Source organism: Actinomycetospora straminea (assembly GCF_028737255.1).
GTDB lineage: Bacteria > Actinomycetota > Actinomycetes > Mycobacteriales > Pseudonocardiaceae > Actinomycetospora > Actinomycetospora straminea.
Map to the genome: position 1 here is coordinate 1 of NZ_JAQZAN010000026.1, position 55,577 is coordinate 55,577.

The 55,577-nt window shown below is 75.7% G+C and carries 58 protein-coding genes (1 of these 58 running past the window's edge); 30 read left to right on the plus strand and 28 right to left on the minus strand.

Going from position 1 to position 55,577, the window contains the following annotated elements:
• The 5 genes from PH190_RS26470 to PH190_RS26490 form a co-directional block, all read left to right on the plus strand.
• Nucleotides 1-329: hypothetical protein (locus PH190_RS26470; RefSeq protein WP_337993859.1), on the plus strand; the 329-nt coding region annotated here is incomplete at its 5' end.
• Between the two features lie 216 nt (nucleotides 330-545).
• Entirely contained in the window at nucleotides 546-890 is a 345-nt protein-coding gene (locus tag PH190_RS26475; RefSeq protein ID WP_274234533.1) for a hypothetical protein, read from the plus strand.
• 248 nt (nucleotides 891-1,138) lie between these two features.
• Entirely contained in the window at nucleotides 1,139-1,477 is a 339-nt protein-coding gene (locus PH190_RS26480; RefSeq protein ID WP_274234534.1) for a hypothetical protein, read from the plus strand.
• Between the two features lie 233 nt (nucleotides 1,478-1,710).
• The gene (locus tag PH190_RS26485) at nucleotides 1,711-2,064 is read left to right on the plus strand and encodes a hypothetical protein (protein ID WP_274234535.1); all 354 of its coding nucleotides are present in this window, start codon (nucleotides 1,711-1,713) and stop codon (nucleotides 2,062-2,064) included.
• Between the two features lie 209 nt (nucleotides 2,065-2,273).
• Complete coding sequence (locus PH190_RS26490) at nucleotides 2,274-2,570, plus strand: hypothetical protein (RefSeq protein ID WP_274234536.1); 297 nt, start codon at nucleotides 2,274-2,276, stop codon at nucleotides 2,568-2,570.
• Between the two features lie 86 nt (nucleotides 2,571-2,656).
• Here PH190_RS26490 and PH190_RS26495 read toward each other — a convergent pair whose 3' ends face one another.
• The 3 genes from PH190_RS26495 to PH190_RS26505 all read right to left on the minus strand — a co-directional run bounded on the left by PH190_RS26495 (nucleotide 2,657) and on the right by PH190_RS26505 (nucleotide 5,626).
• Entirely contained in the window at nucleotides 2,657-4,423 is a 1,767-nt protein-coding gene (locus PH190_RS26495; RefSeq protein WP_274234537.1) for an MFS transporter, read from the minus strand.
• Nucleotides 4,420-4,869 carry a MarR family transcriptional regulator gene (locus PH190_RS26500; RefSeq protein ID WP_274234538.1) on the minus strand — a complete coding sequence of 150 codons (450 nt, stop codon included), beginning with the start codon at nucleotides 4,867-4,869 and terminating at the stop codon, nucleotides 4,420-4,422. Before PH190_RS26500 ends, PH190_RS26495 begins: the two co-directional genes overlap by 4 nt.
• Before the next feature lie 67 nt (nucleotides 4,870-4,936).
• Entirely contained in the window at nucleotides 4,937-5,626 is a 690-nt protein-coding gene (locus PH190_RS26505) for a hypothetical protein (protein ID WP_274234539.1), read from the minus strand.
• A gap of 248 nt (nucleotides 5,627-5,874) precedes the next feature.
• Between PH190_RS26505 and PH190_RS26510 the strand changes: the two genes are divergently transcribed.
• Nucleotides 5,875-7,359 carry a WS/DGAT/MGAT family O-acyltransferase gene (locus PH190_RS26510; protein WP_274234540.1) on the plus strand — a complete coding sequence of 495 codons (1,485 nt, stop codon included), beginning with the start codon at nucleotides 5,875-5,877 and terminating at the stop codon, nucleotides 7,357-7,359.
• Nucleotides 7,356-8,120, plus strand: a complete 765-nt coding sequence (locus tag PH190_RS26515; RefSeq protein WP_274234541.1) for a class I SAM-dependent methyltransferase — start codon at nucleotides 7,356-7,358, stop codon at nucleotides 8,118-8,120. The genes PH190_RS26510 and PH190_RS26515 overlap by 4 nt, the downstream gene beginning before the upstream one ends.
• Here the strand turns inward: PH190_RS26515 and PH190_RS26520 are convergent.
• From PH190_RS26520 to PH190_RS26530, 3 genes are all read right to left on the minus strand, one after another.
• Nucleotides 8,068-8,727 carry a phosphatase PAP2 family protein gene (locus PH190_RS26520; protein ID WP_274234542.1) on the minus strand — a complete coding sequence of 220 codons (660 nt, stop codon included), beginning with the start codon at nucleotides 8,725-8,727 and terminating at the stop codon, nucleotides 8,068-8,070. The genes PH190_RS26515 and PH190_RS26520 overlap by 53 nt on opposite strands.
• Nucleotides 8,728-8,862: 135 nt before the next feature.
• On the minus strand, nucleotides 8,863-9,507 hold the full coding sequence (locus PH190_RS26525) for a sortase domain-containing protein (RefSeq protein ID WP_274234543.1): 645 nt from the start codon (nucleotides 9,505-9,507) through the stop codon (nucleotides 8,863-8,865).
• Between the two features lie 5 nt (nucleotides 9,508-9,512).
• A complete protein-coding gene (locus PH190_RS26530) occupies nucleotides 9,513-10,406 on the minus strand; it encodes a hypothetical protein (protein WP_274234544.1) in 894 nt (297 codons plus the stop codon).
• A gap of 246 nt (nucleotides 10,407-10,652) precedes the next feature.
• Between PH190_RS26530 and PH190_RS26535 the strand changes: the two genes are divergently transcribed.
• Complete coding sequence (locus PH190_RS26535) at nucleotides 10,653-11,318, plus strand: hypothetical protein (protein ID WP_274234545.1); 666 nt, start codon at nucleotides 10,653-10,655, stop codon at nucleotides 11,316-11,318.
• A 61-nt stretch (nucleotides 11,319-11,379) separates the two neighbouring features.
• Nucleotides 11,380-11,985 (plus strand): class F sortase, encoded by a 606-nt coding sequence (locus tag PH190_RS26540; RefSeq protein ID WP_274234546.1) that lies wholly within the window; start codon nucleotides 11,380-11,382, stop codon nucleotides 11,983-11,985.
• Between the two features lie 114 nt (nucleotides 11,986-12,099).
• Here PH190_RS26540 and PH190_RS26545 read toward each other — a convergent pair whose 3' ends face one another.
• Nucleotides 12,100-14,070 (minus strand): ArnT family glycosyltransferase, encoded by a 1,971-nt coding sequence (locus PH190_RS26545; RefSeq protein WP_274234547.1) that lies wholly within the window; start codon nucleotides 14,068-14,070, stop codon nucleotides 12,100-12,102.
• A gap of 75 nt (nucleotides 14,071-14,145) precedes the next feature.
• A complete protein-coding gene (locus PH190_RS26550; protein WP_274234548.1) occupies nucleotides 14,146-15,414 on the minus strand; it encodes a bifunctional glycosyltransferase family 2/GtrA family protein in 1,269 nt (422 codons plus the stop codon).
• A 152-nt stretch (nucleotides 15,415-15,566) separates the two neighbouring features.
• Between PH190_RS26550 and PH190_RS26555 the strand changes: the two genes are divergently transcribed.
• From PH190_RS26555 to PH190_RS26565, 3 genes are all read left to right on the plus strand, one after another.
• Complete coding sequence (locus tag PH190_RS26555) at nucleotides 15,567-16,415, plus strand: alpha/beta fold hydrolase (protein WP_274234549.1); 849 nt, start codon at nucleotides 15,567-15,569, stop codon at nucleotides 16,413-16,415.
• Between the two features lie 8 nt (nucleotides 16,416-16,423).
• A complete protein-coding gene (locus PH190_RS26560) occupies nucleotides 16,424-16,951 on the plus strand; it encodes a dihydrofolate reductase family protein (RefSeq protein WP_274234550.1) in 528 nt (175 codons plus the stop codon).
• A gap of 98 nt (nucleotides 16,952-17,049) precedes the next feature.
• A complete protein-coding gene (locus PH190_RS26565; protein WP_274234551.1) occupies nucleotides 17,050-18,474 on the plus strand; it encodes a S1C family serine protease in 1,425 nt (474 codons plus the stop codon).
• 81 nt (nucleotides 18,475-18,555) lie between these two features.
• Here PH190_RS26565 and PH190_RS26570 read toward each other — a convergent pair whose 3' ends face one another.
• Both PH190_RS26570 and PH190_RS26575 read right to left on the minus strand, forming a co-directional pair.
• Nucleotides 18,556-19,938 carry an LCP family protein gene (locus tag PH190_RS26570; RefSeq protein WP_274234552.1) on the minus strand — a complete coding sequence of 461 codons (1,383 nt, stop codon included), beginning with the start codon at nucleotides 19,936-19,938 and terminating at the stop codon, nucleotides 18,556-18,558.
• Nucleotides 19,939-20,221: 283 nt separating this feature from the next.
• Nucleotides 20,222-21,499, minus strand: a complete 1,278-nt coding sequence (locus PH190_RS26575) for an MFS transporter (protein ID WP_274234553.1) — start codon at nucleotides 21,497-21,499, stop codon at nucleotides 20,222-20,224.
• A 108-nt stretch (nucleotides 21,500-21,607) separates the two neighbouring features.
• Here PH190_RS26575 and PH190_RS26580 point away from each other — a divergent pair, with 108 nt between their 5' ends.
• Complete coding sequence (locus PH190_RS26580; protein WP_274202138.1) at nucleotides 21,608-21,862, plus strand: hypothetical protein; 255 nt, start codon at nucleotides 21,608-21,610, stop codon at nucleotides 21,860-21,862.
• 33 nt (nucleotides 21,863-21,895) lie between these two features.
• On the opposite strand, the gene PH190_RS26585 is transcribed toward PH190_RS26580, so the two are convergent.
• A complete protein-coding gene (locus tag PH190_RS26585) occupies nucleotides 21,896-22,252 on the minus strand; it encodes a DUF2795 domain-containing protein (RefSeq protein ID WP_274234554.1) in 357 nt (118 codons plus the stop codon).
• 146 nt (nucleotides 22,253-22,398) lie between these two features.
• Here PH190_RS26585 and PH190_RS26590 point away from each other — a divergent pair, with 146 nt between their 5' ends.
• Both PH190_RS26590 and eccB read left to right on the plus strand, forming a co-directional pair.
• On the plus strand, nucleotides 22,399-22,890 hold the full coding sequence (locus PH190_RS26590; RefSeq protein WP_274234555.1) for a hotdog fold domain-containing protein: 492 nt from the start codon (nucleotides 22,399-22,401) through the stop codon (nucleotides 22,888-22,890).
• Nucleotides 22,891-22,994: 104 nt separating this feature from the next.
• Complete coding sequence (gene eccB, locus PH190_RS26595; RefSeq protein WP_274234556.1) at nucleotides 22,995-24,449, plus strand: type VII secretion protein EccB; 1,455 nt, start codon at nucleotides 22,995-22,997, stop codon at nucleotides 24,447-24,449.
• Between the two features lie 4 nt (nucleotides 24,450-24,453).
• On the opposite strand, the gene PH190_RS26600 is transcribed toward eccB, so the two are convergent.
• The 4 genes from PH190_RS26600 to PH190_RS26615 all read right to left on the minus strand — a co-directional run bounded on the left by PH190_RS26600 (nucleotide 24,454) and on the right by PH190_RS26615 (nucleotide 30,398).
• Nucleotides 24,454-25,845, minus strand: a complete 1,392-nt coding sequence (locus PH190_RS26600; protein WP_274234557.1) for a serine/threonine-protein kinase — start codon at nucleotides 25,843-25,845, stop codon at nucleotides 24,454-24,456.
• Between the two features lie 237 nt (nucleotides 25,846-26,082).
• Entirely contained in the window at nucleotides 26,083-28,536 is a 2,454-nt protein-coding gene (locus PH190_RS26605) for a HelD family protein (protein ID WP_274234558.1), read from the minus strand.
• A 96-nt stretch (nucleotides 28,537-28,632) separates the two neighbouring features.
• A complete protein-coding gene (locus tag PH190_RS26610) occupies nucleotides 28,633-29,679 on the minus strand; it encodes an MBL fold metallo-hydrolase (RefSeq protein WP_274234559.1) in 1,047 nt (348 codons plus the stop codon).
• Nucleotides 29,676-30,398, minus strand: a complete 723-nt coding sequence (locus PH190_RS26615) for a pyridoxamine 5'-phosphate oxidase family protein (RefSeq protein ID WP_274234560.1) — start codon at nucleotides 30,396-30,398, stop codon at nucleotides 29,676-29,678. The genes PH190_RS26610 and PH190_RS26615 overlap by 4 nt, the downstream gene beginning before the upstream one ends.
• 584 nt (nucleotides 30,399-30,982) lie before the next feature.
• Between PH190_RS26615 and PH190_RS26620 the strand changes: the two genes are divergently transcribed.
• Entirely contained in the window at nucleotides 30,983-31,699 is a 717-nt protein-coding gene (locus tag PH190_RS26620; protein ID WP_274234561.1) for a hypothetical protein, read from the plus strand.
• Nucleotides 31,700-31,774: 75 nt separating this feature from the next.
• Here PH190_RS26620 and mihF read toward each other — a convergent pair whose 3' ends face one another.
• The 5 genes from mihF to PH190_RS26645 form a co-directional block, all read right to left on the minus strand.
• Complete coding sequence (gene mihF / locus PH190_RS26625; protein ID WP_274203977.1) at nucleotides 31,775-32,086, minus strand: integration host factor, actinobacterial type; 312 nt, start codon at nucleotides 32,084-32,086, stop codon at nucleotides 31,775-31,777.
• 313 nt (nucleotides 32,087-32,399) lie between these two features.
• Nucleotides 32,400-33,032, minus strand: coding sequence for a class I SAM-dependent methyltransferase (locus tag PH190_RS26630; RefSeq protein ID WP_274234562.1), 633 nt, complete (start codon nucleotides 33,030-33,032; stop codon nucleotides 32,400-32,402).
• Nucleotides 33,022-33,948 (minus strand): lysophospholipid acyltransferase family protein, encoded by a 927-nt coding sequence (locus PH190_RS26635; RefSeq protein WP_274234563.1) that lies wholly within the window; start codon nucleotides 33,946-33,948, stop codon nucleotides 33,022-33,024. The genes PH190_RS26630 and PH190_RS26635 overlap by 11 nt, the downstream gene beginning before the upstream one ends.
• A complete protein-coding gene (locus PH190_RS26640; protein WP_274234564.1) occupies nucleotides 33,945-34,856 on the minus strand; it encodes a GNAT family N-acetyltransferase in 912 nt (303 codons plus the stop codon). Before PH190_RS26640 ends, PH190_RS26635 begins: the two co-directional genes overlap by 4 nt.
• A 150-nt stretch (nucleotides 34,857-35,006) precedes the next feature.
• Nucleotides 35,007-36,164, minus strand: coding sequence for a glycosyltransferase family 4 protein (locus PH190_RS26645; protein ID WP_274234565.1), 1,158 nt, complete (start codon nucleotides 36,162-36,164; stop codon nucleotides 35,007-35,009).
• 368 nt (nucleotides 36,165-36,532) lie between these two features.
• On the opposite strand from PH190_RS26645, the gene PH190_RS26650 reads away from it, so the two are divergent.
• From PH190_RS26650 to PH190_RS26660, 3 genes are all read left to right on the plus strand, one after another.
• Nucleotides 36,533-37,369, plus strand: coding sequence for an SAM-dependent methyltransferase (locus PH190_RS26650; RefSeq protein ID WP_274234566.1), 837 nt, complete (start codon nucleotides 36,533-36,535; stop codon nucleotides 37,367-37,369).
• Between the two features lie 344 nt (nucleotides 37,370-37,713).
• Entirely contained in the window at nucleotides 37,714-38,079 is a 366-nt protein-coding gene (locus tag PH190_RS26655) for a transglycosylase family protein (protein ID WP_274234567.1), read from the plus strand.
• An 82-nt stretch (nucleotides 38,080-38,161) separates the two neighbouring features.
• On the plus strand, nucleotides 38,162-39,805 hold the full coding sequence (locus tag PH190_RS26660) for an FAD-binding dehydrogenase (RefSeq protein WP_420791715.1): 1,644 nt from the start codon (nucleotides 38,162-38,164) through the stop codon (nucleotides 39,803-39,805).
• A 4-nt stretch (nucleotides 39,806-39,809) separates the two neighbouring features.
• Here the strand turns inward: PH190_RS26660 and PH190_RS26665 are convergent, their stop codons facing one another.
• The 3 genes from PH190_RS26665 to PH190_RS26675 all read right to left on the minus strand — a co-directional run bounded on the left by PH190_RS26665 (nucleotide 39,810) and on the right by PH190_RS26675 (nucleotide 41,115).
• Nucleotides 39,810-40,070: a PASTA domain-containing protein gene (locus tag PH190_RS26665; protein WP_274234569.1), complete on the minus strand. Its 261-nt coding sequence runs from the start codon at nucleotides 40,068-40,070 to the stop codon at nucleotides 39,810-39,812.
• Between the two features lie 36 nt (nucleotides 40,071-40,106).
• The gene (locus PH190_RS26670; RefSeq protein WP_274234570.1) at nucleotides 40,107-40,430 is read right to left on the minus strand and encodes a WhiB family transcriptional regulator; all 324 of its coding nucleotides are present in this window, start codon (nucleotides 40,428-40,430) and stop codon (nucleotides 40,107-40,109) included.
• 253 nt (nucleotides 40,431-40,683) lie between these two features.
• Complete coding sequence (locus PH190_RS26675) at nucleotides 40,684-41,115, minus strand: hypothetical protein (RefSeq protein WP_274234571.1); 432 nt, start codon at nucleotides 41,113-41,115, stop codon at nucleotides 40,684-40,686.
• Between the two features lie 86 nt (nucleotides 41,116-41,201).
• Between PH190_RS26675 and PH190_RS26680 the strand changes: the two genes are divergently transcribed.
• Nucleotides 41,202-42,203, plus strand: a complete 1,002-nt coding sequence (locus tag PH190_RS26680; protein ID WP_274234572.1) for an aldo/keto reductase — start codon at nucleotides 41,202-41,204, stop codon at nucleotides 42,201-42,203.
• Between the two features lie 39 nt (nucleotides 42,204-42,242).
• On the opposite strand, the gene PH190_RS26685 is transcribed toward PH190_RS26680, so the two are convergent.
• Together PH190_RS26685 and PH190_RS26690 are read right to left on the minus strand one after the other, a co-directional pair.
• Entirely contained in the window at nucleotides 42,243-43,313 is a 1,071-nt protein-coding gene (locus tag PH190_RS26685; RefSeq protein ID WP_274234573.1) for an alpha/beta hydrolase, read from the minus strand.
• Between the two features lie 21 nt (nucleotides 43,314-43,334).
• Nucleotides 43,335-43,712, minus strand: coding sequence for a DUF3253 domain-containing protein (locus tag PH190_RS26690; protein WP_274234574.1), 378 nt, complete (start codon nucleotides 43,710-43,712; stop codon nucleotides 43,335-43,337).
• 57 nt (nucleotides 43,713-43,769) lie between these two features.
• On the opposite strand from PH190_RS26690, the gene PH190_RS26695 reads away from it, so the two are divergent.
• Complete coding sequence (locus PH190_RS26695) at nucleotides 43,770-44,204, plus strand: SRPBCC family protein (RefSeq protein WP_274234575.1); 435 nt, start codon at nucleotides 43,770-43,772, stop codon at nucleotides 44,202-44,204.
• A 7-nt stretch (nucleotides 44,205-44,211) separates the two neighbouring features.
• On the opposite strand, the gene PH190_RS26700 is transcribed toward PH190_RS26695, so the two are convergent.
• Together PH190_RS26700 and PH190_RS26705 are read right to left on the minus strand one after the other, a co-directional pair.
• Nucleotides 44,212-45,408, minus strand: coding sequence for a CaiB/BaiF CoA transferase family protein (locus tag PH190_RS26700; protein WP_274234576.1), 1,197 nt, complete (start codon nucleotides 45,406-45,408; stop codon nucleotides 44,212-44,214).
• Nucleotides 45,405-45,896: a flavin reductase family protein gene (locus tag PH190_RS26705; RefSeq protein ID WP_274234577.1), complete on the minus strand. Its 492-nt coding sequence runs from the start codon at nucleotides 45,894-45,896 to the stop codon at nucleotides 45,405-45,407. Before PH190_RS26705 ends, PH190_RS26700 begins: the two co-directional genes overlap by 4 nt.
• A 190-nt stretch (nucleotides 45,897-46,086) precedes the next feature.
• On the opposite strand from PH190_RS26705, the gene PH190_RS26710 reads away from it, so the two are divergent.
• The 9 genes from PH190_RS26710 to PH190_RS26750 all read left to right on the plus strand — a co-directional run bounded on the left by PH190_RS26710 (nucleotide 46,087) and on the right by PH190_RS26750 (nucleotide 53,825).
• On the plus strand, nucleotides 46,087-47,277 hold the full coding sequence (locus tag PH190_RS26710; RefSeq protein WP_274234578.1) for an FAD-dependent monooxygenase: 1,191 nt from the start codon (nucleotides 46,087-46,089) through the stop codon (nucleotides 47,275-47,277).
• Entirely contained in the window at nucleotides 47,274-48,167 is an 894-nt protein-coding gene (locus PH190_RS26715) for a dioxygenase family protein (RefSeq protein ID WP_274234579.1), read from the plus strand. Before PH190_RS26710 ends, PH190_RS26715 begins: the two co-directional genes overlap by 4 nt.
• Nucleotides 48,167-49,195, plus strand: a complete 1,029-nt coding sequence (locus PH190_RS26720; protein ID WP_274234580.1) for a LysR family transcriptional regulator — start codon at nucleotides 48,167-48,169, stop codon at nucleotides 49,193-49,195. The genes PH190_RS26715 and PH190_RS26720 overlap by 1 nt, the downstream gene beginning before the upstream one ends.
• Before the next feature lie 13 nt (nucleotides 49,196-49,208).
• A complete protein-coding gene (locus PH190_RS26725) occupies nucleotides 49,209-50,309 on the plus strand; it encodes a mandelate racemase/muconate lactonizing enzyme family protein (protein WP_274234581.1) in 1,101 nt (366 codons plus the stop codon).
• 68 nt (nucleotides 50,310-50,377) lie between these two features.
• The gene (gene catC / locus PH190_RS26730; RefSeq protein WP_274234582.1) at nucleotides 50,378-50,659 is read left to right on the plus strand and encodes a muconolactone Delta-isomerase; all 282 of its coding nucleotides are present in this window, start codon (nucleotides 50,378-50,380) and stop codon (nucleotides 50,657-50,659) included.
• A gap of 51 nt (nucleotides 50,660-50,710) precedes the next feature.
• Nucleotides 50,711-51,475, plus strand: a complete 765-nt coding sequence (gene pcaD / locus PH190_RS26735; RefSeq protein WP_274234583.1) for a 3-oxoadipate enol-lactonase — start codon at nucleotides 50,711-50,713, stop codon at nucleotides 51,473-51,475.
• On the plus strand, nucleotides 51,472-52,245 hold the full coding sequence (locus PH190_RS26740) for a CoA transferase subunit A (RefSeq protein WP_274234584.1): 774 nt from the start codon (nucleotides 51,472-51,474) through the stop codon (nucleotides 52,243-52,245). Before pcaD ends, PH190_RS26740 begins: the two co-directional genes overlap by 4 nt.
• A gap of 1 nt (nucleotide 52,246) precedes the next feature.
• Nucleotides 52,247-52,909, plus strand: a complete 663-nt coding sequence (locus tag PH190_RS26745; protein ID WP_274234585.1) for a CoA transferase subunit B — start codon at nucleotides 52,247-52,249, stop codon at nucleotides 52,907-52,909.
• Between the two features lie 235 nt (nucleotides 52,910-53,144).
• Nucleotides 53,145-53,825 carry a PAS domain-containing protein gene (locus PH190_RS26750; RefSeq protein ID WP_274234586.1) on the plus strand — a complete coding sequence of 227 codons (681 nt, stop codon included), beginning with the start codon at nucleotides 53,145-53,147 and terminating at the stop codon, nucleotides 53,823-53,825.
• A gap of 50 nt (nucleotides 53,826-53,875) precedes the next feature.
• Here the strand turns inward: PH190_RS26750 and PH190_RS26755 are convergent, their stop codons facing one another.
• A protein-coding gene (locus PH190_RS26755) for an acetoacetate--CoA ligase (RefSeq protein WP_274234587.1) crosses the window boundary here: on the minus strand, nucleotides 53,876-55,577 show its 3' portion. Its footprint extends 290 nt past the window's final position; only the last 1,702 of its 1,992 coding nucleotides appear in the window; its start codon lies beyond the right edge, outside the window; the stop codon is at nucleotides 53,876-53,878.

A 55,577-nucleotide genomic window follows, 5' to 3' on the forward strand; every position in this document is an offset into this window, starting at 1 on the left:
TGCTGAAGAAGCTGGGCGTCGTCACCGTCGGCGTCTCCGCCGGCCTGCTGGTCGCCGCGCCGTTCGCCTCCGCCAGCGAGGGCGGCCACCACCACGACGGCGAGCACGAGAGCTCCGGCTCCTGCAACGTCACCGGCGGCTCGGCCGAGGCCAACGGCGGCATCGACGGCGACGCGTTCGCCGGCAACCTGCTCGCGCAGGCCCCGGTCGGCGGCGCCAACGTGCTCAACGTCGTCTGCAACGACATCCTCAACGACAACCTCAGCGGCAACGACGTCGACGTCGAGATCGGCGGCGGCCTCCTGCCCGAGGTGCCGCTCCCGCTGTAGGTCCTGACGGACGCCACGACGGCCCGGCCACCGAGCGGTGGCCGGGCCGTCGTGCGTCCGGGGGCCGCACCGGAACGGTGTCGCCCGTTCGGATGTCATGGCGGGTCCGGTCGTGCCGCCGAGGTTGCGCCTTCGTTGATCCGTCCGAGGCGTGCCCGGGTGCTCATCATCCGCTCGGTCCACGCCCGCTCCCCGACAGACATCCCAGGAGTTCGCATGCTGAAGAAGATGGGCGTCATCACCGTCGGCGTCACCGCCGGCCTCATGGCCGCCGCCCCGTTCGCCTCCGCCACCGAGGGCGGGCACCACGACGGCGAGCACGAGAGCTCCGGCTCGTGCAACGTCACCGGCGGCTCGGCCGAGGCCAACGGCGGCATCGACGGCGACGCGCTCGCCGGCAACCTGCTCGCGCAGGCCCCGGTCGGCGGCGCCAACGCCCTGAACATCGTCTGCAACGACATCCTCAACGACAACCTCAGCGGCAACGAGGTCGACGTCAACGTCCTCAGCCCCGAGGAGGAGACCGAGGTGCCGATCGAGCTCCCCGAGCAGCCGGCCTGAGCAGCCCGTCGCGCACCCGAGGGCCCGGCCATCCGATCGGTGGCCGGGCCTTCGTGCGTCCGGAGCACGGAGCAGATTCCTCCGACACCACGGGTTTGCGCCGTGTCGCTTGTCCCTCGTTCGGGGGTCACCCGTTACCCGATCGCTGCACGGGCCGCGTGACGTCGTTGTCCCTCCCGAGGGCGCGGTGCCGTGCGCATCCGGCGTGCGGGTACGCGTCGCGCTCCCCGACGAACCAAGGAGTCGACATGCTGAAGAAGCTGGGCGTCGTCACCGTCGGCGTCTCCGCCGGCCTGCTGGTCGCCGCGCCGTTCGCGTCCGCGCACGAGTCGAGCCACGAGTCCGAGCACGAGAGCCACGAGACGAGCAGCGGGTCGGGCTCGGACTGCAACGTGACCGGCGGCTCGGCCGAGGCCAACGGCGGCATCGACGGCGACGCGGGGTTCGGCAACGTCCTGATGCAGGGCCCCGTGGGCGGCTCGAACCTGGGCAACGTCGTCTGCAACGACATCCTCAACGGCAACCTCAGCGGCAACAGCGTCGACGTCGACCTCGGGGGCGGCCTGCTGCCCGAGCTCCCTGCCTAGGAGCGCGCGACAGCACCACCGCACCGGCCCGGCCACTCCCGCGGGTGGACGGGCCGACGTGCGTCGACGTGGTGCATCGGCGCCGTGTTCCCGGACCTCCATCCCACGATCGGGGGCATCCGGGCGAAAACCGGTAACACCGGGACGACCACCTCGTTGAGCCGTCCGAGCGTGGGGGCGTACTCCCCAGCCATCCGGCCCACGCCGCTCCCCGACACACCTCTGGAGTCCACGTGCTGAAGAAGCTCAGCGTCGTCACCGTCGGCATCTCGGCCGGCCTGATGGTCGCCGCCCCGTTCGCCTCCGCCCACGAGTCGGGCCACGACGGCGAGGGCCACCACGGCGCCGGCGCCGACTGCAACGTCACCGGCGGCTCGGCCGAGGCCAACGGCGGCATCGACGGCGACGCGTTCCTGGGCAACGCGGTCGTGCAGGCCCCGATCGGCGGCGCCAACCTCGCCAACATCGTCTGCAACGACATCCTCAACGACAACCTCAGCGGCAACGTCGTCGACGTGAGCGTGCTCAGCCCGGAGGCCCCCGGGCTCCCCGAGGTCCCCGAGGTCCCGGAGTTCCCCGTCTCCTGAGCGGTTCCTGACGGACCCCGAGGGCCCGGTCACCGCACGGTGGCCGGGCCCTCGGCCGTTCCGGCCCGAAGTTGATCCCCCGTTCGGGTTCATCTCGCCCACGAGGATCACGACGACATCACGGGCTCGTTGAGCCATCCGATACCCACGGCGCCGCGCTCCTCCACCGTCCGGCGCTGGGCACCCCCGACACACCACTGGAGTTCCTCGTGCTGAAGAAGCTGGGCGTCGTCACCGTCGGCGTCACCGCCGGCCTGCTCGCCGCCGCGCCGTTCGCCTCCGCCGAGTCGCACATCGACGAGAACGACAACGTCACGTCCGAGGGCAGCAACATCGGTGTCGACACCGGCAACCGCATCGGCCAGGGCAACGGCCAGGGCAACACGTTCAACGGCGTCGAGGTGCCCGGTCTGCCGGACGCGCCGACCCTGCCCGCGCTGCCGCCGCTCTCCGACTACCTGCCCGAGCTGCCGAGCCAGTTCGAGCTCCCCGGCATCCCGGCCTGAGGCACGCCTCCCGCACGACGACGGGCCCGGTCCACCGCTCGGTGGGCCGGGCCCGTTCGCGTGTCCGGGGTGTCCGCGTCGCCGGGTCAGCGCCCGACGGCCGCCGGGGTGTCAGCGACGTGCCGTCGCGGACGATCAGTGTCCGTGTCCTTCCGTCGATCACCGCGCTCGCCGCTCGCCACGGCCCCGTCCGGCACGACGACGACCGGGCACGGCCCGTCCTCGAACAGCGCCCGGTCGGCGCTCGGCGAGGTGAGCGCGGCCAGCGCCCCACCCCGCGGTCGCCCGACGACGACCGCGCGGGCGTGGTGGCGCCGGGCCACCGCGACCAGCGCGCCCCCGACACCGTCGTGGGCGACGACGGGCGCGAGGGTCTCGGCGGTCACCGTCGCGTCGCGGCCGACGGCCTCCCGGACCGCGGCCAGGGACCGCTCGAGGCCGGGCCCGGCGTCGGTGTCGGCGGCGGCCGCGGCGTCCACCACCGCGCTCTCGGGGACGTGCACGACCACCAGGGGCGCGTCGAGCAGCGTCGCGAGCCGCCCGCCCGTCGCGGCGACGCCCGGTGCGTGCGGCGCCCCGTCGACGGCGACGAGGACCGGGCGCACGGCGTCGCCCCCCGCGCCGTGCGCGGCGTCGTCCGTGGCCGTCACCTCCCCCACCGTCACGTCGCTGGTCTCCGAGCCGGTCTCCACGCGCCGCAGCAGGCGGTGGGCGGTGGCGAGCACCAGCGCCCCGAGTGCGACGACCACCGCGCCCACCCAGAACGGCGTGCTCGGCAGGAACGCCTCGGCGAGGATGCCGGCGATCCACGGCGCGAGCCCGCCGCCGAGGAAGCGCACGAAGCTGTAGGACGCCGAGGCCACCGGGCGCTCGACCGGCGCCACGGACATGACGGCCTGGGTGACCAGCGTGTTGTTGAGACCGATCATCGCGCCGGCGACGATCACCGCGCCGATGACGACGCCCGGGGTGTCGTTCCCGACCGCGATGACGAGCAGGTCGACCGCGAGCAGCCCGAGCACGACGTAGAGGACGCGCACGGTGCCGAAGCGCCGCTCGAGGGCGGGGGCGACGAACACCGCGAAGATCGCGACGAGCACGCCCCAGGCGGTGAAGACGCCGCCCAGGCCGAGCTCGGAGAGCCCGCCCATCGAGTACGGCGAGTACGCGAGCAGCGTGAAGAAGCCCCAGTTGTAGGCGAACGCGGTGAGGGCGTTCGTCGCGAGGCTGCGGTGGCGCAGTGCCCGCAGCGGGTCGAGCAGCCCGATCTTCCGCGCGGGCCTCGGGCTCTTGTCGAGCAGCACCAGCGTGGCGATCAGCGCGACCGCCATGAGCACGGCGACGCCGAAGAACGGCGCTCGCCAGCTCACGGACCCGAGCAGGCCGCCGACCAGCGGGCCGAGCGCGATGCCGACCCCGAGCGCGGTCTCGTAGAGGATGATCGCGCCGGCGAACCCGCCGCTCGCGGAGGCGACGATGACCGCCAGCGAGGTCGCGATGAACAGGGCGTTGCCCAGGCCCCAGCCGGCCCGGAAGCCGACGATCTCGCCGATCGATCCGGACGCCCCGGCGAGGGCGGCGAAGACCACGATGATGGTCAGGCCGGTCAGCAGCGTCGCCTTCGCGCCGATGCGGCTGGAGACCCAGCCGGTGACGAGCATGGCGACCGCGGTGATGAGCAGGTAGCTCGTGAACAGCAGCGAGACCTGCGCGGGCGTGGCCGCGAGCTGCTCGGCGAGCGCGGGCAGGATCGGGTCGACCAGGCCGATCCCCATGAAGCTGATGACGCAGGCGAAGGCGACGGCCCAGACGGCCTTCGGTTGGCGGAACGGGCTGTCGGTGGACGTGCTCACGACGCTCCTCGCGAGAGGTCGACGGGGATCCGGGTCAGGCGGGACAGGGCACCGGCGGCGGCGTCGACGGCGGCGCGGTCCTCGGGGCCGAGCTGGTCGAGGAGGTCCGCCAGCCGCGACGCCCGGCGGGTGCGCCGGGCGAGGAGGACCTCGCGGCCCGCGTCGGTCAGCGTCACGACCACCGCCCGCCGGTCGCCCGGGTCGTCGCCGCGCGTGGCGAGGCCGTCGCGCTCCAGGCGCGTGACCAGCGCGGTCATGCTCGGCTGCGTGATGCCCTCGCGGACGGCGAGGTCGGAGAGGCGCTGGGGCCCGTCGCGGTCGAGCGTCGCGAGCGTCGACGCCGTGGTCAGGCTGATGTCACGGCTCGCGGTGGAGCGGATGACCCACGCCGCGAAGCCGTCGAGCGCGGCGGCGGTGGTCAGGCGCGCGTCGGTCGGTGCGGTCACCAGACCGTTGTATCACCTAACTATATTCTCCGCCGCCGTGGCGATCGCGGTCATGGAGCGTGCGCGATCAGGAGTCGAACGAGAGCAGCGACGGCGAGGACGACCCGGCCTCGCCGAACGAGAGCACCGACGTCGCGCCCGACACCGTGTTCCCGAGGCCGCCGACGACGCCGCCGAGCAGGCCGCCACCACGGCCGCCACCCGAACCGCCGGGGTCCTCGGACGTGCCAGCACCACCCGAGCCGCCCGAACCCCCGGACCCGCCCGAGCCCGATCCCCCGGAGCCGCCGCCGGAGGCCTCCTCGCCGCCCCCGGAGCCCTGGGAGCCGCCGCCTGCGCCGGCGCCGCCACCGCCGGCACGGATCGGGGTGTCGGCGCCGCGCGCGGTGCTCGCCGTGCGCGCGGAGCCCTCGGTGCGGGACGCCCGTCGGACGGGGGTGTCGGCGTCGGCCGCGCCGCCGCGGCCGGCGCCGATCGTGCCGCCGGGCTGCCCGAGGCCGACGGGGTCGCCGGTCAGGGCGAGGTCGAGCACCGGGACCGGGGCCGGCGGCAGGCCGGGCGCGAGGGGCAGCGAGGCCGCGGGGCCCGTGGGACCACCGGCGCCGGGGGCGGGCGGCGCCAGCGGGGCGTCGGAACTCACCGGGCTCATCACCGCCGAGCCGATCCCGATGGCGCCGACGGTGGCGACCAGCGGGAGCGCGCCGAGCGCGACCCGAGCGCGCCCCGAGGACGACGCCCCCATCTGGTGCCTGCCCATGCCCGGCTCTCCGTCCGTTCGTCCGGCCAGTCCGTTCGGTAGGGAGCGCACCACCGATCGAGTGAGCACTCCTCCGGAACGCTCAACGGCCGTCACGGCCGGAGGTTACGGACGCGGGCCGTCCGGGCTTGAGTCCGCCGATGAGGTGAACCCGGGGCGTCACGCCACCCGGGGGCACCGGTTGGACCCGGAGGCGGTCCGGCCACAGACTGTGCGCCCGGCGGACCGTCGACGAGGAGGTCACCACCGTGAAGCAGCTGTCGGGCCTGGACTCGGTGTTCCTGGACGCGGAGGACGATCACCAGTTCACCCACGTCAGCCAGCTGTTGATCCTCGAGCGGCCGGACGCGGACTTCGAGCCCTACCCGGCCTGGCGCCGGCAGCTCGCCGACCGCATCCACCAGCTCGAGCCGCTGCGCCGGCGGCTGGTGGAGGTGCCCTTCGGGCTCGACCACCCGTACTGGATCGCCGACCCGGACTTCGACCTCGACTTCCACGTGCGCCACAGCGCCGTCCCGCCGCCCGGCGGTGACGGGGAGCTCGACGAGCTGGTCGGCCGGCTCGTCGCGGCGCCCATGGACCGCGACCACCCGTTGTGGGTCTCGCACGTCATCGAGGGCCTCGACGACGACCGCTTCGCGATCCTCACGATGATCCACCACAGCGCGGTCGACGGGGCCGCGGGCGCGGACCTGCTCGAGCTCATGCTCGAGGACTCCCCCGACGCCGGCCGTCCCGCCGAGGCCGGGCGGTGGCGCGCCGAGACCCCGCCGTCGACGGCCGAGGTGCTCGCCCGCGCGGCCGTCAACGGTGTCCGGCGCCCCGCCCGCGGGCTGCTGCTCGCGGCCCGCGCCGGCCAGAAGCTGGCCCGCGCGTCGCGCAGCCCGGCGGCGATCGACCTGGCCGACAAGGTCCGCGGCACGCTGCGGGGTCCGCTGGGGTCGGTGCTCAACGCCGGGCGCTCCCGCGACGACGACGGGCGCCTGCCCCGGCTGCCGCCGCTGGTGGCGCCGCGCACCCCGTTCAACCACCCGATCAGCCGGTACCGGCGCTTCGCGCACCGGTCGCTGCCGCTGGCCGAGGTCAAGGCCGTCGGGAAGCAGGCCGGGGCGACGATCAACGACGTCGTCGTCGCCCTGTGCGGGGGCGGGCTGCGGCACTGGCTGACCGAGCGCGGCGAGCTGCCCGACCGGCCGCTGACCGCCCTCATCCCCGTCTCGCTGCGCAGCGGCGACGAGGAGGAGCGCTGGACCAACCGCGTCTCGGGCACCATCGCCGCCCTGCCGACCGACCTCGACGGCCCCCTCGAGCGCCTGCGCGGCGCGCACGAGGCGCTGGACCTCGCCAAGGAGGTCTTCAAGGCGCTGCCCGGGGAGCTCGCGCCCGAGGTCGCGGGGCTCGGGACGCCGCTGGCGACGACGGCGGTCAGCCGGGCGGTGACCCGCTGGTCGACCGCGACGCCCGCGCCGTTCAACCTCGTCGTCTCCAACGTGCCGGGCCCGACCGACCCGCTCTACGTCGGGCCCGCGCCCATGCGCCACTACGTGCCGGTGTCCGCGATCGCCGACGGCGTCGGGCTCAACATCACGGTGCAGAGCTACGTCGACCAGCTCGACATCGGCCTGCTCGCCTGCGCCGAACTGATCCCCGACCTGGCCGACCTCGCCGACGCCGTCGTCGCGGAGTTCGACCTCCTGCGCGACGCGGTCGGGTCCGCGGAGGAGCCCGCGTGACGGCACGGGAGCGCCTGGCGCCGCTGCTCGACGTGCCGCTGCCCGCGGACGTCGGCGCGCCGTACCTCGACCTCGTCGACGGTCGGCCCGGCTCGCGCGGCCGCATCCAGGACCTGTGGGAGTCCGGCGGCGGCGCGGGCTTCTACGACCTGGTGCTCGCCGGCGGCGACCGCGTCCGCGGGCGCGTCCCCGGCCTCGTCGGCGGCGCGGTCGTGCGCGACTTCTACGACGTCGCCCGGCGCCTCGACCTCGTCGGCGGCGAGACCGTGCTCGACCTCGCCTGCGGGCCCGGCACGCTGACCCGGCACCTCGCCGACGCCGTCGGGGCCGACGGGCTGGTGGTGGGCGCCGACCTGTCGCCGCCGATGCTGCGGCGCGCGGCGCGGGCGGTGCGGGCGGCGAACACGGTGTTCGTCCGCGCCGACGCGATGGCGCTGCCGTTGCGCGACGGGGCGGTCGAGGCCGTGTGCTGCTCGCTGTGCCTGCAGCTCGTGCCCGACCTCGACACCGCGCTGGCCCAGATCCGGCGCGTCCTCGCCCCCGGCGGCCGGTTCACCGCCACCGTCCCGACCCACGGTCGCGGCCCGTTGCGCCTCTACACCGAGCTGCTCGCCCGGGGCGGTCAGGCGCGGCTGTTCCACCCCGGCGAGCTGGCCGACGCCCTCGTGCGCCACGGGTTCGTGCGGGTGGCGACGCGGTGGGGGACGCTCATCGAGATCGTGGACGCCGTCGTCCCGGGAGCAGCGCCCCCGCGAGGGTGACGACGCCGGTGGTGGCGGCGACGACGCCGAGCGCGGCGACCACGTCGCTCGGCCGGTGCCAGCCGGCGACCATCGTGGCCACGCCCGCGATCCCGGTGACCGCGGCGGCGGCGAGGGCCGCGAGCGGGCGCAGCGCCCGGGGCACGACCAGCACGAGCGCGACCCCGAGCGACGCCACGAGCGTGACGTGGCCGCTGGGCAGGGAGTTGTCCTCGGCGGAGTCGGGGCGGACGAGGCCCGCCTTGAGCAGCTGGGTCACCACCTGGGCGCCGAGCACCAGCGCGACGACGGCGACGGCCCGGTCGCCCCGGCCGCGGGCCAGCGCCACGCCGCCGAGGACGAGCACCGCGAGCGCGACCGTCGGGACCCCGACGAGCTCGAGCACCCGCAGCCCCTCGCCGCGCAGGCCGACGCCGGTGGCGGTCTCGAGGGCGGCGTCGTCGAGGGCCCGGCCGGCGGGGTCGAGGACGGCGAGCACGTAGGAGCCGACGACCGTCGCGACCCCGAGGAGCACCGCCAGCACGCTCCCGACCCGTCCGCGGGAGGTGGTCGGCCGGTGCGGCGCGTCGAGCAGGGGCACCGTCGGCGCGGCCGCGAGCGGGATCATGGCTCCCACGCTCCGCCCGGGCGGTGTGGGCGGCCTGACGGACGGCTGTGACGGGGCTGAGAACACCGGCGGGCACACGACGACGGCCGGGTCCCGCTCCCCAGGGGACCCGGCCGTCGTCTCGCGAGCCGTCGCTTACCGGTACGCCTCCACCGCGTGTCCGTACACGACGACGTTGTCCTCGTAACTGCGGACGTCGGCGTCGAACTCGCCGCCGCAGGTGATCAGCCGCAGCTCGGGGCCGGGGGTGGCCCCGTAGACCTGCACGGTCGGGAAGGCGTCCTTCGGGACCTCGGCGACGCGGTCGACCGCGTAGACCACCGTGACGCCGTCGGTGCGCTCGACGAGCACCTGGTCACCGGCCTCGACGTCCGAGAGACGGGCGAAGCCGCCCTCCACACCCCCGTAGTCCACGTGCGACGCGTAGACCGCCGGGCCGTCCTGGCCGGGGGCCGCGCCGCCGCGGTAGTGGCCGACGGTCGTGGCGTCCCGCGGGACCTCCAGCCGGCGGTCCTCGGTCTGGCCCAGCTCGGTGAGCTGCCGGGTGTCGACCCCGATCGACGGAATCCGCAGGTTCGCCGTCTCGGCCCAGTCCAGGGGGAGGGCGACCTCGGTGCGCCCGGCCGGCAGGTCGGCGACCGCCGGGCCGGTGCGCGCCGAGGTCGCGCCCACCGTCAGGTAGGCCACCACGGCGACCAGCGCGACGACGAGGAGGACACCGATCGTCGCGCGGGCGGTCCCGCGCTGCTGCGTGCTCTGGTGCTCGGTCGTCGTGGCCATCGTGATCAGCCCTGCCGCGCGGAGCGACGGGCGACGACCAGGCCGGTCGCGCCGAGGCCGGCGACCGCGCCGGCGGCCAGGGCGACCTCGACGGCCGAGGCGCCGGAGCCGGTGCTCCCGTCGCCGGTCGAGACCCCGCCCTCGGGGTAGCTGACGTACTCGACGTGGCCCTCGTCGTCGTCATCGTCGTCGTGGGCCCTGGCCTCGCAGGCCTCGCCGTCGTCGTCACGGTCGAGACGGAACGGGTCGGACGAGTCCCACTCGAGGATGGCGTTGGCCTCGTCGTAGGTCAGCTCGTCGCAGTCGACGTCGTAGCGGTGGCGCCAGTAGGTGCCCCACCACGCGTTCGGGGCGTGGGAGTTGAAGACGTAGGTGTTCGAGAAGTAGTTGCTCTCGTAGACCGTCGTGTTGTTCTCGATCGACGTGTTGTTCTCGATGTCGACCGTCGTGTTGTTCGTCGTCGTCGAGTTGTTGTTCGTCGTGGTGTTGTTGTTCGTCGTGGTGCTGTTGTTCGTCGTCGTGTTGTTGCTGTTGCTGTTCGACGTGTTGTTGCTGTTCGACGTGTTGTTGCTGTTCGACGTCGTGGTGCTGTTGGTCGTCGTGTTGCTCTCGGTGACCGTCACGTCGTTCTGGCTGACACTCGTACTCGAGCGGCCGGCCACCGAGTCGTCGTCGGTGCTGCTGGAGTTCGACGCGCTCGGGGCGGACGTCGCGGTGCTGGAGACGGCAGAGCACTTGTTCTCCGCCTCGCTCCACCGGCCACCCGCGGCGGTGCAGTCCGCCGAGTTCGTCTCGCTACCGGTGGGCGCAGCGAGCGCGAGCCCCGGAGCCATCACCGCCAGTCCCACGCAGCCGGCCAGCACGACCGCGGCGCTGCGGCTGCTCCGACGACCCCTCATCTCCCGCTCCCCTTGTCCGTTCGGCCCGTCCGGTGGGCCGTTCGGCGATGTCTCGCAGGAGGAGCAGCCGTCGTTAGCGGATCTCCGGCGGAGATCCCTGGGATCACTCGATCGTGGCGGCGAACGCCGGTTTCGCCCTCCTGGCCCGCCGCGCGTACCCCTTTGCCGCTCCCGCCGTTACAGCGAACGGGGGAGTCGCCGGTCGACGACCCGGAAGACCATCGGGCGAGCGGATCGGGTCGGGGCATGGGGAACGGACGTCGGCGCGCGGCGAGCGCGCTGGTCGGGCTGGTGGCAGCGGGGATGATCTCGACGGCGGGGGTGGCGGCGGCGTCCGGCCCGATCGATCTCGGGGACCCGGGCGGCAGCATCGGCGACCTCGTCGGCGGCATCGTCGACTCGGTGTCGGGGCTGATCGGCGGCGAGAGCGGCGACCTCCCCGAGATCCCGGAGATCGAGCTCCCGACGCCGACCACGACGACGGGCCCGACCACCACGACCTCGCCGTCGTCGTCGTACCACCCCACCGAGACCCGCTACGTGCCGGTGCCGGTGCCGGTCTACGGCCCGGGCAGCCCGTACTACCGCTACGTGCCGCCGGTGGTCTCGGTCTACGACCTCGACTGCCACGACTTCGCCGACGCCGCCGACGCACAGGCCGTGCTCATCGCCGACCCGTCGGACCCGAACAACCTCGACGGCGACAACGACGGCCGGGCCTGCGACTGGGGCGTCGGACGCGACTACTCCTCCTACACCGGCTACCCGCGCGGCGGCGTCGCGGCGGGCGACGGGTCCGACGAGGGCCCGACCGTCGGCCAGGTGATCTTCCTGGCGATCGCCGGCATCGGCGCCGGTGCCGGCGTCGTCCGCGGTGGCCAGCTGGTCGCCGCTCGGCGGGAGAAGGCCTGACGTGGCCGCTCCGGAGGCACCGCCCGAGAGCCCGTCGGGGGGTAGGGGCATCCTCGACCGGGTGACGGGACGCTTCACCGCGCTGATCCTCGCCCTGCTGGCCGTCGGGGTGCTCGTGGCGTTCGTCAACTCCGGCGGCGAGGAGCCCGCGCCGGCGCGGTCGCTCCCGCCCGCCGAGCGGGTGTCTGTGCCCGTGCCGCTGCCGGCCGCGCAGATCACCGGCCTCGACGTCCCCTCCATCGGGCTGACGACCCAGGACCTCACGAGTCTCGGCCTGCGCGACGACAATTCGCTCGACGTGCCGCGCAGCGCCGCGACCGTCGGCTGGTACCAGCGCAGCGCGAGCCCCGGCGAGGTCGGGCCCGCGGTCCTCGCGGCGCACGTCAACTTCCGCGGCGAGGAGGGCGCGTTCTACCGGCTGGGCCAGATGGCGCCCGGCCAGACCGTCGAGGTCCACCGCGACGACGGCACCACCGCGGTGTTCGCCATCGACCGGGTCGAGCAGGTCGCCAAGGACTCCTTCCCCACCGAGGCGGTCTACGGGCCGACCCCCGACGGCCAGATCCGGCTGATCACCTGCGGGGGCGTGTTCAACGAGCAGACCCGCAGCTACGAGGACAACATCGTCGTCTTCGGGCACCTCACCGAGGCCTACCGCCCGGCGTAGTGGCGACCGCCCGGGCCCCGGTCGGCGCCGAGGCCCGGGCGAGGGCCGCGCGAACCCGGGGGGTGGGTCCGCACGGCCCTCGCGGGAACCGGCCGAGCCGGTCGTCGAGGACCCTCAGGGGGTCGGGCTGCCCAGGTCGTACACGGTGCGCCCGGCGACGTCGGTTGCTGTGAAGTGGGCCCGGACCCACGTCCCGATCTCACCGGTCGTGCCGGCGGCGCCGGGTCCACCGCCCCGTCCTCCGGGACCGCCGCCCTCGACGTAGTAGCGGACCTGGCCGGACGCGACCGCCGCCTGGAACTCGGCAAGGGTCGGCGCGGGGTCGCTGCCCGTGAAGCCGCCCAGGGCCATGACGGGCGCACCGCTCGCGAGCTGGAGCGAGGCGGCGCTCTGGGCGCCGGTCGTGGCCGCCGCCCAGCGGGTGCCCGCGCCCTGCAGCAGGGCCACGAGCTGCGGCGACGGCGTCTCGCCCTCCGGGCCGCGGCGGGCGCCCCCGTCACGCTGACCGCTCGGGCCGCCCATCGATCCACCGGGGCCGGCGCTGACGATCGAGCCCTGGTGCGGGGTGAGCGCGGTCTGCGCGGCGAACGCCGTCGACGCCCCGAGCACGGCGACCAGGGCGGCGAGCACCCCCACGGTCGCCACCCGCGTCCAGCGCGCCCGCGGGACCAGCACCGCGACCGTCCCCAGCACCCCGGCGACGAGCAGCACCCAGCGCGCCCACGGCTGCCAGTCGTGCTGCGTGAGCACCACGGCGCTCCAGGCCGCCGTACCGGCGACGACGACCGCGAGGACGACGCGGCTCCACACCGCGTCGCGGCGGCGCCAGAGCACGGAGGCGCCGACGGCGGTCGTGAGCGCGATCCCGGGAGCGAGGGCGACGACGTAGTAGGGATGGATGATCCCGCTCATCGCGCTGAAGACGACGGCGTGCACCAGCATCCAGGTGCCGCCGAGGACGAGCAGGCCGCGGGTGCGGTCGGTGCGCGGGGCGCGGCGCAGCGCCCACAGCGCGGCGACGAGCAGGACCAGCGCGGCCGGGAGCAGCCACGACGCCTGACCCGAGAACTCCGTCGTGAACAGTCGCTCGACGCCGGGCGAGCCGCCGAAGCCGCCGCCGCCCGGACCGCCCGCACCGGGGGGTGGGCCGCCGCCGGGGCCCCCGGGCGTGCCGCTCGGACTCCCGCCTCCCTCGTTGCCCAGGATGCGGCCCAGGCCGTTGTAGCCGAGGGCGAGCTCGAGCAGGGAGTTGGTCGTCGACCCGCCGATGTAGGGCCGCGACGACGCCGGCCACAGCTCGACGAGCGCGACGTACCAGCCCGCCGACACGACCATGGCCGCGCCGCCGGCGAGCAGGTCGCCGACGCGCCGCGACGGCCGCGACGGGGCGACGACGAGGACCGTGAGCGCCAGTGCCGGGACGACGAGCAGCACCTGCAGCTGCTTGGTGAGGAAGCCGAGGCCGACCAGCGCGCCGGTCGCGACGAGCCACCACGTCCCGGCGCGGCGGCCGGCGGCGTCGACGGCGCGGGTCGTGGTGTACGCCGCGGCGACCATCACCAGCACGAGCAGGGCGTCGGGATTGTCGAAGCGGAACATCAGCACCGCCACCGGCGTCGCCGCGAGCAGCGCCGCGGCCGCGAGCGCCGTGCGCGGGCCGGACCAGCGGCGCACGGTCAGGTAGAGCAGCCCGACCGACGCGACGCCCATCAGCGCCTGCGGGGCGAGCAGGGACCAGCTCGAGAACCCGAAGATCCGTCCCGACAGCACCATGACCCACAGCGCGGCCGGGGGCTTGTCGACGGTGATGAGACCCGGCGCGTCGAGCGCGCCGAACAGCCAGGCCGTCCACGACTGCGTGCCGGCCTGCACCGCGGCGGCGTAGAAGGAGTTCGCCCAGCCCGACGCGCCCAGGTCCCACAGGTAGGTCACGGCGGTGGCGGCGAGCAGACCGAGCAGCGCCGGCCGGACCCAGCGCGGGTCCCCCGCCCGCCCCCGCCACGCGCGTCGGGGCCACGAGGGGCGTGGCTGCGGAGAGGTGGCGGCGGGTGGCGCGACGACGTCGGGGGCGGTCGCGGTGGTCATCGGGGCTCCGGTCTCGTGATCGAAGGAGGAATACGGACACTGGACGTCAGTGACGGCACGTCGCTGACACACCTGTCACGCGTGCTGGCGGCGCGGGTGGAAGACCCAGGCGCGGTAGGCGACGAAGCGCAGGAGGGTCGCGACGAGGTTCGCGAGCACGAGGACCGCGAGCTCGATGCCGTGGCTCGCGGTCGGGACCAGGGCGCCGAGGAGGGCCAGCGAGCCGGAGGTCAGGGCGAGCCCGAGACCGAAGACCACGAGGCCCTCGACCTGGCTGCGCCCGGCGTGACGGCGGCCGCGGATGCCGAAGGTCAGCCGGCGGTTCGCCGCCGTGTTCGCCACCGCGGTGACGACCAGGGCCAGCAGGTTCGACGGCTGAGGATCCAGCACGCCCCGGAAGAGCGTGTAGAGCAGGAGGAACGCCAGCGTCGAGACGACGCCGATCGCCGCGAAGCGCACCATCTGCCCGGTCAGGCCCGGGGTGACGCCGGCCATCGCGTCCGGCGACGGCTCCGCCGACGGCGGGCCCGGCGACAGCGGCGCTCGCCCGAACTCCCGGCGCAGCCGGGCCACCGGCAGCGCGCCGGTGGCGAGCGCGCGGCCGACCCGGGCGACGCCCCGGAGGTCCGCGAGCGCCGTGGCGACGACGTCGACGCGCGAGTCGGGGTCGTCGACCCAGTCGACCGGGACCTCGTGGATCCGCAGCCCCGAGCGCTCGGCGAGCACGAGCAGCTCGGTGTCGAAGAACCAGCCGGTGTCCTCGACCAGCGGCAGCAGCCGGCGCGCCACGTCGGCGCGGATCGCCTTGAACCCGCACTGCGCGTCGGAGAACCGCGTCCGCAACGTGCCGCGCAGCAGCACGTTGTAGCAGCGCGAGATGACCTCCCGCTTCACCCCGCGCACCACCCGCGACGACGACGCGAGCCGCGACCCGATCGCCAGGTCCGAGTGCCCCGAGATCAGCGGCGCCACCAGCGGCAGCAGCGCGTTGAGGTCGGTCGAGAGGTCGACGTCCGTGTAGGCGAGGACGGGCGCGTCCGACGCCGACCACACCGCTCGCAGCGCCCGCCCGCGGCCCTTCTCGTCGAGGTGCACGACGGCGACCTCGGCGAGCTCGTCGGCCAGCGCCTCGGCGACGGCCAGCGTCCCGTCGGTGCTGGCGTTGTCCGCGACCGTGATCCGGAACGGGTAGGGGAAGTCCTCGCTGAGGTGGCGGTGCAGGCGCCGGACGCACGGCCCGAGGTCGCGCTCTTCGTCGAACACGGGGACGACGACGTCGAGCACGGCGGGCCCCGCGTCCTCGACGGCGCTTAGGGGGGCGCGGAGCGGGGTCGCTGCGGTCATGATCTGGAGCGTCGGGCCCGTCCGTGGACGCGTCGTGTGCCCGACCTGTGCCGGGCCTGTGAGCCCCACGCGGACGACCGGTTGCACTTGACAACCACTAGCGAGGTCGGCTTCGCTACTGATAGCGGAACGCAACCGGAAGGGAGCCCGCCGTGCTGGTCGACGTGGACGAGGGCGTGCAGCTGTGCGTCGAGACGCTCGGGGACCCCGACGCGCCGGTGCTGCTGCTGATCGGCGGCGGGGGCTGGTCGATGGACTGGTGGGACGACGACCTGTGCGCCCGCCTCGTGGCCCGCGGGCTGCGCGTCGTGCGCTACGACCCGCGCGACACCGGGCAGTCGACGACCTGGCCCGCGGGCTCGCCCGGCTACACCGGCCCGGACCTGACCACCGACGCCCTCGCGGTCCTCGACGCCCTCGCGGTCGAGCGCGCACACGTCACCGGCCTCTCGATGGGTGGCGGCATCGCCCAGGAGCTCGCGCTCACCCACCGCGACCGCGTCGCCGCGCTCACCCTCGTCGCCACCACGGCCGTCGACCCGTCCGTCGGCGACCTGCCCGGACCGACGCCGGCGATCCAGGCGGTGTTCGCCGACGAGGGCCCGGGCCCGGACGGGTCGGACCCCGCCGCGGCGGTCACCGCGCTCGTCGAGGCCGAGCGCCCCTACGCGGGGCCGGACGCCTTCGACGAGGTGCGGGTCCGGGCGATCGCGGAGCGGGTCGTCGCCCGCAGCCGGGACGTCGCGGCCGCCGGCAACCACTTCCTCGTCGCGGGCGGATCGTCGGGACCGACCGACCTCGCCGCACTCGCCGGCCTGCCGACCCTGGTCGTCCACGGCGACGCCGACCCGCTCTTCCCGGTCGAGCACGGCCGCGCCCTCGCCGCGGCGATCCCCGGCGCCCGCCTGCTCGAGATCCCGGGCATGGGACACCAGGTGCCGCCCGAGCCGACGTGGGACCGTTTCGTCGACGCCCTGCTCGACCTGCACGTACACCACTGAGGAGCACGGTGCCCGAGCTCATCTACTCCGCGACCGCGTCGCTCGACGGCTTCATCGCCGGACCCGGCGGCGACATGTCCTGGCTGACCGAGCACCTCGGTGGCGAGAACGAGGCCGCCGAGCGGGTGCTCGCCCGCACCGGCGCGATCCTCGTCGGCCGCGTGACCTTCGGCGGCGACGACCCCCACCGCGGCACCGAGAAGGAGGGGGCGTTCGAGGGCGCCTACGACGGCCCGGTCGTCGTGCTCACCCACCGCCCGCCCGACGAGCGGCCGGCGGGCGTCGAGTTCGCCACCGACCTCGCCACCGCCGTCGAGCGCGCGAAGGCGCTCGCGGGCGACCGCGACGTCAACGTGCTGGGCGCCGACGTCGCCGCGCAGTGCCTCGCGGCCGGGTTGCTCGACGAGGTGCTGATGTTCTTCGCGCCGGTGCTCCTCGGTGACGGCACCCCGATGTTCCGGCAGGCGGGCGGCACCCGGGTGCGGCTCGAGCGCCTGCCCGGCGAGACCGAGCACTGGTACCGCGTGGTGCGCTGACCCGTTCGTCCCGTTCCGCGCAAACCCAGGGCCGACTCTCAGCATCCGCGCAGGTGAGCCGCAGGAGGGCCACAGTCGGCGGGCACACCCTGGTCCGCGTGAGCGACACGAGCCCCTCCTCCCCCACCCCCGCCACGGACCCGACGGCACGTCCCGCGGGCGGGCCCGGCACCGGGACGCTGCCGGGTGGTCCCGCCGGGGAGCGACCCGGCGGCTACCCCACCGCGCCGTACGGCTCCGGGCTCCCGGCCGGCGGCCACGCGCCCGGCTCCACCCCCGGCCCCGGCGCGCCCTGGACCCGGCACGACGTTCCCGGCGGCCCGCCCGGCACCCCGCCACCGACGCCCGGTCCCGCGGGCCCGCCGCCCGGCCCGTCCGGTCCGCGCCGCCGCCCGTCGGTCGCCCTGGTCGCCGGCGCCCTCGCCGCGGTGCTCGTCGCGGGCGGGGTCGGCGGGGCCGTGGGCTACGAGGCCGCCTCGACCGCCGGTGGGGGCACGTCGGTGCTCTCGTCGGCGCCCAGCAGCTCCGGCTCGACGGACCAGGCGCCCGCCGCCGCGCCCGGGTCGGTCGAGCAGGTCGCCGACACCGTCCTGCCCAGCGTCGTCCAGCTCGAGGGCCCGTCGGGCGAGGGCTCCGGCGTCGTCATCTCCGCCGACGGCCTGATCCTCACCAACGCCCACGTGCTCGAGGCCGGACAGGCCGCGCAGCAGGAGTCCCCGCTCGGGGGCGCCCAGCCCGCCCCGGAGCCGGGCACGGCCCAGGGGCTGACCGCGGTGTTCCAGGACGGCAACCGCGCACCGGTGCAGGTCGTCGGGACCGACACCGGCGCCGACCTCGCCGTCGTGCGCGCCCAGGGCGTCTCGGGCCTGACACCGGCGACGATCGGTGACTCGTCGCAGCTGCGGGTCGGCCAGGAGGTCGTCGCCGTCGGGTCGCCGCTGGGCCTGTCCGGCACGGTGACCACCGGCATCGTCAGCGCGCTCCAGCGCCCCGTCGCCACCGGCGGCGCGCAGAGCGGCCAGGCCACCGTGCTCGACGCGATCCAGACCGACGCCGCGATCAACCCCGGCAACTCCGGCGGCGCGCTCGTCGACATGCAGGGCCGCGTCATCGGGATCACCTCGGCGATCGCCTCGCTCGGCCAGTCGCAGGGCGGGCAGGGCGGGCAGTCCGGCTCGATCGGCCTCGGCTTCGCCATCCCCATCGACCAGGCCCAGCGCATCGGCACCGAGCTGATCAACCAGGGCTACGCGACCCGCGCCGTCCTCGGCGTCGGCGTCACCGAGGGTGCCGACGGGGCGGTGCTCGGGCAGGTCGCGCCGGGCGGGCCCGCGGCGGCCGCCGGCCTGCAGCAGGGCGACGTCGTGACCCGGGTGAACGACCGCGTCATCCCCGACGCCGACAGCCTCGTGGCGGCCATCCGGTCGCAGGAGCCGGGCGCGCAGGTCACGCTGACCGTCACCTCGCCCGGCGGCCAGCCCCGCCCCGTGCCCGTGACCCTGGGCTCCGAGCGCGCGGGCTGAGCCGGCGCCCGGCAACGAACGAACGGCGCTCTCGCTGCTTCCGGGCAGCGACGGCGTCGTTCGCTCGTCTCGCGGTGGGCCTCAGTTGACGCAGCCGGGCGCGGCCGCGGTGATCGGCGGGGTCGGGGAGACCGGGGGCCCGGACGGAGTGCCCGCGCGCTCCCCGTCCTCGCTCCTCTCGTCCTCCGACGAGTCCTCGCTGCTCGCGTCGTCCTCCGAGCTCGCGTTGTCCTCCGAGCTCGCGTCGTCCTCGTCGCTCGCGACCCGGAGGCGATCGAGCCCCGAGCTCACCGAGGCGTCGGTGGCGCCGCCCGGGGGCGGCGGGGACAGCGCCGCGAGCGCCGCGGGGTTGCCGGCGTCGGCGGCGATCGCGGTGCCGACGAACAGGCGCACCTCGTCGGGGTCGACCTGTACCGCCGTCCCGTCGTAGGGCGTGCTGAGCTCCGTCGAGCCGGTCGGGATCGTGCGGAACGTGACCGCCCCCGCCGACAGCCCCTGCATCCGGCGCGCGAAGTCGAGCACGTCCCAGCCGGCGTCGAGGGTCACCGACCGGGAGACGGCGCCGGTGATGCGGCTGACCGCGAACGGGTCGGCGAGGGTGTTGGCCGAGAGCACCGTCTCGGTCGCACCGGCGAGGAACACCTGCTGGCGCGCGATCCGGTCGAGGTCGCCGTTCGGCAGCCCGTGGCGCTGGCGCACGAACGCGAGCGCCTGCGAGCCGCTGACCCGCTGCGGCCCGGCGGGCAGCGCGAGCCCCGTGTAGGAGTCCTGCGCGGGAGCCCGCAGGCACACCGGCACGCCGCCGATCGCGGTGCTGACGTCGGCGAAGCCGGCGAGGTTGACCGCGGCGAAGTGCGCGATCGGCAGGCCGGTCAGCTGCTGGACGGCGCCGATCGTGGCCCGCGCGCCGGCGGCGGAGGCGGCGCGCACCACGGCGGGGTCGTTCGGGGCCGGGGGCGCGGTGGCCTCGGCGGCGAACAGGCTCGTGCTGCCGGTGGGCCCGCGACCGGTGATCGCGTCGGTCGCCTGCGCGGCGGCCCGCGACCACGCGGAATTGATCTTGTGGCGTCCGAGGCCCTGCCCGAGGTCGACGTAGGCGTCGCGCGGGATCGAGATCGCGGTCGCCCGCCCGCCGCCGGCGGGGACGTGGACGACGGTCAGGGAGTCGGCCGTGCCGCCGCCGGACTCGCCGTCGCCGGCGTTGAGCGCCGCGAGGACGTCCTCGGGGAGCTGGTTGCCCTGCGCGTCGGTGCGGTTGTCGAGGCCGACGAGGAGGATGTTCTGCTCCCCGGTCGACGAGGGCTCCGCGGCGTCGATGACGGCCGCGCCGGGCGTGGATCGATCCAGCGCCTGCAGCTGCGCCCACCCCGCCGCGGAGAGGCACAGCACGCTCACCGACAGGACCGTCACGACGAGGCGCGCGAACCAGCGCAGGCGCCACCGACGCCGATCGGGACCGATCACCTGCTCAGCGTTCCCGCTCCCGCGTCCCTCGTCACGTCCCAGTGCAGGGCATCTCAGAACGGAACACCCGTCCGTGACCAGGCCGAGACCGGGCCGACGCCTGCCGGTCACATCTGGTCGGCGAGAGCCCGGGGAACGGTCACCTCAGGGGCGGGGCCAGGTGGTGGCGGTCCCGGTCCCCGCGGCCCGCACGACGGTTACTGGCTCGTATCGCTCGCCAGGCGAGCGATACGAGCCAGTAACCGTGGACGGGTAAGGCGCGGACGGGCGAGGCGCGGAGCCCTCACGCCGCACTCGGCGTCGCCGCCGCTCCGGGGTCGGCGACGTCGAGGGGGTGGGCGATCTCGTCCGGGCCCAGGCGCCCGAGCACGAGGGCCACGGCCCCGATCGCGAGGGGCACCAGGCCCGCGGCGAGGAACACCGGCGTCAGGCCGACGACCTCGCTCACCGGCCCCGCGAGCGCCATCGACACGGGCATGAAGGCGAGCGAGACGAAGAAGTCGAGGCTCGTCACGCGCCCGAGCAGAGCGGGCGGGACCCGGCGCTGCAGCAGCGTCCCCCAGATCACCTGCGGGGCGCTGAACAGCCCGCCCACCACGAAGCCGGCGAGCACCATCGGCCACAGCGTCGTCGCCAGACCGAACACGACCATCGGCACGCAGGCCGCCGACCACATCACGATCATCACCGTCAGGTAGCGACGCGGGAGGCGCAGCGAGGCGACGAGGATCGACGCGATCGCCCCGCCGGCGCCGTGCGCGAGCAGCACGAGCGAGTGGCCGCCGGGTCCGCCGTCGGCGCGCTCGATGATCGCGAACGGGACGAGGACCTCGAGCGGCCCGAGCACCACGAGGATCATCAGCGACGCGAACACCAGCGTCACGAGCAGCCACCGCGTCCCGACCATGTAGCGGAAGCCCTCGACGAGGTCGCGGACGACCGCGCCGGCGCCGCCGCTGGTCCCGAGGTCGCGGCGCAGCGCGCGACGGGGCAGCGACAGCGCGGCGACCAGCCCGGCGAGGCACGCGACGGCCGTCGCGGCGAGGGCCGCCGCGGGCGAGTAGGCGGCGACCAGCGCGCCGGCCAGCGCCGGGCCCAGGCCCTGCAGGAGCACCGGGCGCACCACGCCCTCGAGCCCGTTGACGGCGAGCAGCTCGTCGGCGTCGACCATCGCCGGCACCAGCGCGGAGTAGGCGGGGAAGAACATCCCCATCGACAGGCCGATCACCCCGCCCACGACGACGAGTAGCGGCACCGACAGCGCACCCAGCGCCGACAGGCCCGCGACCAGCCCGATCGACGCGGCGAGCACCGCCATCACGCCGACGAGGATCCGCTTCTGCGGGACGCGGTCGGCGAGCACGCCGCCGAGCAGGGCGGTGACGACGACGCCCAGCGCGAGCGCCCCGGACACGATCGAGAGCTCCGCGGGCCCGCCCCCGAGCTCGATCACCTGCCAGACGACCGCGAGCGTCCAGAGCCCCTCGGCGAGCACCGAGAGCGCGAGCGCGGTGGCCAGGCGACGGTAGGCCGACCGACGCAGCGGACGCAGCGCGCGCATCGCGATCGACTCCCTCCCACGGCCGGACGCACGCTAGGGCCTCGACCGGGGTGGAGGTCCAGCGGTTTCCGTTGCCTCGGCCCGCGAGACCGAGTAGACCCTGGCGACGTGCGGGCGCAGCGCTGGATCGCCGAGGTCGGGCCGGAGAACGCGGCGTTCCTGGCGACGCGCAGCCGCACGGCGGTCCTCGCCTCGGAGTACCGGCCGCGCGATCTCGGCGACGGCCGCGTCGCCTACGACGAGCGCTCGCTCGGCGCCGCGCGCGAGCTCTCCGAGGAGGAGGAGGGCGCGATCACCGACGACGGTGACGGGCTGCGGGTCTGGGTCGGGGACGACGCGTTCGACCTCGAGGAACAGGGGTAGGCCACGGCGCACCCGCTCGCCGCGGTGACCGGGTCAGGCGACCGGCATCCTCGGCACCGGGCGCCGCGCCGCCGGCCGGGCCGCCGCCGGGACGCGCCGGGGCGCGACGCGCGGGGTGCGCGGGGGGCCGGCCTGGCCGACCGCCGCGACGGGGCGACCGGCGAGGACGGCCGCGAGCACGGCGACGACCTCGCCGAGCGAGTGGTAGCGGCGCTCGGGCAGGCGCTGGAGCAGGCCGCGCGAGACGGTGTCGACGCCGTAGATCTCGCCGGCGGTGAGGATCTCCCAGCGCAGCGCGGGGAACGCGAGGTCGCCGAGGACCGCGGCGAGCCGCTCGGCGAGACCCGCGACCTCGGGGGGCGCGGACGGGGCGGCGGGGCGTGTGGTCATGGGGACCTCCGAGCAGGGGCGCCTGGTCGCGCGCGGCAGGATGCCCCGAACGACCGTTCGTCAATCCGGGGCGTCACCCCTGCGTCCATGATCGTGGGGGAACGTCCCGTCGCCAGCCGCCCCTACTGCCCGGTAACCTGCGGCGCGTGAGTACTCCGAGCGTGCTGGGGACGTGGCGCCGCTTCTCCGGGTCGTGGCCGGGTCGCCTGCTGGTCAGCGCGGCCGTGTGGCTGCGCGCGCCGTACTTCCTCACCGCCGCGCCGGTGATCCGCCGCCTCGAGCCGGGGCGCGCCGAGGTGTCCCTGCGCAACTGGTGGCTCGTGCACAACCACCTCGGGACGGTGCACGCCATCGCGTCCTGCAACCTCGCCGAGTACGCCATGGGCGTGATGGCCGAGGCGACGACGCCGTCGACCCACCGCTGGATCCCGCGCGGGATGAGCGTGCAGTACCTCGCGAAGGCCGACACCGACCTGCTGGCCGTCGCCACCTTCGCCGCGGCGCCGGCGTTCGGCGACGAGGGCGAGGACGTCGACGCCGAGGTCGTGATCACCGACGGGCGCGGGCAGGAGGTCGTCCACGCGACGATCACGCTGCGGATCTCCCCGCGCCCGGCGCGCGTGCCCGCCACCGCCTGACCGTCCGCGGGCCCACCGAGGAGCAGCGAACGCGCTGTTCGTCGCCCTAGAAGCAGCGAACAGCGCGTTCGCTGCCACCCCGACGTGCCACGATCCGCGGCGACATGCCTCCGCCGACCACGACCTCCGACCAGGTCCACGCGTACCGCTTCGGGCTGCGCCGGCTGCAGTCCGCGCTGGTCCGGCGCCAGGCCGTGCCGGGCACCGACCCGCTGCGCTCCCAGAACCGGGCGACGCTCGCGGGCGTGCTGGTCGCGGCGCTGGCGCTCGCGGTGGCCGCGGTGTGGGGGCTGCTCGACCGCCCGGCCGACTGGCGCACCGCCGGCATCGTGGTGGCCGAGGGGTCGGGCGCGCTCTACGTCGTCGTGCACGAGCCCGACCGGCTGGTCCCCGTGCCCAACCTCGCCTCGGCACGCCTCGTGCTCGCCGGGCTGGCCGCGGCCGGGGGCCCGGCGGGCGATCCCACCCCGGTCGAGGTGTCCGAGGCCGACCTCGCGACCGCGCCCCGCGAGCGCGGCGTGGGCATCGTCGACGCGCCGCCGCTGCCGCCCGCGGGCGCGCCGGTGCCGCCCCTGTGGTCGGTGTGCGACACCGGCAGCCCGCAGCCCGGCGCCGCCCGTCCGTGGGAGCAGCCGCGGGTGTGGACGACGGTGCTCGCCGGGCCCGCGCCGCCCGCCGGCCCCCTCGAGCCCGGGCGCGGGCTCCTGCTGCGCGACCGTTTCGACGGCACCTGGCTCGTCCACGACGGCGTGCGCTCGCGGCTGGACCTGCGCGACCCCGCGGTCGTCGTCGCCTTCGACCTCGCCGGACAGCTCCCCCGGCCGGTGAGCACGAGCCTGCTCAACACGCTCACCGAGGGCCCGCCGATCGTCGCGCCGGTGATCGCCGGACGGGGGGAGGTGCCCCCGGCGGGGCTGCTGGTCGGCGAGCCGGTGGGCGGTGTCGTGCGGCTCGTGGGCCCGGGCACCCCGGACCGCTGGTACGTGGTGCAGCGCGAGGGCGTGCAGGAGGTCCCCGAGGTCGTGGCGCGCCTCGTGCGCCTGTCCGACCCCGACCCCGCGCGCGCCGGCGCCCCGGTCCCGATCGTCTCGCCGGGCCAGCTGCGCCCGCTCGCCACCGCCCGCGGGATCGCCGTCGCCGCCTACCCCGACCCCGTGCCCCGCGCGGTGCCGATGGCCGAGGCGCCCACCACCTGCGCGAGCGCGCAGGGCGGCGGCCCCGTCGTGCTCACCGTCGGCGTCGACCCGCCGGCGAGCGCCACGCCGCCGGCCGTGCTCGCCCAGGCCGACGGCTCGGGCGACCGGGTGGACGCCGTCGCGGTGCCCGGCGGCGGGGTCGTCGTCCGCGCCGTGCCGGTCGGGCGCGACGACGCCCCCGGCAGCCCCACGGTGATCTCGGGGTCCGGCACGGCGTCGGTGGTGCCCGACCCGCAGACGGCGACGGCGCTGGGCCTGGGCGAGGCGTTCCCGGCCGCGCCCGGGGCGGTGGTGGACCTGCTGCCCGCCGGCCCGGTGCTGTCGGTGCCCGACGCGCTGACCCCGCTGCCCGCGGGCGGCTGAGGTCCTACTGGGGCGGCGTCGTGGTCGTCGTCGTGGTCTCGTCGTCGTCCGGCGGGTCGACCGGCGGCGGGACGACCACCGGCGGGCGGACCGTCGTCGTGGTCGTGGTGGTGGTCGTCGTGGTGGTGCGCCGGGTGGTCGTCGTCGAGCGCCGGGTCCGCGGGGCGGTGGCCGCCTCGGTCTCGTCCTGGGTGGTCGTGACCTGGGGCGCGACCGGCAGCGGCGGCGGGGGCGGCGCGAGGGTCGCCGACGGGGCCGGCGGCGGCAGCGGCTTCTCCTCCGACAGCACGGCGTACGCGACGGCGGACCCGGCGATGAGCAGCGTCGCGGCGGCCGCGGCCACGACGGCGGCCAGCCGGCGACGGCGACCCCCGGGCCGGGCCAGCGGCGACGCCCCGGTGGGCTCGGGCTCCGCGACGCGCGCCTCGGCCGCGGGCCCGACCGCGATCGGCCCGGAGCCGGCGACGAGGCTCGTCGGTGCCGTCATCAGCACCGGCGAGAGCACGGTCTCGGCCTCCATGCCGACCTCGCGGGACACCCCGCGCAGGGCGGCGACGACCTCCTCGGCGGTGGGACGGTCGCCCGGCTCGTCGGCGGTCATCGCCGTGAGCAGCGCCTCGAGGCCCGGCGAGAGGCCCTGCGGGACGACCGGGCGGCGGTGCAGGCGCGCCACGGCCGCCTCGAGGGCGTTGCCCGGGTACTCGCGGCGCCCGGTGAGGCACTCGATGAGCACCAGGCCCAGCGCGTAGATGTCGACCGCGCCGTCGATCGGCTCGCCGCGCACCTGCTCGGGGCTGAGGTACGAGGCGGTGCCGATGACCATGCCGGCCGCGGTGACCGGCGCGGCGTCGTGCACCGCGGCGATCCCGAAGTCCGAGAGGTGCGCGCGGCCCTCGCTGTCGAGCAGCACGTTGCCGGGCTTGACGTCGCGGTGCACGACGCCGCGGCGGTGCACGTAGGCCAGGGCGTCGGCCAGCGCCGCCCCGAGCGCGACGACGTCGACGACCGGCAGCGGGCCGCTGCGCACGCGCTGCGCGAGGGTGTCGCCCTCGATGAGCTGCATGACGAAGTACGCGCGCCCGTCCTCGTCGCCGACGTCGTAGACGGTGACGAGTCCCGGGTGCGACAGGCCGGCGAGCGTGAGCACCTCGCGGCGGTGGCGGGCCTCCTGGCCCTCCTCGATGTCGCCGATCTTCTCCGCGGGGTCGGCGGGATCGCCCGGCTCGGCGTCGGCGGCGGCGACGGAGCCCGCCGCGTTGAACATCTTGATGGCCACGTCGCGGCCGAGGAGCTCGTCGCGGGCCCGGAACACGTCGGCGGCACCGCCACGCCCGATGAGGTCGCCGAGCGTGTAGCGCCCGCCGACCATCGCGGGCGGACCGGTGTCGGTGCTCACTGCCCGCCCCCCTCCCGGTGCGCGCTCGCCCCGATCATCCCGTACGACCGGGTCCCTCGTCTGCGTGACGTCCCGGGCGGCGCGTCGCCCGAACGGCGGGTTGCCCCCGGTGGGCGCGGCGATCGTGCCACCGCACCCGGGCGGGGCCGCGACCACCGGGACACCACCCGGAGGCGCACGGCCTCCGACCGGTGGTTCGGTGCGGAGCGTGCCGGCGTTACCCGATCGAGGGAGACGTCACGCGGACCCGAGCCGCTCCAGCACGGACGGCAGGTCACCGGGGTGCACGACGGCCAGCGAGCGCGTCGCGCGCGTCAGGGCGACGTAGAGGTCGTTGAGGCCGCGCGGAGAGGCCTCGATCACGCCCGCGGGGTCGACGAGGACGACGGCGTCGAACTCGAGGCCCTTGGCGTCGGCGACCTCGGAGACCACGATCTGGGCGCCGAGGTCCACGGCCGGATCGCCGTCCGCGGCGCCGGTCGGTCCCGCCGCGACCCCGAGGGCCGCGGCCAGCGCGTCGACCCGGGCCCCCGGGGCGAGCACCGCGACGCGGCCGGCGCCCTCGGCGTCGACGACGGCCGCGCGGGCCTCCCGCGCCTGGGCCACGGCGGCGTCGACCAGCCCGGCCTCGTCGGTGGGGACGGCCCGCGGCGCCAGCCCCGACTCGCGGACCGACTCCGGCGGGCGCGCGCCCGGGTCGATCGCGGCGAGCACGTCGGCCGCGACGGCCATGATCTCCGCGGGTGTCCGGTAGTTGACCGTGAGCACCTCGCGGCGCCAGCGGGCCGCGACGTACGGCGAGAGCACCTCGGCCCACGACGACGCCCCGCCGCGCGCCCCGGTCTGCGCGACGTCGCCGACCAGCGTCATCGAGCGGCTGGGACAGCGGCGCATGAGCACCCGCCAGGCCATCGGCGAGAGCTCCTGGGCCTCGTCGACGATGACGTGCCCGAACGTCCAGGTGCGGTCGTCGGCGGCGCGCTCGGCCGCCGAGGCGTAGGTCGCCTCGCGGGTGCGGTCGGCGAGCACGCTGGCGTCGACGACGTCGGTGGGGCGCAGCAGCTCGGGGTCCCAGTCCTCCTCCATCGCCAGGATCTCGAGCACGCCCGCGGCGTAGGCCTCGTCGGCCTCGCGCTTGCGCTCCTCCGCCTCGCGGGCGGCGGTGTCGTCCTCGCCGAGCAGCTCGGCGACCTCGTCGAGCAGCACCGCGTCCGCGGGGCTCCACCAGGCGCCGTCGAGCAGGTCGGCGGGCGGCGCACCGGCGCGGGCGAGCAGGTCGCGGTCGGCGTCGGACCAGCCGCGCGTCACGGCGCGCAGGCGGCGCGGGGAGGTGAACAGGTCGGCGAGCAGCTGCGGGGGCGTCAGCGTCGGCCACAGCTCGTCGAGCACCGCGCGCAGGTCGGGGTCGGCGCGCAGGCCGGCCCGCACGTCGGCGAGGTCGCCGCGGTCGAGGAGGTTCGAGCGCCCGTCGAGATCGCGACCCACCCGCTCGACCTCGCGGCGGGCGAGCTGGTCGACCACCTCGCGCACGAAGGTCCGCTTGGCGTCGTTGTGCGGGCGACGGGTGCGCCGGGCGCGGGTGCGGGCCTGGGCGACGACGTCGCGGTCGACGACCACCGGCTCGCCGTCCACCACGAGCCGGATCGGCTGGCGGGGCAGCTCCTGGCGGTCGCGCACCGCGTTCGACAGCACCTTGCTCATGTCCGTGCGGCCCTTGAGCGCCGCCGCGGCCGGCGCCTCGGGACGGTGCGCGGCGAGGCCCGGGTAGAGCTCGCCGACCGTCGAGAGCAGCACGCTCGTCTCGCCCAGCGAGGGCAGGACCTGCTCGATGTAGCGCAGGAACGTCGGGTTGGGCCCGACGACGAGCACGCCGCGGCGGGCCAGCTGACGGCGGTGCGTGTAGAGCAGGTACGCCGCGCGGTGCAGCGCGACCGCCGTCTTGCCCGTCCCCGGCCCGCCCTCGACGACGACGACGCCGTTGGCGCTGGAGCGGATGACCCGGTCCTGCTCGCCCTGGATGGTCGCGACGATGTCGCCCATGCGTCCCGTGCGCCCCGCCGAGAGGGCCGCGAGCAGCACCGCCTCGCCGGTCAGCCCCGTCCGCTGGGTGGCGCGTGACGCGGCGGCCGCTGCTGCTTCGTCGAGGTCGAGGATCTCGTCGTCCACGGCCGTGACGCGCCGGCTGCGCGAGCGGATGTGGCGGCGGCGGGTCACGCCGTCCGGCGACGCGGCGGTCGCGGTGTAGTACGGCCGGGCCGCCGGGGCGCGCCAGTCGACGAGCAGCGGCTCGTAGTCGTGCGCGTCGTCGAGCAGCCCGAGGCGCCCGACGTAGAGGACGTCCTGGTCGAGCCCCTCGATCGGGCCCGGGTCGCCGTCCACGGGCGGGGGCGGCGGCCGGTCGGGATCGAGGTCGAGGCGCCCGAAGCACAGGCCCTGCTCGACGGCCGACAGCGTCGCGAGCTGCTCGGAGTACATCTGCGCGGCGGCGTCACGCTCGGACACCGCCTGGGGCGTGCCGGTGGTCTCCTCGCGCAGCACGCGGGCGAGCAGGGCGGCCGTCTCGGCGCGCCGCTCGTCGAGCTTGCCGTAGAGCATCGTGACGTAGGGCTGCTCGGTGGCGACGGGGTCGGCGCCGGGATCCGGCGGGTCGCCGCGCGCGGTGTCGGCGGCGGACGGGGACGTACGGGTCACGCGGGCCTTCTCCAGCGGACGGTCCGGCGTCGGTGTGCCGGGACGACCATTCACGGTAGCGCCGCCCCCCGACGTCGCGCCGCCGAGTGGCCCACCTCAGACGGGGTGGTTGCGCGCCACCCCGTCGTCGTCGGCGGCCCGCGTGATCCGCTCCTGGGCGACGAGCACCTCGAGGTGGGCGTCGGTCTCGAGCACCGCGAGCATGCGATTGAAGGTCTCCAGCTCGTCGAGCCGCAGCTCACGGCGGGTCCAGCGCAGGGCCACGGCGATCTCGGCGGCCGTCGTCATCCCCTTCTCCACGGCCGCGGCGATCTCGTCGAGGCGCCGGTCGTGGTGGAGCAGCAGCTCGTCGACCCGCGCGTGCACGCTCGGCGCGACCGGCCCGTGGGCGGGCAGCAGCAGGCGGTCGGGTTCGGCGCGCAGGGCCGCGAGCGACGCCAGGTACCGGATGAGCGCGCCCGGTTTCGCCGCCGGCTCGAAGCCGATCGAGGGCGTGATGTGGGGCAGGACGTGGTCGCCGGCGAACAGCATCGGGCCGTCGGCGACGGTCCCGTCGACGTACACCAGGTGCCCGCGGGTGTGGCCCGGCGTTTCGCGGGCGACCAGCGAGCGTCCGCCGGCGAGCAGCTCCTGGCCGTCGACGAGCCACTCGTCCGGGTCGGCGAAGTCCTCCACCGGCGGCGCCTCGGCGTCGGCGAGCCAGGCCAGGACGGTGTCGGCGAGGTCGGCGGCGCCCGCCCGCTGCAGGCCCGCGACCTGGGCCTGCATCCCCGTGTCGCGGCCCCGGACCTCCCGCAGCGACTCGGCCTCGCCCGCCCCGAGCGCCACCCGGCCGCCGTGGGCCCGGCGCAGCGCGATCGCCTGGCTGTAGTGGTCGCGGTGCACGTGGGTCACGAGGAAGCGCCGCACGTCGCCCGGCTCGGCGCCGAGCTCGCCCAGCAGGCGGCGCAGCACGTCGCGGGAGGCGTCGATGGCCCAGCCGCCGTCGACGAGCGTGAGGTCGTCGGCGCCCCCGTCGGGGGTCAGCGCGTAGACGTTGACGGCGCGCAGCGCGTCGCTGGGCAGCGGCAACGGCAGGCGATGGACGCCGGGCGCGACGGTCTCGAGCTCGGGCCTGGTCCAGGCGTGCCGGTCGGAGATCACTCCCCGGAGGATGCCCCTGCCCCGGCACCCGCCGCCGCGTGGGGGTCGCTGACGCCCTCGCGGGCCGCCCGGGCCTCGGCACGGCGCGCGCCCGCGACACCGAAGTGGTCACCGCCCTTGCGGCGCGCGTCGTCGGTGCCCCAGGAGCGCTTGCGGTCCACCGGGACCATCCGCGGGATGTGCTTGCGGCAGTGGATGTAGGCCTCCTCGACGGTGACCTCGACCCACACGTCCGCCTTCCGGCCCGGCACCGACTCCTCGGGCAGGTCGGGGTGCGCGCTGCGCAGGAGCACGTCGTCGACGAGGCGCGCCGAGCCGTTGACGTGCAGCCCGATGAGCTCGTCGGTGAAGTCGACCATGAGCAACCCCACGTGCGGGTTCTCGGTGATGTTGCCCAGGCTCGCCATGACGCCGTTGCCGCGGTACTCCGGCCAGGCCAGGTGCCGGTCGTCGAGCACCCGCAGGAACCCGGGCGGTCCCGCGCGCAGCGTGGAGTCGCACTCGCCGTGCGCGTCCGACGTCGCCACGAACGCCATCGACATGCGCGCCACGAACTCCTGCATGGCCGGGACGAGCCGGTCGCACATCTGGTCGGCGTGGAACCGCTCGGCGCGGTCCGACGTGCCGAGCGCGTCCTGCAGGACGTGCTCACCGGCGGAGCCCGGGCGCTCGGGGTGGGGGTCGGGCTGATCGGGCTGGGGGGTGACCCGGTCGCTCATCGACGCCTCTCCGCGATCCGCTGGGGACCGCCGTGGTCGCGGCGGCGCACCGGGCGGGGCTGGTGGGACCCGTGAGGAAGGAGGGACCACCCCGCCCGCGGAGCCGCTCCGTTCGGGGGACGTGCTCGATGGAACATGTTCGTCCGGTCGCTGTCGAGTCGCTCCGTGACCCGACGCTCGCCCGGCGCAGTCGTCGTCCGTGCCGCTGCGACCCGTTCTGCGCCGAACAGCCGCACTTCCTTGTGATCTGTGTCACTTCGTGATCAGGCCGAGACCGGGGCGCGGTGGGACCGTGACCCTCGCTCACGGGCCTGAACAGGCGCGACGTGACGGGCACCGAGGGTCCCGTGACCGCTGCACCGGGTGACGGGGCCTTCCCCCGCCTCCTACCGTGGTGGGCGTCCGGAGACCCGTGGCAGCTGGCTCCGGACCCGCGCTCGTCCCGCCCGGGCCTGTCCGGCGGGCGCGGCCCCCGAATCCAGCGGTGACAGGCCGACAGCCGACATCGGACTCCCCACCGGTGACGGCACCCGGCTCGCTCCCCCTCGCGCCGGGTCGCAGCGGCGGCGCGCCGGAGACCCCGCATGTCCCGACACCGTGCGGCGCCCGCCCGAGCGGCGACGCCTCCCCCGACCGACCCCACGCTGCACGCGGCCGAGCCGCACCCGTCCGGGCCGCTCCCCCGCTCCGGGCGCCGGGCCGAGCCCCACCCGTCCGGGCCGCTCCCCCGCGCCCGGCGCCGGGCCGAGCCCCACCCCTCCGGGCCGCTCCCCCGCGCCCGGCGCCGGGGCCCCGACGAGCCCGACACCGCCGCGCTCGACCTCGCGGCCATCGCGCTCGCGGCCGCCGGCGCCCGTCAGGCCGGGCTGCCGGCCACCGGGACCTCGCCCGCCACTGGGGCGACCGCCGTCCCGCGCACGACCGCCGACGACCCGGCGGGCCGCACCGCCGGCCCCGTCACGGGCGGCACGCCGCGTCCGGCGTACCCGGCCGCCGTCCCGAGCGCGCTCGCGCCCGTCACGCCGTCGCACCCGCTGCCCGCGGTGGCGCGCGACCCCGGTCGACGCACGGCCCTGCCGACCCGCACCGCCGGGGCCCTCGCCCTGGTCGGCGCGCTGGCGGGCGGCGGCGTCGCCGTGATCGGCGGGAGCGCCGTGCTCGCGGCCGACCCCACGCCGGCCTCGGTCGACCTCGCGCCCGAGGTGGCCAGCGCGGCCGCGAACGCCGCCGTGCCGGCCGACGAGCCCGCCGAGCCCGCCGAGCCGCCCGCCGACGCGGTCCTCGACCTCGGCGGCTACTGAGCCGCACGGACGACGGGGCGGTCGGGAGTCCGAGGACTCCCGACCGCCCCGTCGTCGTTCGCGGTCTGCTCGCGATCAGCCGAGTGCGCTGACCAGCGCCTCGCGCTGGCGCGAGCCGAGGCCGGCGACGCGCCGGTCCTCGGGGATGCCGGCCTGCTCGAGCACGGCGGCCGCCTTGGCGGGGCCGTAGCCGGGCAGGGCCCGGACGAGCTGCGACACCTTGGTCTTGCCGGCGATCGGGTCGCTCTTGCCGCGGTCGAGGACCGCGGGGATCGTCTCGTCGCCGCTCTTGATGCCGGCCAGGAGGGCCGAGCGGGCCTGGCGAGCCTCACGCGACTTGGCCTGGGCGGCCTCGCGCTGCTCGGGGGTCAGGGTCGGGAGGGCCATCGCGGTGTCTCCCCTCTCTGTGGTGCGGGGTCGTCGCGGCAGGACCGCGACGTCGGTCGGACCGGTCGCACAGACGGTCACACGGACGGTCGGTCGACACCGCACGCCACGCCGCGACGGCTGCCGCGATCCGGACGCCCGGGCCGATGGTTGCGGGACGGTACACCAGCTCGCCGAGCACCCCGCCCCTGACCTGGGCGGATCAGCGAGCGACCGCCACCGGTGACCGCGCGGCGGGCGCGCGATCACCCACCCGCGCCTCCCCCTTCCCGCGCGTGATCGCCCGGTCCCCCACCGGGCGAGGGGGCTGCGCTCAGCGACGGGGACGTGACGCCCGGTACACGATCGCCGGCGGCAGGTTCCGCCACACCACCGGCGACGTCTCGACGTCCGCGAAGCAGTCGCCGAGCTCCTCGCGCAGCGCCCGTGCCGGGGCCGCCCACGCGGTGGCGCAGTACGCGAACTGCACGAACACCCCGTCGTCGGTCAGGGCGCGGGCGACGACGGGCAGCAGGGAGTCCTCCCGGCCCGGCCGCGTCGCCGACCACCCCAGGCCGCTGACCACGGCGTGCGCGCCCCGGATGTCCCGCAGCGCCAGGAGCGCGCCCAGCTCGGCGACGTCCGCGGGCACGACCTCGACGCCGCCGAAGCGCTCGGCGAGACGGTGCGCGAGCACCGGGTTGATCTCGACGGCGAGCTGGCGACCCCGCCCGGCGAGGCGCTGGGTGAGCAGGCCGGTGAACGCCCCGCTGCCGGCCCCGAGCTCGACGACCACCGGGTCGGCGGGCGCGGTGCGCAGCGCCGCGTCGGCCATGCCGCGGGCGAGGGCGGTGCTGCTCGGCCACACCGACGCCGTCGCGACGGGGGCGCGGACGAACTGCGCGGCGAACACCGCGCGGTCGGCGAGCGACGCCTCGCGGGGCGCGGGGGTGTCCTCAGGCGACATGCTCGAGCTCCGGGGTCGTGGGGAGCGGGGTCGGCGCGCGCCGGGCCGCCGGGTGCCCGAGGGGGTCGGGCGGCAGCACCGCGGCGACGGCGTCGGCGCAACCGCGCGCGAGGGCGCGGCGCGCGTCGGCGCGGGCGCGGCCGGCGGGCAGGGTGGTCGTGTCGACGATCGCGCAGGTGGTGACGTCGACGACGACGTCCGGGACGGCCAGCACGCGGAGCAGGGACGCGGCGAGGGTGTCGTCGCCGATGAAGGCGGCGGTGGCGTCGACGCCGCGGCCGTCGCCGGTGAGGCGCCCGTAGCGCACCGCCACCGGCACGACCGGGGCGCCGGCCTCGTACGCGGCCTGGAAGGCGGCCGGCCGGAACGGGCCGAGGTCACGTCCGCAGCGGGTGGTGCCCTCGGCGAACACGCCGACGGGGGTGCCGGCCCGCAGGGCGTCGGCGAGGCCCGCGACCGCACCGGGCAGGTCGCGCAGCCGGTCGCGGTCGAGGAAGACCGTGCCGGCGCGGGCGGCCATGATCCCGAGCACCGGCCACTGCCGGACCTCGGTCTTCGCGAGCATCCGCACGGGGGCCACGGCGTGCAGCGCGAAGACGTCGAGCCAGGAGACGTGGTTGGCGACGACGAGCGCGCCGGGCGGCACGGGTGGGATCGCCGGCCCCCGGTGGCGCACGTGCACCCCGCAGGCCGACAGCACCGCGGCCGCCCAGACGCGCTGGACGGCCGCCGTCACCGACGGACCGAGCAGCGGCCCCACGAGCGCCGCGACGAGGCCCACGAGCAGCACCACGAGGAGCGCCGAGCCCCGCACGACCAGGCGGATCGCCCGCCGCACGCGGGCCGCCCGGCTCCCGGGCGGGACCACCGGCAGGCAGCCCGGACCGCACGGCGACGTCGGTGACCAGGCGTTCACCCGGCCTCCCCGAAGAGGTAGCGGCGCCACCGCGGGTCGATGGCGGTGTGGTCGAGCAGCACGAACAGGTCGGCGACGCCGAAGTCGGGGTCGAGGGCCGGCGCGCCGCCGATCTCGGCGCCGAGGCGCAGGTAGCCGCGCAGCAGCGGCGGCAGGCCGGCGACGGCGGCCCTGCGGGCACCGGGCGCCTCGGGGTCGTGGTCGGCGATCGGGGCCTCGCGCCACGGGCGCACCCGCCGTGCGGCCGGGGCGAGGTGCTGGGAGGCGACGAGCGACCAGACGCCGCCGGGCATCGCGCCCGCCGGGGTGAGCGGCACGCTCGCGCACCCGACGACCCACCGGTGCCCGGTCAGCACCATGTAGCGGCCGATCCCGGCCCAGACCAGCGAGAGCACGACGCCGTGGCGGTGGGCGGGGTGCACGCAGGAGCGCCCGACCTCGACGATCTCGTCGCGCAGCGGCGCGAGCGCGGTGAGGTCGAACTCGGTGTCGGAGTAGAGGCTGCCGGCCGCGCGGGCCCCGTCCGGCGTGAGCATCCGGTAGGTGCCGACGATCTCGCCGGTCGCGTCCTCGCGGACGACGAGGTGGTCGCAGTGGGCGTCGAAGGCGTCGGCGTCGCGGCCCTCGGCGGCCGCGGTCAGCGCGACCGTGTCGTCGGCGGCGGGACGGGCCCCCTGCTCGACGGCGAACACCGCGTGGCGCAGCCGCTGCGCGGCGGCGACGTGGGTGGGCTCGCGCGTGAGCAGCAGGCTGTAGCGACCGGCGGCGTCGGACGCGGCGTCGCCGGCCGTGTCCGCCCCGACGACGACCGGGGCGGGCCCGGTGGGCGGCGCGGGCTCCGCCGCGCGCTCGTCCTGGGTCTCGGGAGCGGGTCCGACCGACCGCGCCAGCACCTGGGATGTGGCCATGGCCCGGTGTCTACGGTCCGAGATCGCCCGGGGGCCCACCCCGGCGTGACCGTCGAGTGTGGTCCCGGTGAACTCGCATGTGCGCTCCGAGCAGGTGAGCAGAAAGGCGTGCTCCAGCACTCTTTTCTGCTCACGAGCCCGCAGGGCACCTCAGGCCGCCGGCGTGGCCACCGGCGTGCCCTCCTCGGTCCGGTCGCCGGTCATGACCGCGGTGTAGTGCCCGAGCAGCTCCTCGCAGATCGAGGGCCAGGTCCGGCCGAGCACGCGGCGGCGGCCGGCCGCGCCGAAGGCCGCGCGCGCGTCGGGGTCGTCGCGCCACGCCGCGACCCGCCCGACGATCTCGGCGCCGGCGGTGGGCGAGGTGGGGTCGTAGAGCCAGCCGGTGCGGCCCGGCTCGACGAGGTCGGCGACGCCGCCCGCGTCCGGCGCGAGCACCGGCAGCCCGGAGGCCTGGGCCTCCTGGACGGCCTGGCAGAAGGTCTCGTGCGGGCCGGTGTGCACGAAGGCGTCGAACGAGGCGTAGGCGCGGGCGAGCTCGGTGCCGCCGCGGAAGCCCAGGAAGTGCGCCGACGGCAGCAGCTCGCCGAGACGGTGGCGCGAGGGCCCGTCACCGACGACGACCACCCGCACGCCCGGCAGCCCCTCGAGCGCGGCGAGGCGTTCGACCTGCTTCTCCGGCGCGAGCCGCCCCACGTACCCGACGAGCACCTCGCCGCCGGGCGCGAGCTCGGCGCGCAGGGCGTCGTCGCGGCGCCCGGGGTGGAAGCGGGCGGTGTCGACCCCGCGCCCCCAGCGGTGCACGCGCGGCACACCGTGGGCGCGCAGCGTGTCGACCGCCCACCGCGACGGCGCGAGCGTGCGCGAGGCCCCGCCGTGCAGCCGGCGGATCCAGCGCCAGGCGGCCCGCGCGGTCAGCCCGATGCCGTACGACGCGGCGAACCCGGCGACGTCGGTCTGGTAGACGGCGATCGCGGGCACGCCCATCCGCCGGGCCACGGTCAGCGCCCGCGCGCCCAGGACGAACGGGGACGCGAGGTGCACGACGTCGGGCCGGTACTCCTCCAGCGCCGCGCGGACCGCCGGCGTCGGCACCCCGATCGGCAGCGAGTCGACGACCGGCAGGTCGACCGACGGCACCCGCACCACCGGCACGTGCGGGGCGCCGGGCACCTCGTCCGGGCCGGCCCCGGGCGCGATGACCATCGCGGAGTGGCCACGGCGCTGCAGGTGGGCGACGACCTGGAGCACGGAGTTGGTGACGCCGTTGACGGCGGGGAGGAACGACTCGGTCACGACGGCGACGCGCACGACCGCACCGTGGCCGCCCCAGGGCCACGAGGGCCGACGACGACGTGTCCCTCGTCCTAACACCGACCCAACACTGTGGTCGCCGCCGGCCCGGGCCCCGGCGCACGGTTCCTCGCCGACGAGATCGTGGTCACCGACGGTCAGACCGGACCCGGAGGATCTCGAGTCGCCCGGCGTGTCGCGCCGGCGGACCCCGGCGTGTCGACCACGGTCGGTCGATCTGCGTGCGAACGCTGCGCGTGTCGGGCGATCCTGTCGTGTTGACAGGGTCGGTGGCGCTGTCGGCTACTGGACACCGACGCCACCGAGCGGCGACGACGACGCGTGTCCGCGAAGCGGCGCGCGGCCCGACGACGAGGAGGAGGACCGTGGTCGACGCCCCCTCCCATCCGTGGTCGTCGGGAGTGCCGGGCCCCGCCGACTTCGACCGCCCCAGCTCCGCGCGCGTCTACGACTTCCTCCTCGGCGGCACGTCCCACGGCGCCGTCGACCGCGTCCTCGGCCGGGACCTGCTGCGCGCCGAGCCGCTCGTCGAGTCGATCGCGCGCGAGAACCGCTCGTTCCTGCGCCGCGCGGTCACCTTCCTCGCGCACGCCGGCATCGACCAGTTCCTCGACCTCGGCTCGGGCATCCCGACGATGGGCAACACGCACGAGGTCGCCCGCCGGGTCCGGCCGGACGCGCGGGTCGCGTACGTCGACATCGACCCGGTCGCCGTCGCCCACGGCGAACTGCTGCTGGGTCCGGGCAGCCAGGGCATCACGGCGACGCACGCCGACCTGCGCCACCCCGAGGCCGTGCTCGCCGCGCCCGCGGTCACCCAGGTGCTCGACCTCGACCGGCCCGTCGCCGTGCTCATGTTCTCGGTGCTCCAGCACGTGCCCGACGCCGACGACCCGGCCGGCGTGGTCCGGGGCTACCTCTCGCGCGTCGTGCCCGGCAGCGCGCTCGCCGTGTCCCACTTCTCCGGCGACGACCCGCGCATCGACAGCGAGGCGATCCGCCGCCTCACCCGCGCCTACGCGGGCGGCACGGCGACGCCGCGCTCGGGCGCCGACCTCGCCGCGATCATCGGCGACGTCGAGCTCGTCGAGCCCGGGCTGGTCTACGCCGCGCAGTGGCGCCCGGAGGCCGGGCGGCACCAGGGCCCCCTCGACACCGCGTGCTGCGGGCACCGCGCGGCCGTGGGGTTCGTGCGGGGCTGATCGGCCCCCGGGCCCCTCGGCACGCGGACCGCTCACCTCGACCCCCGGCGGCCTGGTCGCACCGAACGGAGCAGCTCTGGACGCCCCTCACTACTCCGTTCGCCGCCCGACGCCCTCGGGCGACCACTCACCGCGACACCAGCGCGTTCGCCGGTCACGGCTCGTCACGAAAGGTCTCGGTTCGGTTACGGTCCCTGACAGCGCCGTCCCGCTCCCCAGCACGACCCGGGCGGCGGACGGGGCCGCCCGGCGGGGTCCCACCCCGCCCCCGCGCCCGCCCACCTGGACGACATCCGAGACGAACCCCCGAACGAATCGGAGCCCCGATGTCTGGTCGCCACGCCATGCCCACCGCCCCCTCCCGCCCCCTGCTGCGCGCCGGCGTCGTCGCCGCGGCCGCGGTCACCGGCCCGCTCGCCATCAGCGGCACCGCGATGGCCGCGCCGTCGGTCTCCCCCGACTCCAACGCCACCTGGGACCGCCTCGCCATGTGCGAGAGCACCCAGAACTGGGAGGCCGACACCGGCAACGGCTTCAAGGGCGGCCTGCAGTTCACCGAGTCCACCTGGGAGGAGTTCGGCGGCGAGCGCTTCGCCTCCTCCCCCGACCAGGCCAGCCGCGAGGAGCAAATCCGCGTGGCCAAGAAGGTCCAGGACGAGCAGGGCTGGAACGCCTGGCCCACCTGCTCGGAGAAGCTCGGACTGCAGTAGGACGTGCACGCCTGGCGTCCACGCTGGCACCGGACGTCAGGAAATCCCCCCGCTCGCCGCCACCGCTGCCACGATGTCGCTCATGCCCGACGCCGACGTCATCGTGGTGGGGGCGGGGCTCGCGGGCCTCGTCGCCACGGCCGAGCTCGCGGACGCGGGCCGGCGGGTGGTCCTGCTCGACCAGGAGCCCGAGGCCTCGCTCGGCGGGCAGGCGTGGTGGTCGTTCGGCGGGCTGTTCCTCGTCGACAGCCCCGAGCAGCGCCGCCTGCGCGTCCGCGACTCGTTCGACCTGGCCTGGTCCGACTGGACCTCCAGCGCCGGCTTCGACCGTCCCGACGAGGACCGCTGGGGCCGGGAGTGGGCCCGCGCCTACGTCGAGTGGGCCGCCGGTGAGAAGCGCGCCTGGCTGCACGCGATGGGCGTGCGCTTCTTCCCCGTCGTCGGCTGGGCGGAGCGCGGCGGGGCGTCGGCCACCGGGCACGGCAACTCCGTGCCCCGCTTCCACATCGTCTGGGGCACCGGCCCCGGCATCCTCGAGCCGTTCCTGCGTCGGGTCCACGCCGCGGTCGCCGACGGGCGCGTGACGATCCGCTGCCGCCACCGCGTCGATGCCCTCACGAGCTCCGGCGGCGCGATCACCGGCGTGTCCGGCGCCGTGCTGCAGCCCTCGGAGGTCGCGCGCGGCGAGTCCAGCTCGCGCACCGTCGTCGGCGACTTCGCGCTGAGCGCCGACGCCGTCGTCGTCACCTCGGGCGGCATCGGCGGCGACCACGACGCCGTGCGCGCCGCGTGGCCCGAGCGCCTCGGCCCGCCGCCGCAGCAGATGATCTCCGGGGTGCCCGCCCACGTCGACGGCCGCATGATCGGGATCAGCGAGGACGCCGGCGCGCGCGTCGTCAACCGCGACCGGATGTGGCACTACACCGAGGGGATCGTCAACCACTCCCCGGTGTGGCCGCTGCACGGCATCCGCATCCTGCCCGGGCCGTCCTCGCTCTGGTTCGACGCGGAGGGCCACCGCCTGCCCGCGCCGCTGTGGCCCGGGTTCGACACGCTCGCCACCCTCGAGCACATCCGGCGCACGGGCCACGACCACACCTGGTTCGTGCTCACCCAGCGGATCCTCGAGAAGGAGTTCGCGCTCTCGGGCTCCGAGCAGAACCCGGACTTCACCGGCCGGGACGTCCGGCTGACCCTGCAGCGCGTGCGACCCGGGCCCACCGAACCGGTCGCGGCGTTCCAGCGCTCGGGCGAGGACTTCGTGCAGGCCGACGACCTCGGCACCCTGGTGGACCGGATGAACGCGCTGACCCCGACGCCGTTGCTGGACGGGGCCCGGATCGAGCGGGAGGTCCTCGCCCGCGACGCCGAGCTCGCCAACCCCTACGGCAAGGACGGCCAGCTCGCCGCGGTCCGCGGCGCCCGCGCCTACCTCGGCGACCGCCTCGTGCGCGTCGCCCCGCCCCACCGCATCCTCGACCCGGCGGCGGGGCCGCTGGTGGCGGTCAAGCTGCACATCCTGACGCGCAAGACGCTCGGCGGGCTCTGGACGGACCTCGACGGCCGGGTCCTCCGGGCCGACGGCACCCCACTGCCCGGCCTGTACGCGGCGGGCGAGGCCGCGGGCTTCGGCGGCGGCGGGGTGCACGGCTACCGCTCGCTGGAGGGCACGTTCCTCGGCGGCTGCCTGTTCTCGGGGCGGCAGGTGGGACGCGCCCTGGCGTGATCGCTCAGGCCGGCGCGCCCGACTCGGTGCCGATCCAGATGCGCACGATCGACCCGGTCGACACCGCCGTGCCGGGCTCGGGGTCCTGGCGGGCGATGTGCGCACGCCCGGCCGCGGTGTGCCAGGCGTTCTCCGGAACGGCGAGCAGACCGGCGTCCAGGGCACGGTCGTGGGCCTCGGCGGCCGGGACGCCGACCAGCTCGGGCACGCGCGCCGTGGTGCCGCTCTCCGCGGCCACGGGAGTGGCCGGGACGTCGTCGGGCACGGGGTCCTCCTCGGGAGTCGGTTCCATCGCCACCCCTCAGGCCGCGGGGGTGTCGCGGCCGGCGTGCTCGCGACGGGCGTCACGGCGACGGCGGGCGAGGAGCGTGCGGCGCTCGTCCTCGCTCTCCCCGCCCCACACGCCGTAGGGCTCCTCCACCGTCCGGGCCCACTCGCGGCAGGGCGCGAGGACCGGGCAGCCCGCGCAGATCTCCTTCGCGCGGGCGACCCGGCGTTGCCGCGAGGGGTCCCGCTCGCCCTCCGGGTGGAAGAACACCGCGAGATCCATGTCGCGACAGGCCGCGCGGCGCTGCCAGTCCCAGTGCTCCACGATCGCGGCCGGTAGGCGCGACACGTCCGCCACGGCAACCACCTCCTACAGCTTGTCGTAGGGGGCGCATACCCCCGGGGGCGGTGTCACACCCGGACCGGCCGGAGATCGGCGGTGGCGGCATCCGCTGCGCCCGGGGTCCCCCTCGGCGCCGCGCCCACACCACCGTCGGCACCCGGTGCTGTGTCCACCGTCATCCGCGGAGGTGTGCCGCGATCCGCCACCGACCCGTCGACGGGCCGCGGGCGCGATCTCCGTCCCGCGGGCGATCAGCGCGGCCGCGGCGTCAGGCCCGCGCCCGCCGCCGACGCAGCAGGACCATGACGGCCACGATGACGAGCAGCAGCGCCGCCGCGCCCAGCACACGCCAGGTGGTGCCGGCGCCGGTGTCCGCGACGGTGATCGTGGTCTCGAGCCGCTGCTCCCCGCAGGTCGCGGTGACCTTGACGGGGCCCGGTGCCGCGTCGGCCGCGATCGTCACCGTCGACGAGACCGCCCACGGCTGGTGGCCCTCGGGGTCGCGCTCCCACGCGGTCCCGGTGACGCCGGGGCCGGCGGCCGGGGTCGTCGCCGGCTCCTCGCAGCCCATCTGCGCGGGCAACGACGTGCCCGGCGCGAGCGGGGCGCCGTCACCGATGACGAGACCGGGATCGGCCGCCGCGGTGCCCGCACCCAGCGCGAGCAGGGCCACCACCAGCGAGGTCAGGAGCAGGCGCACCCGCTCACGGTGCCACCGACGGGCCGTCCACGGGCCGGCCCGAGCGCACACGTTCAGGGCGGATCGGCCCGGGGCAGCCAGCGGCCATGGAGCAACGCCACCTCGGCGGCCAGGGCCTGCGCGTCTCCGCGCTCGGCCTCGGCTGCATGGGCATGACCTTCGCCTACGGCGGTCAGGACGACACCGAGTCGCGCGCGACGATCGAGCGCGCGATCGATCTCGGCGTCACCTTCCTCGACACCGCCGACATGTACGGCCCGCACACCAACGAGGAGCTGCTCGGCTCGGTGCTGGCCGGGCTGGGCCCGAGGCGCGACGAGGTCGTGCTCGCCACCAAGTTCGGCAACGAGATCGGCCCCGACGGGCAGGGCACCGGCCGCGTCAACGGCCGCCCCGACTACCTGCGCGGCCAGATCGACGGGTCGCTGCAGCGGCTCGGCGTCGACCACGTCGACCTCTACTACCAGCACCGCGTCGACCCCGACGTCCCGATCGAGGAGACCTGGGGCGCGCTGGGCGAGCTCGTCACGGCCGGCAAGGTCCGCCACCTCGGCATCTCCGAGGCCGCACCCGACACCATCCGCCGCGCCCACGCCACCGCCCCGATGAGCGCGGTGCAGACCGAGTACTCGCTGTTCACCCGCGACGTCGAGGACAACGGCGTCCTCGCGACGTGCCGCGAGCTCGGCATCGGGTTCGTGCCCTACAGCCCGATCGGCCGCGGCTTCCTGTCCGGCACGATCCGGCGCACCGAGGACCTGCCCGAGGGCGACTGGCGGCGCAACTCGCCGCGGTTCCGGGGCGAGGCGCTGCAGGCCAACCTGCGGGTCCTGGACGAGGTGAACTCGCTGGCCGAGCGCAAGGGCGTCACGCCGACACAGCTCGCGCTCGCGTGGGTGCTCGCCCAGGGTGACGACGTCGTGCCGATCCCGGGCACCAAGCGCCGCACCTACCTCGAGGAGAACGTCGGCGCGGCCGACGTCACCCTCAGCACCGAGGAGCTCGCGGCGATCGAGGAGGTGGCCCCGGTCGGCGTCGCCGCCGGCGAGCGCTACCCCGCCGCCGCCATGCGGACGCTCAACCACTGACCCCGACGTGCGTGATCTTCTGAGCTGTGGCTCGGAAGATCACGCACGACGGGTCGCCTCCTCGCGGGTCGTCAGGGCGACCCCGGCGCGCAGGGACGAGGCGGCGTCGAGGATCGCGTCCCGCGCCGTCGGGACGACGCCGGCCAGGCCCGCGTAACCGTGCACCAGCCCGGGGAAGCGGCGGAACGCGACCGGCACGCCGGCGGCGCGCAGCGCCACGACGAGCTCCTCCCCCTCGTCGCGCAGCGGGTCGAACCCGGCCGTCGAGACGTAGCAGGGCGGCATGATCCCGAGGTCGTCGACCTCGAGCAGACCGGTCGCCCGGATCGGCTCGATCCCGTCGGGCAGGTAGTAGCGCTCGAAGACCTCGATGTCGACGGTGCGCAGCCCGAAGCCCTCCGCGAACAGCTCCCGCGAGCCGCCCGCGCGCCCCGCGTCGGTGACCGGGTACATCGCCAGGACGAACGCCGGGGACTCGCCGCGGCGCCGGGTGAGCTGGTGGGCGGCGGTGAGGGCGAGGTTGGCGCCCGCCGAGTCGCCGCCCGTGGCCACGGCCGTCGCCCGGAAGTCCTCGCGGTGGGTCAGGACGTGGTGCAGCGCCGACGCCGCGTCGGCCAGTCCGGCCGGGAACGGGTGCTCGGGCGCCAGTCGGTACTCCACCGACAGCACCCGCACCGCGGCCTGGTGGGCGAGCACGCGGCACAGGGGCTCGCTCGAGACGAGGCTGCCCAGCGCGAACCCGCCGCCGTGGAAGTGCACGAGCAGCGGCGCGTCCCGGTCGGCCACCTCCGCCGGCGTGTAGAGCCGGGCGGCGAGCGTGCCGGGCTCCTCGCGGCCGGGCCCCGCGTCCACCGGGATCGCCACGTCCTCCGCCGCGACCCCGGGCGTGGCCGACCACGCGAGGCCGGCCGCGCGGTCGGTGGCCGCGCGCTGCTCGTCCAGCGGGGGCTCCTCCCCGCCGGCGACGAGGCCGAGCAGGCGGATGACGACCTGGACGTCGAGGTCGAGGGTCTGCCCGTCGCGGTGGACCGGGGGACCGGCGATGAGCCGGCGGGCGGGGCGCGGCAGCGCGATGATGGCGCGCAGGACGCGCCGGAGGGCACCGAACATCACCCGGCGAGCCTAGGACGATCAGGGGCCGGGGCGTCGCAGGCGGACGGGCCCCGTGGCGGTCGACGGGTCGACGACGCGCCCCTGCTGGGTGATCTCCACCGATCCGGCGGCGACGAGCCGGCGCGCCGCCCGGCGGGCGTCCTCCATGAGCTCGCGCCACCCCTCGGGATCGACCCGGCGCGCCGCCTCCGACGGGCAGATCGTCGCGCCGTGCCGGCGGTGGTCGAGCAGGTCGACGATCGCGGCCTCCAGGTCGTGGTCGACGTCGCGCAACCCCCGGCGGCGGCAGGCGTCGCTGCACCAGCGCACCTCGTCGAACGACCGTGCCCAGCGCTTGCGCGGCGTCATCCGCCGCCCGCAGCCCGCGCAGGTCTTCTCGGCCGTCCCGTCCGCCACGACGTGGGGTTACCCCGCGCGCGGGTGCCCTGCCCCCGTGCGGGGTAGTGGGGGGAGGTGAGCACGCCGGTTGTCCGCGAGGTGACCATCGCCGCCCCCGTCCCCCGGGTCATCGAGGTGATCTCCGACCTCGAGAACACCGACCGCTGGGCCAACGAGGCCAAGTCGGCGAAGGTCCAGGAGCACGACGACCAGGGCCGCCCGACGCGCATCGTCGTCACCCTGGGTGCGCTGAGCTTCACCACCGACTCGACCTACGAGGTCTCCTACGGCGACGGGTCGGTGACGCTGACCTGCGTCGCCGGCAAGTTGATCAAGGAGAGCACGATCGACTACCGCGCCCACGACGAGGGCGACGGGACCACGCGGCTGGTGATGTCCTCGACGATGGAGGTCACCGTCAAGGGCGTCCCGCGCTGGGGGCTCGACCGCGCCATGGGCTCCAGCGCCGAGAAGAACCTGCAGTCGATCAAGAAGGACGCCGAGGGCTAGCAGCGCCCTAGACCACCTTCTCCGCGGCCAGGGCCGCGAGCTGCTCGTCCGACAGGCCCAGCTCGCGGTAGACCTCGGCGTTGTGGTGCCCCGGCACCGGCGGGCCGGCCCAGCGCACCGCGCCCGGGGTGTCGGAGAACACCGGCACGACACCGGGACCCAGGACGTCCTCGTCGAAGCGCTCGTCGAAGTGCGGCGCGAGCATCCCGCGGGCGCGCAGCTGGGGGTCGGCGACGACCTCGGCCGCGGTGTTGATCGGCCCGCAGATGACGCCGGCCTCGTCGAGCACGCGGCGCACCTCGTCGGCGGGCAGCGACCCCACCCAGTCGCCGACGATGCCGTCGAGCTCGTCCTGGCGCTCGCCGCGGGCGCGGTGGTCGGCGAAGCGCGGGTCGTCGGCGAGCTCCGGGCGACCCATCGCCCCGCACAGCCGCCGGAACACCGTGTCCTGGTTGGCGGCGACGACGAGCCACAGCTCGTCGGCGGTGCGGTAGACGTTCGACGGGGCGATGCCCTCGAGGCGCGTGCCGCCGGGCTGGCGGATGCGGCCGAGCTTGTCGTACTCCGGGATGATCGACTCGAGCACCGACAGGCACGCCTCGGTCAGCGCCACGTCGACGACCTGGCCCCGGCCCGTCACCGAGCGGTGGTGCAGTGCGGCGAGCACGCCCTGCACCGCGACCATCCCGGCCAGCGAGTCGCCCAGCGAGATCGCCTGCCGCGGCGGCGCCTGCCCCGGGTAGCCGTTGATGTAGCGCAGGCCCGACAGCGCCTCGGCCACCGACGCGTAGCCCGCCTTGTCCGCGTACGGGCCCGTCTGCCCGTAGCCCGACACCCGCGCGAGCACCAGGCCCGGGTTCACTGCCGAGAGCCGGTCCCAGCCGAGGTTCCAGCGCTCGAGCGTGCCCGGCCGGAAGTTCTCGACGATGACGTCGGCACCCTCGACGAGCTGCAGGAACAGCTCCTGGCCGCGCTCCGAGCGCAGGTCGAGGGTGATGCAGCGCTTGTTGCGGGCGTGGACGGTCCACCACAGCCGGTGGCCCTTGTACGACTCCTGACCCCAGTCGCGCATCGGGTCCTGCCCGCCCGGCGGCTCGATCTTGACCACGTCCGCGCCGTAGTCGGCGAGCAGCCGACCGGCGAACGGGCCGGCGACGATCGTGCCGAGCTCCAGCACCCGGACGTCGGCGAGCGGACCGGTCACTCCGACGCCGCCGGGCTCGTCCGCGCGTAGCTCCCCCGGTGGAACACGAGCGGCGGGTCGCCCGGCGCGCCGAGGTCGTGCACGGCGCCGACGACGATGAGGTGGTCGCCGCCGTCGTGCACCGCGTGCAGCGTGCAGTCGATCCACGCGGTGGCGCCCCCGAGAATCGGCGAGCCGAGCCCGGAGGTGCGCCAGTCGACGCCGGCGAACTTGTCGCCGCCGGAGATCGCGAACCGCGTGGAGAGCTCCTCCTGCTCCGCGGAGAGGACGTTGACCACGAAGCGGCCCGTCGCCTCGATCTTCGGCCAGCTCGACGACGAGCGTCCCGGCAGCACGAGCACGAGCGGTGGGTCGAGCGAGAGCGAGGAGAACGACTGGCACGTGAAGCCCGCCGGCCCGTCGGGGGTGGTGCCGGTGACGACGGTGACGCCGCTGGGGAAGTGCCCCAGCACCTGGCGCATCGTCGAGGGGTCGGTGCCCTCGCTCATTCGCGTGCCTCCCGGGAGCTGTGCCTTTGGAGAGCACCGTATTGCCCCCGTGCACCCGTCGCAGGCATGAGCCCGCGCTCGCCGACCAAGACGCTGGACGTCTCGGTCGATCTGCACTTCGCTCTTTTTCGTCCGGGATGGGTCGTGTCACGCTCGTCGCGACCCGGTCACCGACGAGCGGAGGGCAGCCGTGACCCGCGTGCTCGTGGTCGGCGCCGGCATCGGCGGCCTGACGCTCGGCATCACCCTGCAGCGCGCGGGCGTCGCGGTCGAGGTCCACGAGCGCGCCGAGGAGCTGCGCGAGGTCGGCGCCGCCGTCGCCATCTCCGCCAACGGCACCCGCGTGCTCGCCCGCCTCGGGCTGGGCGGCGAGCTCGAGGCGGCCGGCACCCAGCCCACCGAGCTGGTCTTCCGCGACGGGCGCAGCGGCGAGCGGATCGCCGCCCACCCCGGCGGCGCCGCGTACCGGGAGCGCTTCGGGGCCCCCTACCTCGGTATCCACCGGGTCGACCTGCAGCAGGCCCTGGCCCGCGCCTTCGGCCCCGAGCACCTGCACCTCGGCTCGACGGTCACGGCCGTGAGCTCCGACGACCGCGGCGCGACGGTCACGTTCGCCGACGGGTCGACGACGCGCGCGGACGTCGTGGTCGGCGCCGACGGGGTGCACTCGCTGGTGCGGGCGTACGTCGCCGGGAGCGACGCCCGCCCGGAGTACACGGGCACGAGCGGGTTCCGCGGCCTCGTGCCCCGCGACGCGCTGGCGACCCTGCCCGACCCGCTCGCCATCCAGTTCTGGGCGGGGCCGGACGCGCACCTGCTGCACTACCCGCTCGGCGGCCCCCGCGCCGGCGACGACACCGTCAACTTCCTGGCCGTGCTCTGCGGACCCGCCACCTGGGAGGGCGGGAACCGTCCGGCGCCGCCCGGCGAGCTCCTCGCGGCGTTCGCCGGCTGGCACCCGGCCGTGCTCGAGATGCTGGGCGCGGTCGAGCAGAGCCCACGGTGGCCGCTGCTCGCCCTGCCGCCGCTCGCGACCTGGACCCGCGGCCGGGTCGCCCTGCTCGGCGACGCCTGCCACGCGATGCTGCCCCACCACGGACAGGGCGCCGGGACCTCGATCGAGGACGCCGCCCACCTCGGCGCCCTGCTCGCGACGACCGGACCCGACGAGGCCCTCGCCGCCTACCCCCGGCACCGGCGCGCCCGCACGCGCGCGATCGCCCGCAGCGCCTGGGAGACCGGGACCCTCCTGCACCTCCCCGACGACCACCCCCGCGTGCCGGAGCGGGACGCCCGGTTCGCCGGCTACCTGCCCGCCAACGCCTGGGTGCACGACCACGACGTCGCCGCCCGCGACCACCACCCGAGGAGAACAGCGTGACCACCACCGAGCACCAGTCAGCCTCCCCCACCTCCCCGTCGGACGCCGTCACCGCCGGCGCGCACGCCACCGAGTCCGCCCGCTCCGGGCTCTCGAACCTCCGCGGCCCCGGCTCCGGCGAGGTCGACCAGCAGCGGATCGCGACCGTCGTCGGCGCCGCGCTCGAGGGCATCCGCGCCGCGATCCGCGAGCACGAGGTGACCTACGAGGAGTTCGACGCGTTCAAGCGCTGGCTGATCGCGGTCTCCGACACCGGCGAGTGGCCGCTGTTCCTCGACGTCTATCTCGAGCACGAGGTCGAGAAGGTCGCCGCGAAGCGTCAGCAGGGCTCGGTCGGCACGATCCTCGGCCCGTTCTGGCTCGACGGGCAGGTCCAGCTGGACACCCCGGCCACGCTCCCGATGCGGGACGACGAGCCGGGTACGCCGATGATCCTGGCCGGCCAGGTCACCGCCACCGACGGCACGCCGCTGGCCGGCGCGACCGTCGACATCTGGCACACCGACGACGAGGGCTGGTACTCCGGCTTCGCCTCGAAGCCGCCGGCCGGCAACCTGCGCGGCGTCGTGCGCTGCGACGACCAGGGCCGCTTCGAGATCCACACCCGCAAGCCGGCGCCGTACACGATCCCGCTCGACGGCCCCACCGGGCAGCTGACCCAGGCCGCCGGCTGGAGCCCGTGGCGCCCCGCGCACATCCACCTGCTCGTCGCCGCGCCCGGTCACCGCACGCTGACCAGCCAGCTGTTCTTCACCGGCGACCCCTACCTCGGCAACGACGTCGCCTCGGCCGACAAGCCCGAGCTCACCCTCGACCCGCAGCCCACCGGCCGCGGCGACGAGATCCGCGCGGACCGCGACTTCGTGCTGGAGCCGGGGTCGGACGACTAGTGGAGACCCGCCAGCTGCGCTACTTCGTCGCGGTCGCCGAGACCCGGCACTTCGGGCGGGCGGCCGAGCGGCTGCACATCGCCCAGTCGCCGCTGTCCCAGGCGATCCGGCAGCTCGAGTCGCAGCTCGGCGCCCCGCTGTTCGAGCGCACCACCCGCCGGGTCGACCTCACCCCGGCCGGCGAGGCGCTGCTGCCCGAGGCCGTGCGCATCCTCGCGTCGGTCGACGCGGCCCGCGACCAGGTGGGCCGCGTCGCCGCCGGCGCGCTCGGGCGGCTGCGGATCGGCGCGACGGGGCTCGCGGCCTACCGGCACGTCCCGGAGCTGGTCCGCCGGCTCGCCGCCGAGCTGCCCGGACTCGCCCTCACGGTCACGAGCGAGATGCTCACCCCGGCGCTCGAGAGCGCGCTCGCCGACCACCGCATCGACCTCGCGGTCCTTCGCCCGCCGGTGCGCGACACCGCGCTCGCCCACCACGTCCTCGCCCGCGAGCACCTCGTGCTCGCGGTCCCGGCGGGGCACCGGCTCGCGAGGGGGAGCAGCGAGGGACGCCCTGGCTGCGTCGGAGGCAGCGAAGGACGCCCTCGCTCCCTCCACGCCCGGCCGCACGCGCACCCCGCCCATCACGCGCACCCCGCCCACCACGCGCACCACGTGCACCTGGCCGACCTCGCGGACGAGGACTTCGTCGTCTACGCGCCGCCGGGGTCGGTGGTCGGCGAGGCGGCGGCGCGGGCGTGCCGGGGGGCCGGGTTCACGCCGCGCGCCACGCACGAGGCCGACCAGACCTCGATCGTCCTCGCCCTCGTCGCCGCGGGCGCCGGGGTGGCGCTGCTGCCGTCGTCGGTGCTGGCGGTCGCGGTCGAGGGTGTGCGCTACGTCGAGATCGCCGAGTCCACCTCCCCGGGCCGGGACCCCGTCACCACCGACGTCGCCCTCGCCTGGCGCCGCGACGACCCCCAGCCGGCCCTGGCCCGGGCGCTCGCCGTCCTGTGCCGACCCGACCACCCGGAGACCGCCCCAGCATGAGGATCCCCGCCCGATGAAGATCGACACAGTCGAGGCGATCCCCCTCGCCGTCCCCTACCGGCGGCCGTTCGCCTTCGCCAGCGGCGTCGCCACCCGCGCCGACCACGTCCTGGTGCGGATCACCACCGACGACGGGCGGGTCGGGCACGGCGAGGCCCCGCCCCGGCCCTACACCTACGGCGAGACCGCGGCCTCGATCGTCGCCGTCGTCCGCGACGTCTTCGCCCCGCTGCTCGTGGGCGCCGACCCGTTCGCCCGCGAGCGGCTGCGCGCCGACCTCGCCCGCACCGTCGGCAACAACGCCGCCAAGGGCGCCATCGACGTCGCGCTCTGGGACCTCGCCGGGCAGGCGTGCGGGCAGCCGGTGCACGTGCTGCTCGGGCACGCCGCCGACGACGTCGCGGCCGCGCACATGATCGGGCTGGGCACGCCGGCGCAGATGGTCGCCGACGCCGTGGAGATGTGCGAGCACCACGGCGTCGAGGCGTTCAAGGTCAAGGTCGGGCGGGACCTCGCGCACGACATGGCCGCGGTCCGTCAGCTGCGCCGCGAGCTCGGCGACTCGGTCGAGCTCTACGCCGACGCCAACCGCGGCTGGGACGCCGACACCGCGATCGTCGCCGCCCGCCGCCTCGCCGACTTCCACGTCACGATGCTCGAGGAGCCCAACCCCGCCGACGACGTGCTGGGCCGGCGGCGGATCGTGCGCGAGAGCCCGATCCCGATCGTCGGCGACGAGTCGACGATCACCCTCGGCGGCGTCGCGCGCTCCCTGCTCGACGGCGACGCGCAGGCCATCAGCGTCAAGGTCGCCCGCACCGGGTTCACCGACTCCGCGAAGATCGTCGGGCTGTGCGAGGGCCTGGGCGTCACCACGGTCGTCGGCAACCAGATCGACGGCATGCTCGGCACCGTCGCCTCGACGGCCCTGGCCTGCGGGCAGCGCGCGCTGGCCCGCCACCCCGTCGAGGTCACGAACTTCCTGCTCATGGCCGACGACGTCCTCGCCGAGCCGCCGGTGATCGCCGACGGCCGCGCCGCCGCCCGTCAGGCCCCCGGCCTCGGCGTCGCCATCGACCCCGACAAGCTCGCCCACTACCGCACCGACAGATGAACGAGCGTGGCGTCCACGCTGACACTCGACGTCAGGAAATCCCCCACCTCGATCCCGAGGAGCACCCCGTGCAGTTCCTCGTCCGCATGGACGTCCGCCTCCCCCACGACATGCCGCAGGACGTCGCCGACGACCTCCGCGCCCGGGAGCGCGAGCGCGCCCACGAGATCCAGCGCACCGGCAAGTGGCCGGAGCTCTGGCGGGTGGTCGGGCGCTACGCCAACGTCAGCCGCTTCGACGTCGAGTCCGGCGACGAGCTCCACCAGCTGCTCTCGAGCCTGCCGCTGTTCCCGTACATGGAGATCGAGGTCACCGCGCTGACCGTGCACCCGTCGAAGCTCGACTCCTGATGGGCGGAATCCCCGGGTTCACCACGACCGGTCACCGGGCACGGTGAGGGCGTGAAGCTGCACCACGTCCTCGAGGGTCCCGACGACGCGCCGCCGCTGGTGCTGCTCTGCTCGTTGGGCAGCACGGTCGACATGTGGGCGCCGCAGCGCCGCGAGCTGGCCGACGAGTTCCGGCTGATCTCGGTCGACCACCGCGGCCACGGCGGCTCGCCGGTGCCCGACGGCCCGTACTCCGTCGAGGAGCTCGCCCGCGACGTCCTGGAGACCCTCGACGACCTCGGCGTCGAGCGCGCCTCGTTCGCCGGGGTGAGCCTCGGCGGCGCGATCGCGCAGTGGATCGGCCTGCACGCCCCGGAGCGGGCGAGCTCGCTCGCCATGCTCTGCACCGCGGCCCGCTTCCCCAACGCCGACACCTTCCGCCAGCGCGCGCAGACCGCCCGCGCCGACGGGGTCGCGTCGATCGCCGACGCGGTGGTCGCGCGCTGGTTCACCGACGACTACGCGCAGGCCGAGCCCGAGACCGTGTCCCGGATGCGCGACATGATCGCCGGGACACCCGCCGAGGGCTACGCGAGCTGCTGCGAGGCCGTCGCCGGCTGGGACGTCGTCGACGAGCTGGGCGGCATCGCGGCGCCGACCCTCGTCGTCAGCGGCGTCGAGGACCCGGCGACCCCGCCCGAACACCAGCAGATCCTCGCCGACGGCATCCCGGGCGCGCGGCTCGAGTCGGTCACGGACGCGGCGCACCTGGCGTCGTTCCAGCGCCCCGACGTCGTGACGCCGCTGCTGCGCGAGCACGCGAAGGGGGCGCAGTGATCGACAAGACCGTCGCGTCGGCCGACGAGGCCGTCGCCGACATCGCGGACGGGGCGTCGCTCGCCGTCGGCGGCTTCGGCCTGTCGGGCGTGCCGATCGTGCTCATCGACGCCATCTCGCGCGGCTCGGCCACCGGCCTGCACGTGGCGTCGAACAACTGCGGCACCGACGGCTGGGGCCTGGGCATCCTGCTCGAGCAGCACCGCATCGCCCGCGTCGTCGCCTCCTACATCGGCGAGAACAAGGAGTTCGGCCGCCAGTACCTGGCCGGCGAGCTCGAGGTCGAGCTGACCCCGCAGGGCACGCTCGCCGAGCGGATGCGCGCCGCCGGCTCGGGCATCCCCGCCTTCTACACCCCCGCCGGCGTCGGCACGTGGGTCGCCGACGGCGAGATGCCCTGGCGCTACGCCGCGGACGGGTCGGTGGCGGTGACCTCGCCGCCCAAGGAGGTCCGCGAGTTCGACGTCGACGGCCGGCGTGTGCCGTTCGTCCTCGAGCTCTCGCTGGTGTGCGACTTCGGCCTGGTGCGCGCGGCCAAGGGCGACCGGCACGGCAACCTCGTCTTCCACCGCTCGGCGCGGAACTTCAACCCGCTCGCGGCGATGGCCGGGCGCACGACGATCGCCGAGGTCGAGGAGCTGGTCGAGCCCGGCGAGATCGACCCCGACGAGGTCCACGTGCCCGGCATCTTCGTCCACCGCGTCGTGGAGCTGACCGGCGAGCAGGTCACCACCAAGCACATCGAGAAGCGCACGACCCGGGAGGCGTGAGATGGCCCTGACCCGCGAGCAGATGGCCGCCCGCGCCGCGCGCGAGCTGACCCACGGCTCCTACGTCAACCTCGGCATCGGGCTCCCGACGCTCATCCCCAACCACCTGCCCGAGGGCGTCGACGTCCTGCTGCACTCGGAGAACGGCCTGCTCGGCGTGGGCCCGTACCCGACCGAGGACGAGGTCGACCCCGACCTCATCAACGCCGGCAAGGAGACCGTGACCGTCCGCGAGGGCGCCTCGTTCTTCGACTCCGCGCTCTCGTTCGGGATGATCCGCGGCGGCAAGGTCGACACCGCGGTGCTGGGCGCGATGCAGGTCGCGGTCACCGGCGACATCGCCAACTGGGCGGTGCCCGGCGCGATGGTCAAGGGCATGGGCGGCGCGATGGACCTCGTCCACGGCGCGCGGCGGGTGCTCGTCGTCATGGAGCACGTGACGAAGAAGGGCGCGGCGAAGCTCGTCGAGTCCTGCTCGCTGCCCCTCACCGGCCGCGGCGTCGTCTCCCGCGTCATCACCGACCTCGCCGTCGTCGACGTCACGCCCGGCGGCTTCGTCCTGCGCGAGCTCGCCCCGGGCGTCACCACCGAGGAGGTCCGCGAGCAGACCGGCGCGCCGCTCCTCGACGCCGACGACCTCGCCGAGATGGCCGTTCCCGCCTGAATCCGCGTTCAACGAGGAATCGTTCAGCGAATCCTTGCCGATTCCCAGTTAGCCATCCTTTGGGGAGCCCCGCAGGGCGCTGACCTGCGCGTCGAGGACGTGGAATGTGCGACGACCGTATCCGCTGCGCGCATTCCCTGAGCCGTCAGCGAGCCCGGCGTGGTCATTCTGTTGCCGCGGACGCGACCGGGGTGGAGAGTCGGCAATTCTCCACTCCCGGCCACGAGAGGCGTCGATGATCAAGCGTCGCGACCTGGCGGCGATCCCGGACGGGACGGTCGACGCCGTTCTGCGCAGCGACCGGCTCGCCGTGACCGAGCAGGTGGCGCAGCAACTGACCCGGTGCTCGCTGGACCGTGTCCAGCGGGTGCTGCTGCGGCTGCTCGCCCGGGCCGGGCTCTCCGACCCGGAGACACGGCAGGCCCTGCGCGCCGAGGCGGACGAGCTCGACGCGGCCGTCCGCGCCGCGCGGGACGTCCTGTTCGCCTCGAGCGGGGGGATCGGCCGCCCTCCGGACACGACCCCCGGGCGACGGCGGGCGGCGGAACCGGTGGTGGAGGAGCCCGTCGAGACGGCGCTGCTCGACACGACCGGCGTGATCGTGTGGGTCAACCGGGCCTGGTGCGACTTCTGCCTGGCCAACGGCGGCGACCCCGCGACGGCCGGCGTCGGGCGCTCGTTCCTCGCGCTGTGTGACGCTGCGGGCGACCCGCCGAGCGCCACGGTCGCCGCGGCGATCCGTGCCGCCCTGCAGGGCGACCTCCCCGCGCCGGCTCGCGTCGAGGTGCCCTGCGACGCGCCCGGGCGGCCCCGGGTCTTCGACGTCCTGGTCTCGACCCGGCGCGACGACCACGGCGACGTCCTCGGGGCGACGGTGACGCTGTCCGAGGTCGTCCGGGTGCCTGACGGCAGGTGAGCAGAAAGAAGTGCTGGAGCACTTCTTTCTGCTCACCTGCCGGAGGCACCTCAGTCCCGCGCCCGCGCCACCACGTCCTCGAGCGCCTCCGGGTTGCGCAGCGCGTCCTTGCTGACGGCTTTGTCCGGGTCGGTGCCGGCGAGGATGCGCTTCACCGGCACCTCGGACTTCTTGCCGTTGAGCGTGCGCGGGATGTCCGCGACGACGAGGAACCGGTCGGGCACGTGGCGCGGCGAGAGCTGGCTGCGCAGCGCCTTCTTGAGCTGCCCCTCGACGTCGGAGAACGCCACGCCCTCGCCGAGCACGAGGAAGCAGATCAGCTCGCCGCCGTCGCGGGCGCCCTCGAGGCCCGAGGTGTCGATGACCAGCGAGTCGAGGACCTCGTCGAACGACTCGACGACCTCGTAGAACTCGGCGGTGCCCATGCGCACGCCGCCGCGGTTGAGCGTCGAGTCGCTGCGCCCGCGGATGACGCACGAACCCCGCGGGGTGATCAGGATCCAGTCGCCGTGGCGCCAGATGCCGGGGAAGTCCTCGAAGTACGACTCCCGCATCCGCGAGCCGTCGGTGTCGTTCCACAGCATCACCGGCATCGACGGCATCGGCCTCGTGATGACGAGCTCGCCGACCTCGTCGATGACCGGGTTGCCCTGCGGGTCGAACGACTCGACCGCGCAGCCCAGCGCGCGGCAGGAGATCTCCCCGCGCCACACCGGCACGGTCGGTGCGACGCCGACGAAGGCGGCGCAGGTGTCGGTGCCCCCGGAGACCGACGCGATCTGGAGCTGCCCGCCCACCGCGTCCCGGAGCCAGTCGAAGCCCTCCGGCGAGAGCGGCGAGCCGGTGGAGCCGACCGACCGGATCGCCGACAGGTCGAACGCGTCCCTCGGGCGCAGGCCCGCCTTGAGGCACGACTGCACGAACGACGCCGAGGTCCCGAAGAGCGTCACGCCCTCGTCGGCGGCCATCTTCCAGAGCACGTCGAGGTCGGGATGGCCCGGGCTGCCGTCGAAGGCGACGACCGTCGAACCCACCAGCAGCCCGCTGATCAGCAGGTTCCACATCATCCAGCCGGTGGTGGTGAACCAGAAGAACCGGTCACCGGGACCGAGGTCGTGCTGGATGGCCAGGGACTTGAGGTGCTCGACGACGATCCCGCCGTGCGAGTGCACGATGCCCTTGGGCAGGCCCGTCGTGCCCGAGGAGTAGAGGATCCACAGCGGGTGGTCGAACGGCACAGGGTCGACGGTGAGCTCGGCGTCGGCGTGGTCGGTGAAGTCCGCCCAGCGCACGACGTCGTCGCGCCCGCCCCAGGCGTCGTCGGCGAGGTAGTCGATGCCGACGAACGCGCGCAGCGTCGGCAACTGGCCGCGCAGGTCGTCGACGGTGCCGCGGACGTCGTAGCCCTTGCCGTTGTAGAGGTAGCCGTCGACGGCGACCAGCACCGACGGCTCGATCTGCGCGAACCGGTCGACGACGGCGCGCGCCCCGAAGTCCGGCGAGCACGACGACCACGTCGCCCCCAGCGACGCCGCGGCGAGGAACGCCACCAGCGTCTCGACGGTGTTCGGGGCCAGGGCGACGACGCGGTCGCCGCGCCCCACCCCGAGCGCCACCAGCCCGGCGCGGGCGCGGGCGACGTCGGCGCGCAGCTCGCCGTAGGTGCGCGCGACCCGGCGGCCGTCCTCGCGCACCGCGACGATGGCCGTGTCGCCGTCGGCGCCGCCCTCGCGGGGCCACAGCGCGTGCTCG

Excerpts from the sequence above, each read along its gene's own strand:
- PH190_RS26475 (WP_274234533.1), top strand. The coding sequence starts at position 546 with ATGCTGAAGAAGATGGGCGTCATCACCGTCGGCGTCACCGCCGGCCTC.
- PH190_RS26480 (WP_274234534.1), top strand. The coding sequence starts at position 1,139 with ATGCTGAAGAAGCTGGGCGTCGTCACCGTCGGCGTCTCCGCCGGCCTG.
- PH190_RS26505 (WP_274234539.1), bottom strand. The coding sequence starts at position 5,626 with ATGGGCAGGCACCAGATGGGGGCGTCGTCCTCGGGGCGCGCTCGGGTC.
- PH190_RS26520 (WP_274234542.1), bottom strand. The coding sequence starts at position 8,727 with ATGATCCCGCTCGCGGCCGCGCCGACGGTGCCCCTGCTCGACGCGCCG.
- PH190_RS26525 (WP_274234543.1), bottom strand. The coding sequence starts at position 9,507 with ATGGCCACGACGACCGAGCACCAGAGCACGCAGCAGCGCGGGACCGCC.
- PH190_RS26530 (WP_274234544.1), bottom strand. The coding sequence starts at position 10,406 with ATGAGGGGTCGTCGGAGCAGCCGCAGCGCCGCGGTCGTGCTGGCCGGC.
- PH190_RS26535 (WP_274234545.1), top strand. The coding sequence starts at position 10,653 with ATGGGGAACGGACGTCGGCGCGCGGCGAGCGCGCTGGTCGGGCTGGTG.
- PH190_RS26545 (WP_274234547.1), bottom strand. The coding sequence starts at position 14,070 with ATGACCACCGCGACCGCCCCCGACGTCGTCGCGCCACCCGCCGCCACC.
- PH190_RS26550 (WP_274234548.1), bottom strand. The coding sequence starts at position 15,414 with ATGACCGCAGCGACCCCGCTCCGCGCCCCCCTAAGCGCCGTCGAGGAC.
- PH190_RS26575 (WP_274234553.1), bottom strand. The coding sequence starts at position 21,499 with ATGCGCGCGCTGCGTCCGCTGCGTCGGTCGGCCTACCGTCGCCTGGCC.
- PH190_RS26585 (WP_274234554.1), bottom strand. The coding sequence starts at position 22,252 with ATGACCACACGCCCCGCCGCCCCGTCCGCGCCCCCCGAGGTCGCGGGT.
- eccB (WP_274234556.1), top strand. The coding sequence starts at position 22,995 with ATGCCTCCGCCGACCACGACCTCCGACCAGGTCCACGCGTACCGCTTC.
- PH190_RS26615 (WP_274234560.1), bottom strand. The coding sequence starts at position 30,398 with ATGAGCGACCGGGTCACCCCCCAGCCCGATCAGCCCGACCCCCACCCC.
- PH190_RS26620 (WP_274234561.1), top strand. The coding sequence starts at position 30,983 with ATGTCCCGACACCGTGCGGCGCCCGCCCGAGCGGCGACGCCTCCCCCG.
- mihF (WP_274203977.1), bottom strand. The coding sequence starts at position 32,086 with ATGGCCCTCCCGACCCTGACCCCCGAGCAGCGCGAGGCCGCCCAGGCC.
- PH190_RS26630 (WP_274234562.1), bottom strand. The coding sequence starts at position 33,032 with ATGTCGCCTGAGGACACCCCCGCGCCCCGCGAGGCGTCGCTCGCCGAC.
- PH190_RS26640 (WP_274234564.1), bottom strand. The coding sequence starts at position 34,856 with ATGGCCACATCCCAGGTGCTGGCGCGGTCGGTCGGACCCGCTCCCGAG.
- PH190_RS26655 (WP_274234567.1), top strand. The coding sequence starts at position 37,714 with ATGCCCACCGCCCCCTCCCGCCCCCTGCTGCGCGCCGGCGTCGTCGCC.
- PH190_RS26660 (WP_420791715.1), top strand. The coding sequence starts at position 38,162 with ATGCCCGACGCCGACGTCATCGTGGTGGGGGCGGGGCTCGCGGGCCTC.
- PH190_RS26680 (WP_274234572.1), top strand. The coding sequence starts at position 41,202 with ATGGAGCAACGCCACCTCGGCGGCCAGGGCCTGCGCGTCTCCGCGCTC.
- PH190_RS26685 (WP_274234573.1), bottom strand. The coding sequence starts at position 43,313 with ATGTTCGGTGCCCTCCGGCGCGTCCTGCGCGCCATCATCGCGCTGCCG.
- PH190_RS26705 (WP_274234577.1), bottom strand. The coding sequence starts at position 45,896 with ATGAGCGAGGGCACCGACCCCTCGACGATGCGCCAGGTGCTGGGGCAC.
- PH190_RS26725 (WP_274234581.1), top strand. The coding sequence starts at position 49,209 with ATGAAGATCGACACAGTCGAGGCGATCCCCCTCGCCGTCCCCTACCGG.
- PH190_RS26745 (WP_274234585.1), top strand. The coding sequence starts at position 52,247 with ATGGCCCTGACCCGCGAGCAGATGGCCGCCCGCGCCGCGCGCGAGCTG.
- PH190_RS26750 (WP_274234586.1), top strand. The coding sequence starts at position 53,145 with ATGATCAAGCGTCGCGACCTGGCGGCGATCCCGGACGGGACGGTCGAC.